38 protein-coding genes, 2 tRNA genes and 1 other annotated feature (1 of these 41 only partly in view) are annotated in these 42,725 nt (G+C 39.5%); of the genes, 4 read left to right on the forward strand and 36 right to left on the reverse strand.

Annotated elements, in window-relative coordinates:
• The 17 genes from MW695_RS19620 to ilvD all read right to left on the reverse strand — a co-directional run.
• On the reverse strand, positions 1 to 519 hold the 5' portion of the coding sequence (locus MW695_RS19620; protein WP_247107191.1) for a uroporphyrinogen-III synthase. 273 nt of this gene lie to the left of the window's left edge; 519 of the gene's 792 nt are visible here — the first part of the coding sequence; it begins with the start codon at positions 517 to 519; its stop codon lies beyond the left edge, outside the window.
• Positions 516 to 1,448: a hydroxymethylbilane synthase gene (gene hemC / locus MW695_RS19625; RefSeq protein WP_247107192.1), complete on the reverse strand. Its 933-nt coding sequence runs from the start codon at positions 1,446 to 1,448 to the stop codon at positions 516 to 518. Before hemC ends, MW695_RS19620 begins: the two co-directional genes overlap by 4 nt.
• A 22-nt stretch (positions 1,449 to 1,470) precedes the next feature.
• Positions 1,471 to 2,286 carry a cytochrome C assembly family protein gene (locus MW695_RS19630; protein WP_247107193.1) on the reverse strand — a complete coding sequence of 272 codons (816 nt, stop codon included), beginning with the start codon at positions 2,284 to 2,286 and terminating at the stop codon, positions 1,471 to 1,473.
• A 17-nt stretch (positions 2,287 to 2,303) separates the two neighbouring features.
• Positions 2,304 to 3,680 (reverse strand): glutamyl-tRNA reductase, encoded by a 1,377-nt coding sequence (hemA, locus tag MW695_RS19635; protein ID WP_247107194.1) that lies wholly within the window; start codon positions 3,678 to 3,680, stop codon positions 2,304 to 2,306.
• 342 nt (positions 3,681 to 4,022) lie between these two features.
• Positions 4,023 to 4,610: a ribosome biogenesis GTP-binding protein YihA/YsxC gene (gene yihA, locus MW695_RS19640; RefSeq protein WP_247107195.1), complete on the reverse strand. Its 588-nt coding sequence runs from the start codon at positions 4,608 to 4,610 to the stop codon at positions 4,023 to 4,025.
• Positions 4,591 to 6,927: an endopeptidase La gene (gene lon / locus MW695_RS19645; protein WP_247107196.1), complete on the reverse strand. Its 2,337-nt coding sequence runs from the start codon at positions 6,925 to 6,927 to the stop codon at positions 4,591 to 4,593. The genes yihA and lon overlap by 20 nt, the downstream gene beginning before the upstream one ends.
• A 119-nt stretch (positions 6,928 to 7,046) precedes the next feature.
• A complete protein-coding gene (gene lonB, locus MW695_RS19650; RefSeq protein ID WP_247107197.1) occupies positions 7,047 to 8,711 on the reverse strand; it encodes an ATP-dependent protease LonB in 1,665 nt (554 codons plus the stop codon).
• A gap of 191 nt (positions 8,712 to 8,902) precedes the next feature.
• A complete protein-coding gene (gene clpX / locus MW695_RS19655) occupies positions 8,903 to 10,177 on the reverse strand; it encodes an ATP-dependent protease ATP-binding subunit ClpX (protein ID WP_247107198.1) in 1,275 nt (424 codons plus the stop codon).
• Between the two features lie 452 nt (positions 10,178 to 10,629).
• Positions 10,630 to 11,916 (reverse strand): trigger factor, encoded by a 1,287-nt coding sequence (gene tig / locus MW695_RS19660; protein WP_247107199.1) that lies wholly within the window; start codon positions 11,914 to 11,916, stop codon positions 10,630 to 10,632.
• A 260-nt stretch (positions 11,917 to 12,176) separates the two neighbouring features.
• On the reverse strand, positions 12,177 to 13,184 hold the full coding sequence (locus MW695_RS19665) for a tetratricopeptide repeat protein (RefSeq protein ID WP_247107200.1): 1,008 nt from the start codon (positions 13,182 to 13,184) through the stop codon (positions 12,177 to 12,179).
• A gap of 222 nt (positions 13,185 to 13,406) precedes the next feature.
• Positions 13,407 to 13,982, reverse strand: coding sequence for a 3-isopropylmalate dehydratase small subunit (gene leuD, locus MW695_RS19670; protein ID WP_247107201.1), 576 nt, complete (start codon positions 13,980 to 13,982; stop codon positions 13,407 to 13,409).
• Positions 13,983 to 13,994: 12 nt separating this feature from the next.
• Positions 13,995 to 15,413, reverse strand: coding sequence for a 3-isopropylmalate dehydratase large subunit (leuC, locus tag MW695_RS19675; protein ID WP_247107227.1), 1,419 nt, complete (start codon positions 15,411 to 15,413; stop codon positions 13,995 to 13,997).
• Between the two features lie 83 nt (positions 15,414 to 15,496).
• A complete protein-coding gene (gene leuB, locus MW695_RS19680) occupies positions 15,497 to 16,582 on the reverse strand; it encodes a 3-isopropylmalate dehydrogenase (protein WP_247107202.1) in 1,086 nt (361 codons plus the stop codon).
• A gap of 202 nt (positions 16,583 to 16,784) precedes the next feature.
• Positions 16,785 to 17,786, reverse strand: coding sequence for a ketol-acid reductoisomerase (gene ilvC / locus MW695_RS19685; protein WP_247107203.1), 1,002 nt, complete (start codon positions 17,784 to 17,786; stop codon positions 16,785 to 16,787).
• Positions 17,787 to 17,845: 59 nt separating this feature from the next.
• On the reverse strand, positions 17,846 to 18,367 hold the full coding sequence (ilvN, locus tag MW695_RS19690) for an acetolactate synthase small subunit (protein WP_247107204.1): 522 nt from the start codon (positions 18,365 to 18,367) through the stop codon (positions 17,846 to 17,848).
• Positions 18,352 to 20,046 carry an acetolactate synthase large subunit gene (gene ilvB, locus MW695_RS19695; RefSeq protein WP_247107228.1) on the reverse strand — a complete coding sequence of 565 codons (1,695 nt, stop codon included), beginning with the start codon at positions 20,044 to 20,046 and terminating at the stop codon, positions 18,352 to 18,354. Before ilvB ends, ilvN begins: the two co-directional genes overlap by 16 nt.
• A 182-nt stretch (positions 20,047 to 20,228) precedes the next feature.
• Positions 20,229 to 20,479 (reverse strand) — a binding site (T-box leader).
• 3 nt (positions 20,480 to 20,482) lie between these two features.
• The gene (gene ilvD / locus MW695_RS19700; protein ID WP_247107205.1) at positions 20,483 to 22,150 is read right to left on the reverse strand and encodes a dihydroxy-acid dehydratase; all 1,668 of its coding nucleotides are present in this window, start codon (positions 22,148 to 22,150) and stop codon (positions 20,483 to 20,485) included.
• Between the two features lie 329 nt (positions 22,151 to 22,479).
• Here ilvD and MW695_RS19705 point away from each other — a divergent pair, with 329 nt between their 5' ends.
• Positions 22,480 to 22,857 carry a hypothetical protein gene (locus MW695_RS19705; protein WP_247107206.1) on the forward strand — a complete coding sequence of 126 codons (378 nt, stop codon included), beginning with the start codon at positions 22,480 to 22,482 and terminating at the stop codon, positions 22,855 to 22,857.
• Positions 22,858 to 22,930: 73 nt separating this feature from the next.
• On the opposite strand, the gene MW695_RS19710 is transcribed toward MW695_RS19705, so the two are convergent.
• Genes MW695_RS19710 through MW695_RS19720 form a run of 3 tightly spaced genes read right to left on the reverse strand, consistent with a single transcriptional unit; the run spans position 22,931 to position 26,835 of the window.
• Complete coding sequence (locus MW695_RS19710) at positions 22,931 to 24,163, reverse strand: Ger(x)C family spore germination protein (protein ID WP_247107207.1); 1,233 nt, start codon at positions 24,161 to 24,163, stop codon at positions 22,931 to 22,933.
• A complete protein-coding gene (locus MW695_RS19715) occupies positions 24,138 to 25,241 on the reverse strand; it encodes a GerAB/ArcD/ProY family transporter (RefSeq protein ID WP_247107208.1) in 1,104 nt (367 codons plus the stop codon). Before MW695_RS19715 ends, MW695_RS19710 begins: the two co-directional genes overlap by 26 nt.
• Positions 25,228 to 26,835 carry a spore germination protein gene (locus MW695_RS19720; RefSeq protein ID WP_247107209.1) on the reverse strand — a complete coding sequence of 536 codons (1,608 nt, stop codon included), beginning with the start codon at positions 26,833 to 26,835 and terminating at the stop codon, positions 25,228 to 25,230. Before MW695_RS19720 ends, MW695_RS19715 begins: the two co-directional genes overlap by 14 nt.
• Positions 26,836 to 27,286: 451 nt before the next feature.
• Between MW695_RS19720 and MW695_RS19725 the strand changes: the two genes are divergently transcribed.
• On the forward strand, positions 27,287 to 27,487 hold the full coding sequence (locus tag MW695_RS19725) for a helix-turn-helix domain-containing protein (protein ID WP_247107210.1): 201 nt from the start codon (positions 27,287 to 27,289) through the stop codon (positions 27,485 to 27,487).
• A 173-nt stretch (positions 27,488 to 27,660) separates the two neighbouring features.
• Here MW695_RS19725 and MW695_RS19730 read toward each other — a convergent pair.
• The 12 genes from MW695_RS19730 to MW695_RS19785 form a co-directional block, all read right to left on the reverse strand.
• Positions 27,661 to 27,737 (reverse strand) — tRNA-Arg (locus MW695_RS19730).
• Positions 27,738 to 27,741: 4 nt separating this feature from the next.
• Positions 27,742 to 27,812, reverse strand: a tRNA-Gly gene (locus MW695_RS19735).
• A gap of 320 nt (positions 27,813 to 28,132) precedes the next feature.
• On the reverse strand, positions 28,133 to 28,642 hold the full coding sequence (locus MW695_RS19740) for a metallophosphoesterase family protein (protein ID WP_247107211.1): 510 nt from the start codon (positions 28,640 to 28,642) through the stop codon (positions 28,133 to 28,135).
• An 8-nt stretch (positions 28,643 to 28,650) separates the two neighbouring features.
• Positions 28,651 to 29,253, reverse strand: coding sequence for an XTP/dITP diphosphatase (locus tag MW695_RS19745; RefSeq protein WP_247107212.1), 603 nt, complete (start codon positions 29,251 to 29,253; stop codon positions 28,651 to 28,653).
• Between the two features lie 12 nt (positions 29,254 to 29,265).
• Positions 29,266 to 30,003, reverse strand: coding sequence for a ribonuclease PH (gene rph / locus MW695_RS19750; RefSeq protein ID WP_247107213.1), 738 nt, complete (start codon positions 30,001 to 30,003; stop codon positions 29,266 to 29,268).
• Positions 30,004 to 30,147: 144 nt separating this feature from the next.
• Positions 30,148 to 31,227: a GerMN domain-containing protein gene (locus tag MW695_RS19755; protein ID WP_247107214.1), complete on the reverse strand. Its 1,080-nt coding sequence runs from the start codon at positions 31,225 to 31,227 to the stop codon at positions 30,148 to 30,150.
• Positions 31,228 to 31,363: 136 nt separating this feature from the next.
• Entirely contained in the window at positions 31,364 to 31,930 is a 567-nt protein-coding gene (locus MW695_RS19760; RefSeq protein ID WP_247107215.1) for a PadR family transcriptional regulator, read from the reverse strand.
• A 63-nt stretch (positions 31,931 to 31,993) separates the two neighbouring features.
• Complete coding sequence (locus tag MW695_RS19765; RefSeq protein WP_247107216.1) at positions 31,994 to 32,527, reverse strand: hypothetical protein; 534 nt, start codon at positions 32,525 to 32,527, stop codon at positions 31,994 to 31,996.
• A gap of 249 nt (positions 32,528 to 32,776) precedes the next feature.
• A complete protein-coding gene (racE, locus tag MW695_RS19770; protein ID WP_247107217.1) occupies positions 32,777 to 33,580 on the reverse strand; it encodes a glutamate racemase in 804 nt (267 codons plus the stop codon).
• Between the two features lie 22 nt (positions 33,581 to 33,602).
• On the reverse strand, positions 33,603 to 34,073 hold the full coding sequence (locus MW695_RS19775; RefSeq protein WP_247107218.1) for a MarR family winged helix-turn-helix transcriptional regulator: 471 nt from the start codon (positions 34,071 to 34,073) through the stop codon (positions 33,603 to 33,605).
• A gap of 275 nt (positions 34,074 to 34,348) precedes the next feature.
• Positions 34,349 to 36,073 (reverse strand): phosphoenolpyruvate--protein phosphotransferase, encoded by a 1,725-nt coding sequence (ptsP, locus tag MW695_RS19780; protein ID WP_247107219.1) that lies wholly within the window; start codon positions 36,071 to 36,073, stop codon positions 34,349 to 34,351.
• Positions 36,074 to 36,076: 3 nt separating this feature from the next.
• Positions 36,077 to 36,340: a phosphocarrier protein HPr gene (locus tag MW695_RS19785; RefSeq protein ID WP_035342585.1), complete on the reverse strand. Its 264-nt coding sequence runs from the start codon at positions 36,338 to 36,340 to the stop codon at positions 36,077 to 36,079.
• A 470-nt stretch (positions 36,341 to 36,810) separates the two neighbouring features.
• On the opposite strand from MW695_RS19785, the gene MW695_RS19790 reads away from it, so the two are divergent.
• On the forward strand, positions 36,811 to 37,035 hold the full coding sequence (locus MW695_RS19790) for a helix-turn-helix domain-containing protein (RefSeq protein ID WP_035342583.1): 225 nt from the start codon (positions 36,811 to 36,813) through the stop codon (positions 37,033 to 37,035).
• A gap of 144 nt (positions 37,036 to 37,179) precedes the next feature.
• Here the strand turns inward: MW695_RS19790 and sdhB are convergent, their stop codons facing one another.
• The 4 genes from sdhB to MW695_RS19810 form a co-directional block, all read right to left on the reverse strand.
• Positions 37,180 to 37,929: a succinate dehydrogenase iron-sulfur subunit gene (sdhB, locus tag MW695_RS19795; protein WP_035342581.1), complete on the reverse strand. Its 750-nt coding sequence runs from the start codon at positions 37,927 to 37,929 to the stop codon at positions 37,180 to 37,182.
• Positions 37,926 to 39,695: a succinate dehydrogenase flavoprotein subunit gene (gene sdhA / locus MW695_RS19800; RefSeq protein WP_247107220.1), complete on the reverse strand. Its 1,770-nt coding sequence runs from the start codon at positions 39,693 to 39,695 to the stop codon at positions 37,926 to 37,928. The genes sdhB and sdhA overlap by 4 nt, the downstream gene beginning before the upstream one ends.
• A 21-nt stretch (positions 39,696 to 39,716) precedes the next feature.
• Positions 39,717 to 40,346, reverse strand: coding sequence for a succinate dehydrogenase cytochrome b558 subunit (locus MW695_RS19805; protein WP_247107221.1), 630 nt, complete (start codon positions 40,344 to 40,346; stop codon positions 39,717 to 39,719).
• Between the two features lie 292 nt (positions 40,347 to 40,638).
• Positions 40,639 to 41,988 (reverse strand): TrkH family potassium uptake protein, encoded by a 1,350-nt coding sequence (locus MW695_RS19810; RefSeq protein WP_247107222.1) that lies wholly within the window; start codon positions 41,986 to 41,988, stop codon positions 40,639 to 40,641.
• 120 nt (positions 41,989 to 42,108) lie between these two features.
• Here MW695_RS19810 and MW695_RS19815 point away from each other — a divergent pair, with 120 nt between their 5' ends.
• Complete coding sequence (locus MW695_RS19815; RefSeq protein ID WP_247107223.1) at positions 42,109 to 42,489, forward strand: YslB family protein; 381 nt, start codon at positions 42,109 to 42,111, stop codon at positions 42,487 to 42,489.
• Positions 42,490 to 42,725: the final 236 nt, after the last annotated feature.

Here is a 42,725-nt window from a genome sequence, read left to right on the forward strand (position 1 = left end):
TTCTCCATTAACAGGGCAATACGTCTCATAGACGATAATTTCCTTAGCGTCCACTCCTAAATCAGCTAATCCTTCTAGTAATGTCGCACGCCCTAATTGGCCGCGAGTAACGAGCACTTTGTCATTCGGCTTTAATTCATCTTTCAATACTTGTAGCAAGCTTTCTGCGATGAACTCACTAGGAAGTAAGTCTGCCTTTAATCCATATGACTGTAAAGCATCTTCTGTCTTTTCACCTACAACAGCAATGTTAAAATGCTCACGCTGTTCTCTAATTTGTTCCTCATAAGCGTGTATTGTATAGTGAACACCATTTGCACTCGTGAAAATGAGCCAATTCACTTCATTAAGCTGTTTGATCGCTTTACTTAATTCATCTTGATTTGTAGCTCGAAATGCGATGAGTGGTAATTCGATCGAAATACCACCCTCATTTTCAATTCGGTCGACCAAGCTTTGAGACTGTCCCTCTGCACGTGTCACTAAAATTCGCTGACCACTTAAAGGCCGTTTAGTCATTCTTGCTCAAGCTCTTTCTTTACTTGATCTAAAATATCCTTAGCTCCTTGATCTAACAGCTTTTCCGAAGCCGTCATACCAACTGCAACTGGATCAGAGCCAGAAACCGTTTCCTTTAAAAGAATACGACCATCAGGTGAGCCTACTAAGGCAGTCAAGGTGACATCATTATTGCTCACCGTTGCATAGCCTGCAATCGGAACTTGACAACCACCTTCCATTCGATGAAGAAATGTTCGTTCAGCTGTCACAGCCTTTGCTGTCTCATCATCCTGAATGCGTTGGAGCAAATCAATCAGCTCTTGGTCATCAGAACGACATTCTAAACCTAGCGCCCCTTGTCCTACAGCAGGTACACAAACAGATGGCTCCAAAAATTCCGTCACTAAGCTCTCTGGAAAATCGAGTCTTTTTATGCCAGCAGCTGCTAGTACAATTGCATCAAAACTCTCTTCACGGAGCTTACGCAAACGCGTTTCGACGTTACCGCGAATCCATTTTACTCTTAAGTCCGGCCGTTCTGCTAATATTTGCGCTGAACGTCGCAAGCTACTCGTACCGACAATGGCTCCAGCACATAAATCAGCCAGCTTAATGTGGTTATTCGAAATGAATGCATCACGAGGATCCTCACGTTCCGTAATGGATGCTAACGTAAAAGAGTCCTGCAATACAGATGGGACATCCTTCATACTATGAACCGCTAAATCAATTTCCCCATCAATGAGTGCTTGTTCAATTTCCTTGACAAATAACCCTTTGCCACCGACCTTTGAAAGAGTGACGTCAAGAATTCGATCTCCTTTTGTCACAATTTTCTTTACTTCAAAATCAAAAGGAACATTTAATGCCTTCAAACGTTCGATCACCCAGTTCGTTTGGGTTAACGCTAAATTACTTTTTCGTGAACCAATGACGATTTTCCTCATGCTCAACCTCCAATTACCAAGATTAATACCAAATATGAAAATTTGAGTATTGACCTGATAAGAAATAATTAATTAACAATATAAGAAAGCTAGCAATCGCAAGCAATGCCATATTATAGCCTCTTATCAATCTGACCACTCGTAAATATAAATAAACCCCATATATGAACAATACAAACAAGGAGCTAATCACCTTTGCATCAAGTAATGGGATTTGACCTAATTGACTATATCCCCAAACAAAGCCAAGAATTAGACCAATTAAGAGAAGCGGCCAAGCCCCTAATATCGAAAAGAATGAAATCGAATCTAGCTTTGACAAGGCTCCAAATCTGCCTAATTGCTTACCCCATTTTTTCTTTTTAAGCATATGATGCTGGATTACATACAGCAATTGGCAAGCAAATGCCACTGTAAAACCTGCATATGACAACATTATAATTGAAATATGTATAATAAGTAATTCTGAAGCTAGCAGCTCCGATAATGCTGGTGGAACATCCTGATCCGGTGTGAATAAGCTAAAGGTCATCATGCTAAATCCAATCACATTTGTAAAAAAAACGAGAAAATCGACTCGGAAATACCAATTAATGACTAATGACAACGTGACGATCAACCAAGCATAAAAAAATAACCCTTCAAATGGCGTTAGTAGCGGCACTCGACCTAACTCAAATAGCCTTACGATAAAAAAGGTTGTTTGGAGAACCCAAACAATAGAAAGCAACCAGAAGGCCATCCGATTGACCTTCCGGTTGTTCTGTAAAAAATCAATAAAATAACCAAACACACTGAAGCTATATAAAACAATCGTAATAGGATAAATCCAGTTCATATATCAGTCCTTCTTTCTTAAGAACGGACAACCGCTTTATGCTTCGTTGCTGCTACATGCTCCTTCTTAGTTGCTTCCCATTGCTTTTCTACTTTCAGAATACGCTCTTCCTCCTCTTGTGACGCTAATTCATCTTCAAGAGCAAAGATCGTCGTAAATAATTCTAATGCTTGATCTGCATCCTCTTCTCCAGCCAACTCCTTCACTCTCGTAATCGGATCACGAAGTAGTTGATTGACAATGCTTTTTGTATGCTTACGCAATACTTTCTTCTCTCGATCTGATAGATGAGGCAGCTTACGTTCTATGCTTTCCATCGTTTCAGCTTGTACGTTCAAAGCCTTTGTGCGCAAAGCCGTAATAATAGGTACGACTCCTAGCGTCGTTAACCATTGACTAAAATCCGCTAACTCGAGTTCGATCATCAATTCGATCTTTTCAGCTTCACGTTTTCGTTCCGATAAGTTCGCTTCAACAATATGCTGTAAATCATCAATATCATATAAATACACATCGTCAATTTCAGCTATACGCGGGTCTAAATCTCTAGGAACGGCGATATCGACCATAAATAATGGTCGGCCTTTACGTTGCTTTAACGTTTGGCTAACCATCTCTTTCGTCACAACAAAGTCGCGCGAACCTGTTGAGCTAATAAATACATCCGCCTCAATTAAAGATTGCTCTAATTGTGAGAACGACTTCGCTGCTCCTCGGAACTGTTCAGCGAGCACTTGAGCCTTTTCAAGCGTACGATTAATGACTGTAATCGCTTGAGCCCCGTTATCGTGCAAATGCTTTGCCGTTAATTCACTCATCTTTCCAGCACCAAGCAAAGAAACTTGCTTCCCTTGAAATTGTCCAAAGATCTTCTTCGCAAGTTCAACCGCGGCATAGCTAACCGAAACGGCATGCTCGCTAATTTCTGTCTCTGTATGAGCTCGTTTTCCAAGAGTAATGGCCTGCTTAAACACTTGGTTAAAAATCGTTCCAGTTGCTGCTTCTGATTGAGCTAATAGAAAACTCGATTTCACCTGGCCTAATATTTGTGTTTCGCCAAGAATCATCGAGTCCAACCCGCAAGCTACACGAAACAAATGTTCAACGGCATGTTCATTTTCACGAATATCTAAATAAGGAGTGAAGTCTTCCTTCGGTAATTGAAACCAATCCGCTAAAAATGTCTTTGTATAATGACGACCTGTATGTAGCTGGTCTGCCACAACGTATACTTCTGTACGGTTACAAGTCGAAACAATTGTGCATTCTAAAATACTTTTCATTTGTCTTAGCTGTAATAACGCCGTAGGAAGCTCAGATTGTTGAAAAGCGAATTTCTCTCTCATTTCAACTGGTGCCGTTTTATAGTTAAATCCAACAACAATAATATGCATCCTGACGTTCACCCCCTTCATTCATGTCCATACAATATCTCTTATATGCTTATTTCTATATTCGCTCGCAAATTGCTCTCTTCTTCTCTCTATATCACTCATATATTATAACATGTCTATGTCTAAGCTCAAAAAAATTTTGTGAACAGTTCATGAATCTATTCTTTTATAATAATCATTACAATTTAATAATTCAACCATATTGCTTATATTTTTAGTTTGGTCTAATTATTGGAAAATATTACGTTATCTTTTTAAATACCTAACATAAATTGACCTCACCGCTTTTAGCAGCAGCTCATGATAAAAAAGAACCTACGATCATGTCGTAAGTCCTTGACGTCATTTTGAACAATAATATAATATCGTTTTCCACACTTGCTCTTTCCCATATGCCGTTTCAGAAGAAAACAACAGTAACGGATCAGCGTCTTCTTTTTCCAAATCCTTTTCAATGATTTTGAGATGCTTTTGCCATTTCCCTTTTGGAATCTTATCACATTTTGTCGCAATAACGATAACGGGAATGTCAAAATGCTTTAACCAATTGTACATCATTTTGTCATCTGTAGACGGAGGGTGACGGACATCGATAATTTGGACAACTGCCTTGAGTAGTTCCCTACTTTCAATATACGTCTCAATCATTCTCCCCCATGCTTCTCGCTCAGTCTTCGGAGCCTTCGCATATCCGTAACCAGGTACATCAACAAAGTAAAGTTGTTCATTAATTTCATAAAAATTCAATGTTTGTGTTTTACCAGGCCGCTGTGATGTTCGCGCTAACGCTTTACGATTAATCATCTTATTAATAAATGAAGATTTCCCAACATTTGAACGACCTGATAGAGCAATTTCTGGCAATCTCGTCGTCGGGTATTGCTCTGGCTTCACTGCTACATGAGCTAAATCAGCTTTCGTTACTTTCATCTTTTTCTCCTAACGCATGCTCTAACACTTCGTCTAAGTGGGAAACAGGGATATATGTTAAATCTTCTCGAACACTTTTTGGTACATCCTCTAGATCCTTTTCATTATCTTTTGGAATAATGATCGTCCGTAACCCAGCACGATGAGCACTCATTGACTTTTCTTTTAAACCACCAATCGGAAGCACACGACCACGCAATGTCATTTCCCCAGTCATTCCTACTTCCTTTTTCACTTTACGTCCTGTTAATGCTGAAATAAGAGCTGTTGCCATTGTAATGCCAGCAGACGGACCATCTTTTGGTGTCGCACCTTCAGGAACATGAATATGAATATCATTCCGTTCATGAAAACTTGGATCAATTTCCAATTCATTTGAGCGTGAACGAATATAACTAAAGGCCGCTTCAGCAGATTCCTTCATCACATCTCCTAATTGTCCTGTTAACGATAGCTTTCCTTTTCCTGGTGCAACAGACACTTCGATTGAAAGGGTATCTCCCCCAGCTGATGTGTAAGCTAATCCAGTCACAGCCCCGACTTGATCCTCAACCTCCGCCATACCGTAGCGAAATCTCGGCTTCCCTAAATAAGCTTCAATTGTATTTTCAGTTAAAATAACTCGCTTCTTTTCCTTTGAAACGATTTTCTTTGCAGCTTTTCTACATAATGTAGCTAATTGTCTCTCTAGGCTACGAACGCCAGCTTCACGTGTATAATAACGCACGACCTTCTTAATCGCTTCTTCCTTCATTTGAAGCATTCCTTTTGTTAACCCATGATCCTTCATTTGTCTAGGAAGCAAGTAGTTCTTGGCTATTTGAATCTTTTCAACTTCTGTATAACCAGCAATTGAAATAATCTCCATTCGATCTAACAACGGACCAGGAATCGTCGAAATATTATTAGCTGTCGTAACAAACATGACTTTAGACAAGTCATACGGTTCTTCCACATAATGATCACTAAATGTATTATTCTGTTCCGGATCAAGTACCTCTAGCAAAGCAGCAGAAGGATCACCACGGAAATCATTAGCCATCTTATCAATCTCATCTAATAAAAAGACTGGGTTAATCGACTGAGCTTTCTTCATCCCTTGAATAATCCGACCTGGCATTGCACCGACATATGTTCGACGATGACCACGAATTTCCGCTTCATCACGAACACCACCAAGTGAAATACGCACGAACTTTCGATCAAGTGAACGAGCAATCGAACGCGCTAACGATGTTTTACCGACACCAGGTGGCCCCGCTAAACAAAGAATCGGTCCTTTGAGCTCTCGTGTTAGTTGCTGGACTGCTAAATATTCAAGCACCCGTTCCTTCACTTTCTCAAGACCATGGTGATCTTCGTTTAAGATTTCTTCAGCACGAATGACATCGAGCTGATCCTCGGTTTCATACGACCAAGGTAATTGGATGAGCCAGTCGAGATACGTTCGAAGTACAGAGCTTTCAGCAGAATTAGCTGGCATTTTTTCAAAACGATCTAATTCCTTTAAAGCCTTCTCTTTCACATTGTCAGGCATGTCGCCTTCGCTAATTTTATCACGAATTGTTGCGACCTCACCTGATCGTCCTTCCTTATCACCAAGCTCCTTTTGTATCGCCTTTAATTGTTCACGCAAATAATATTCTTTTTGCGTCTTTTCCATTGATTTCTTTACGCGCTGTCCGATTTTCTTTTCGAGTCCGAGCACTTCTTGTTCATTATTTAAAATTTCTATGAGCTTAACAAGACGTTGCTTTACGTTTGTTAACTCTAACATAGTCTGTTTCTGCATAAGCTTCAAAGGGAGATTCGCAGCGATGACATCAGCAAAGCGCCCAGGTTCTTGAATATCCTTTACAATCGTCACCGTTTCATTAGACACCTTTTTAGAAACTTTCGTGTATTGCTCAAACATCGTTAATATGTTTCTCATTAATGCTTGAGCCTCAGTTGTCGCATATGGCTCCTCATCTTCTAGTACAACGGCTTCAACATGTAAAAATTCACTCTTATCAATATACTTTTTAATACGTGCTCGCTTCAGTCCTTCTACGTGAACACGCACTGTTCCATTCGGTAATTTTAGTAGGCTTTTCACTTGTGCGATCGTTCCTACATGATAAATTTCGTCTTCTTTTGGATCATCAATGGAGATTTCCTTTTGTGTTGATAACAAAATCTCTCTATCTTCTTCCATAACCTGCTCTATCGCTTGAACTGATTTACGTCTTCCAACATCTAAATGTAACACCATAGCAGGAAAAACGAGTAAACCACGTAACGGTAGCAGCGGAATTCGTCGGATCGAATCGACCATCCGCAAACACCTCCATCCTATTCCGATAACTAATCCTAGAATATAATTCAGCTTTCAAAAAAGCATGATCATATACTCTTGTATAATTCTATCGTACCTTAGCACGTTTTGTCTAACGTTTACACTGGAGCAATAGTCGGGTTTAACCCGATACTCGCTGGGCGAACCGCTGCTTCCTCTATATCTAGAGCTAGTTCCAACACTTCATCTAAGTGTTCAACAGCGATAACCTCAATTTCTGTTATTTTCTTTATAAGTGCTTGTTCGTTTTCTTTCGGTATAATGACTTTCGTTGCTCCTGCTAATTTGGCAGCTTCAACCTTGGCTACAACGCCTCCAATTGGTTTGACTTTACCATGAATCCCCAGCTCTCCTGTCATTGCTACTGTATTCTTCACTTTATCTCCTTGGATCGCCGAATAAATTCCTGTTGCAATGGCAATACCCGCAGATGGCCCATCAACAGGTCCACCACCTGGAAAGTTCACATGAATATCGTAATCATATGTAGGAATTCCCATACGGCGAAGCACAGTTACAACATTCTCCACAGACCCTTTCGCCATACTTTTCCTTCTAATTGAACGCATTTGATTACCTGTACTTTCTTCCTCGGCAATTCCTGTTATATTAACCGAGCCTTTGCCGATATTTTCAATTACATTTACTTCAATTTCTAATAAAGCACCTAAATTAGGTCCATAAACAGCAAGACCATTGACGAGTCCTATCGTTGCATTCGCATGAATTTTTCGTTCTGGACGAGGTGTAAGCTGGCTCGCATGTAAAACCCATTCAACGTCTGATAATTGAATCTCCTTACGTCCATCTGAAGTTGCCACCCCTGCTGCGATTTGAACAATGTTAACAGCTTCACGCCCATTTGTTGCATATTTTGATATACGTTCAATTGCTCCATCTTCAACTTGAGCATTTATTTTATCCGCAGCTTTTTGTGCAATTGCTACAATTTCCTGTGGGTGTAAAGCTCTGAAATACACTTCTAAACAACGGGAACGAATCGCGGGTGGTAATTCACTAGGTGTCCTTGTTGTAGCTCCAATTAGTCGAAAATCAGCAGGTAATCCTTTTTGAAAGATTTCATGGATATGACGAGGAATCTGTTGGTTTTCAGGATTATAATAAGCACTTTCTAGAAATACTTTACGGTCTTCGAGGACTTTTAACAATTTATTCAATTGAATGGAATGTAGTTCCCCAATTTCATCAATAAATAGCACGCCACCATGAGCCTTTGTTACTGCACCATGCTTCGGCTGAGGAATGCCGGCTTGACCCATCGCACCTGCACCTTGGTAAATCGGATCATGAACGGAACCTATCAAAGGATCAGCAATCCCTCGCTCATCGAAACGTGCTGTCGTACCATCTAACTCAACGAAAACAGCATCTCTAGCAAAAGGAGAGTCGGCATGCTTTTTAGCCTCCTCTAATACGAGACGAGCAGCCGCTGTTTTCCCAACTCCAGGTGGACCATAAATAATGACATGCTGAGGATTTGGGCCACATAAAGCTGCACGTAATGAACGTATCCCTTCCTCCTGTCCAATAATATCATGAAAAGAAGAAGGACGAACCTTTTCGGCTAGTGGCTCACTTAAAGAGACCGAGCGCATCTTTCGTAATTGTTCCATCTCTTTTTTTGACTCCCTATCAACCGAAACCTTTTGATTGCGTTGGCTTTTTAATAAATTCCAAAAGTAAACCCCAATGACAACACCAAAAAACAACTGAATAAGCAAAGCTATACCTGTCCAATTCATAAAATAACCTCCCAGAAGTTTCATTGTTCCATTAGTATGACCGGGAAAAACATCCCTAAACAAAGAAACTTCTGTAAGAAAACGCTAAGAATTGATTTTCTTTCATGATTAGCGTAATAAGATAAGCTAGTCTGGAACCTACTTAAAAAAGCGCTTCGGATTAAGTCCGAAGCGCTTAACATGCTATTCTTTTATGCACTTTCCTTTGGTTCTGTCTTCGATAACGTCATTTCAGTACCATCCTCAGTTAAGAGAGTTGGGGCTTTGTGCTCTGTAATACATTTATCATGAATGACACATTTAACAATGTCATCTCGCGATGGTAGATCAAACATAACATCAAGCATAAGTGTTTCAATAATGGAACGTAATCCACGTGCACCCGTTTTTCGTTCAATCGCTTCATTCGCAATTTCACGTAGAGCTTGTTCAGTAAATTCTAATTCAACATCATCCAATTCAAGTAACTTCTTATACTGCTTCACGAGCGCATTTTTCGGTTTTGTCAAAATTTCAACTAGAGTATCGACATCAAGTGGCTCTAAGCTTGAAATAACTGGAAGGCGGCCGATAAATTCTGGTATAAGACCGAAGCGTAATAAGTCCTCTGGCAACACTTTTGCTAAATACTCTCCTGGCTTTAAGTCTTCTTGCCTCACTTCTGAACCAAAGCCAATGACTTTCTTGCCGAGTCTTCGCTTAATAATCGTTTCAATGCCATCAAAGGCTCCACCACAAACAAACAGGACATTCGTCGTGTCTATTTGAATAAATTCTTGATGAGGATGCTTACGTCCTCCTTGCGGTGGTACACTAGCTGTTGTCCCTTCAAGAATTTTCAGTAAGGCTTGTTGAACCCCTTCACCTGAAACATCACGTGTAATTGAAGGATTTTCTGACTTTCGTGCTACTTTATCGATTTCATCAATATAAATAATTCCCTTTTCCGCTTTTTCAACATCATAATCTGCTGCTTGTATAAGCTTCAAAAGAATATTCTCAACATCTTCCCCTACGTAACCCGCTTCCGTTAAAGAAGTCGCATCTGCGATCGCAAATGGAACATTTAGAATACGCGCCAGCGTTTGTGCAAGTAACGTTTTCCCACTACCTGTTGGTCCAATCATACAAATATTACTCTTAGCTAGCTCAACCTCATCTGCTCGACTTAACGAATTAATTCTTTTGTAGTGGTTATAGACAGCAACAGATAGTGACTTTTTGGCACGATCCTGACCAATGACATAATCATCTAAAATTTGGCGAATTTCACTCGGCTTTGGAACCTCTTGAAATTCAACTTCTTCTTCTGTACCTAATTCCTCTTCTACAATCTCCGTACATAATTCAATACATTCATCACATATATAAACACCAGGACCAGCAACAAGCTTACGGACTTGGTCTTGAGTTTTCCCACAGAAAGAGCATTTTAACTGCCCCTTTTCCTCGTTAAATTTAAACATGCAATCACCCCTCAAAAAATATTGTACCATCCTCACGCATAAAATGCTTTTATGAAGACTTATATATACAAATGGACATATAGCTCATATATTTGTAAGCTTCAGTTAAGTTTGATGTCAATAACCGTTTATTTCCTATATGCCTCCTTACCGTTATTTCATTACTCTTTAACATAAGCATCGTTCATTTGGAACAGCTTATGCTAAAACAAATATTATGTATGGATTGATTATACATTCAATATTCACATCAAAAAACCCTTTTTCTTGGATGAAATTATCAGCTAATTTCTATGCTTTTTTCATCTATGTCCGTTTGTTCTAATTAGCTTTCACCATTATGACAAAGCTCATACATCATTCAATGTTTGAAGCAAGGCAGTATTGAAAAACAAGGCACGAAGAATCGCGCCTTGTGTATGAACTTTATTCACTTTAAGCTCATTATATTCTTACTTTTTGTTTTCCACTAAGAATTCTACAGCTTTTTGTACCTTCAAGTCAGCTTTCAAACTATCTACTCCACCTTGTGCAGCAAGAAGACCTTTAATCTCATCAGCAGAACGTTTATACATTTCCGCCATTTTCTCGATTTCCTTATCCACATCTTCATCAGATGCTTCTAAGCTCTCTGCTTCGCTAATCGCTTCTAGCGTCAGGTTCATACGCACACGCTTTCCGGCATCCTCTTGGAATTGCTGACGCATAGCAGCTTCATCTTGACCAGAGAATTGGAAGTACATCTCTAGGTTCATGCCTTGTGCTTGAAGACGTTGCTCAAATTCTTGAAGCATACGATCAACCTCAGAGTTAACCATAGCCTCTGGGACATCAATCGTTGCATTTTCACTCGCTTGTTGTACAAGTGCATCACGAACTTGGTGATCAGCTTGGTGCTCTTTATCCTTTTGTAGCTTTTCTTTTAAAGAAGCCTTTAATTCATCAAGTGTTTCCACTTCTTCATTCGCATCTTTTGCAAACTCATCATCTAATTCTGGTAACTGCTTACGCTTAATATCATGAACCTTCACTTTGAACGTAGCTGGCTTTCCTGCAAGATTTTCAGCATGGTACTCTTCAGGGAATGTTACTTCAACATCCTTCTCATCACCAGCTTTTAAGCCAATCATTTGCTCCTCAAAACCTGGAATAAACTGACCAGAACCAATTTCAAGTGAATAGTTATCTGCTTGTCCACCTTCAAATGGCTCTCCATCAACAAAGCCTTCAAAATCAAAGACAACTGTATCACCTTCTGCAATTTCGCCATCTTCTAGTACAACTAGCTCTGCTTGACGCTCTTGAAGTGTTGTTAATTCAGCTTCAACATCCTCATCTGTTACGTTCGTGTCAGGTTCTTCAACTTCTAAGCCTTTATAGTCACCAAGTTCAACCTCAGGCTTCACGGTCACTTTCGCTGTGAAAGTTAAGTTGCTTCCCTTTTCCATCGTTTCAATATCAATTTCTGGACGATCGACTGGCTCAATTCCTGCTTCTTCTACAGCTTGAGCATACTCTCCTGGTAGAAGGATATCTAGAGCATCTTGATATAGTGACTCTACACCAAATTGCTTTTCAAATAATGAACGAGGTACTTTTCCTTTACGGAATCCTGGTACATTAACCTTCTTAACAACTTTCTTAAAAGCTTGATCTAGTGCATCATTCACTTTTTCAGCTTCTACTTCAACTGTTAATACTCCTTCGTTTCCCTCTTGCTTTTCCCATTTTACAGTCATATTCTATTCCCTCCAACTTAATTACATCTGCTACATTTCCGAACCATTCATTCGTTCTATAGTCTTTGACAACCACTCTAGTATACCATAACGTTTGCTCAATTCAAATATTACTATTTTTCCAACAAATATCTCTATTAGTATAAGAAATCAGTAATGGCATAGTATGATACTCATTCTTGTAAAGGAACTCACTGATAGCAGATTCCCTTTAAAATGCCCAAACCCCAAATCAGTTCGTGAAGAAGGAACATCTATTATTAAACCTGGTAGACAGAAGCTTCCATTTCCATGACCTCTTCCATCTTTTCGAGCAATCGTTCTTGGTCGATACCTTCCATTTGCATGACCTCTAGACATTCTAAGCCTATTCGTTCTGCAGCGCAAGCATAAAATACACATCCCCAAAATAAATCCGCTTTTGGTTCTGGATAGTGAGGATAAATCGCTAGCATATAAGTAACACAGAGTTGCCTCGCTATCTCTAATAAAATCGGGTCTTCACTTTCAACTAACTGTTCTAACTTCTTTACCACATCTCTTTGAAACGCTTCTAATCCATCCTGGTCAATTTCACTTGGGTTCACTTCGAGCGTTTGTGTTCCCTTTTTATATGTAATCTTAGTATGTAAACCCTTATCTCTTAACGATTGTAAAGCTAACGAGACAAGAACTGGATCATTGTTTTCTTTCCCTATGTATTCAATAAGCAATGAAATAGCATCTGGTGCATCCGATTCTCGTAGCATCCAAATCGCTGAAGCTTGAAGTTCAACCGACTCTGCAAAAAGCATAGGCTGAACCTTTTCTGAAATAGAATCCTCTTCCTTAGCAGATGGTGCCCATTCTCGGTCTTCAATCATTTGTCTGCTAAAATGAAGTAATTGATAAAATGACTCCGCATACTGAGAAGGCAACTTCTCCTCAGTTAATACCGCTTCTAATAGCTGTACGACTTCATTATAGTCACCTAGTTGAACGAGTAAAGAGATATGAACTTGTAAGACTTCATAATAATCACTCTCACCTGCGTGTAATAATTGTTTAGAATGAATAAGTGCTTCCTGAAGCCTACCTAATTCAATTAAGCTGAGCATTTTACCGAAAACGACTTGTTGATTTTCGCTCTCATATGATTCCGCATCGACAAAATATTGAAGCGCTTTTTGTCCGTCTTTATCTTTCAATGCATCCATCCCTTTTTCAATTAACCGCTTAACTAAGCCAGGATACAATATAACATTGGCCTTTCTTTCTCGCTTATCCACTTTGGAACCGCTCCACTCTAGCTCATGATTTTTTATTAGTGTATCAGCTACTACTGCAAATCACAATGACTACTTATGTATTCATCTTCTTCCCCAAATACCGATTATTCAAACCCAATCCTATGCTATGATTAGAGTAACCGAACAATTAGCGAAATATGATAATAGAAAGAAAACCACTGAAAAGGGAAACCCTCCCAAATTCAGTGGCTTAAGTGTATGCTACTTAGCCTGCTCAAATGCTGTAATCTTTTCTTCATATTTTAATGTTAATCCAATCTCATCCCAGCCGTTTAAAAGCATTTCTTTCCAATAAGGGTCAATTTCAAATGACGCTTTCACGTTTTCACCACTAATTGTCTGTTCTCTTAAGTCAACTGTTAATTTAAACCGGCTTGATCCTTTTCCTAATAACTTATAGACAATTTCCTCGTCTAATCGAATAGGCAGCATCCCATTTTTCACACAGTTATTATAAAAAATATCAGCAAAACTAGGAGCAATAATAACCTTAAAGCCATAGTCAGCTAACGCCCAAGGTGCGTGCTCACGAGATGAACCACAGCCGAAATTGTGTGCGGCCACTAAAATACTCGCGTCTTCGGTATGGGATTGATTTAATTCAAACGTAGGGTCAGGTGAACCATCGTCCAAAAAGCGCCAATCATAAAATAAAAATTGGCCAAACCCTGTTCGTTCTACACGTTTCAAAAATTGTTTCGGAATAATTTGATCCGTGTCGACATTGACACGATCCATCGTTGCGACAAATCCTTCATGCTTAATGATTGGTTCCATCACTATCCCCTCCTATCGTGAAACCTTCTCAGATTTCCACTTGCGAATATCAACAAAGTGTCCAGCAATCGCCGCCGCTGCTGCCATTTCAGGACTAACTAAATGAGTACGAGCCCCTCTGCCTTGACGACCTTCAAAATTTCGGTTAGACGTGGACGCACAACGCTCTCCTTCAGGAACAACGTCCGGATTCATACTTAAGCACATGCTACAGCCAGAATGTCGCCATTCAAAGCCTGCTTCAATAAATATTTGATCCAAGCCTTCCTCTTCCGCACGCTTTTTCACTTTTTGTGAACCAGGTACAACAAGAGCACGAACGTGGTCAGCTACTTGATGACCTTTCACGATTTCAGCTGCAGCACGAATATCGCTCAATCGCGAGTTCGTACATGAGCCAATGAAAACATGCTCAATGTTTATATCTGCTACACTCGTTCCTGACTTAAGATCCATATATTCAAGCGCCTGCTCAATCGCACGGCGTTCAGAATCACTTTTCGCATCCTCTGGAAAAGGAACCGTTTGACTAATTCCTACACCTTGGGAAGGATTTGTTCCCCATGTCACCATCGGTTCAATTTCTGAGGCATCAATCGTCACGACACGATCATAGCTCGCTCCCTCATCCGAGGCAAGCTCTTTCCACTCTGCAACAAGCGCATCATACTCTTCACCTTTTGGCACGTATTGGCGTCCTTCTAAGTAATCAAATGTCACTTGATCTGGACTAATTAACCCTGCTTTTGCACCAGCTTCAATCGACATATTACAGATCGTCATCCGTTCTTCCATCGTTAAGCCACGAATCGCTTCACCTGTAAATTCTGCGACTGATCCATTGCCGACATCAACACCAAACTTTGAAATAATAGCTAGAATAATATCCTTCGCTGAAAGGTCTGAATCTAGCTTGCCAGTAACGCGAATTTCAAGTGTTTTAGGTTTCGATTGCCATATCGTTTGTGTTGCTAGAACATGCTCTACTTCACTCGTTCCAATCCCAAATGCTAATGCTCCAAAGGCACCATGTGTAGATGTATGACTATCACCACATACAATCGTTTTACCAGGCTGCGTCAACCCTAGCTCGGGTCCAATAACGTGAACAATCCCATTCTCAGGATGCTCTAAGTCAGCAAGCTCAATATTAAACTCTTCGCAATTCTTCTTCAAAGTATCCATTTGTGTACGTGCAATTTGGTCATTAATATCATAACGATTAACAGTTGGCACATTATGATCCATCGTCGCAAATGTGCGATCAGGCCTGCGAACGGTGCGATCGGCTAAACGTAGACCTTCAAATGCTTGTGGGGATGTGACTTCATGTACCATATGCAAATCAATATAGAGTAAGCTTGGCTTCCCCTCTTCTGCTAGTACTTCATGCTTCTCCCAAATCTTTTCTATAATTGTCTTCGCCATTATCGATTCCCCCTATCTCTTCATTTTTTTCCTTTTACAAAACCCGCTATGAAGGTTTAGATCATAACGGGCAGCCTACTCATACATTACTGAATCTTTGTACGTAATGCATCAATGACTTTTTCAGTCATTTCAGTTGTCGAGAGAGCAGATTCTCGTTCATTTGTTAGATCAGCTGTACGGTAACCATCATTGAGTACTTGATTAATCGCACTTTGTAGTGCATTCGCTTCATTATGCATACTAAAAGAATAAGCTAACATGAGCGCAATCGATGACAAAGTTGCCAAAGGATTCGCACTATTTTGACCAGCAATGTCTGGAGCTGAACCGTGAATCGGTTCAAATAATCCCGGTCCATCAGCACTTAAACTAGATGAAGGTAGCATGCCTAGCGAGCCTGTAATCATTGAAGCTTCATCGCTGAGTATATCGCCAAACATATTCTCCGTGACCATCACATCGAATTGACGAGGATTACGCACTAGTTGCATAGCTGCGTTATCAACTAGCATATGCGCATAATCAACATCTCGATAATCCTTTGCAACTTCATCAACAACTTCACGCCAAAGTCGACTTGATTCTAATACATTCGCCTTATCAACTGAAGTTAGTTGCTTGCGACGCTCCCTTGCTAGCTCAAAACCTTTTCTAACGATACGTTCAATCTCAGAGCGAGAATATTGAAGAGTATCGATCGCCACTGTATCACCATCGATTTCACGACGTTCACGTGGTTCACCAAAGTAAAGCCCACCTGTTAGCTCCCTGACGATCATAACATCAACACCTTGAATAATGTCATCCTTCAAAGGTGATGACTCTGCTAGAGCATCAAAAATCGTAACTGGACGAAGGTTGGCAAATAACTGAAGTTCCTTTCTTAAACCTAAAAGGCCTTTTTCTGGACGTTGGTCACCTGGAAGCTGATCCCATTTCGGACCGCCAACCGCTCCTAACAACACAGCATCACTTTGCCGACAAGTCGTCAATGTTTCTTCTGGTAAAGGTGTTCCAAACTTATCGATGGAGGACCCACCAATTTCTCCATATGCATATTCAAATTGATGGTCATACAGCTTCTCAATTTCCTTTAAAACTTGAACGGCAGCTTCACAAACTTCTGGTCCAATACCATCACCAGGTAGAATCGCAATACGCTTTTCCATTCTTTCTTCATCCCCTAGACATTATTTACACACACTTATTTAGAGTACCTGACCCTGTTGCTGCTTCTTAAATAACCTCGATTCGTACGAATTAACGCTTTATCGGTTAGAAGAGACACCAACAAGCTCAGGTATCATTTGTTCATTTTAGGAGAGGAGGCCGGAATTCCAGCCCCCAATCTGTATCCAATTCATCCTACAATTAGATGTTGGACTTCGCTTTAACAAATGGCATCATTTCGCGTAGCTCACGACCAACTACTTCAAGTGGATGCTTGCTCTCAGCACGAGTAATTGCTGTAAATTCTGGACGATTCGCTTGGTTTTCTAGAATCCAACCTTTTGCAAATTTACCTGTTTGAATATCTTTAAGTACTTTACGCATTGCATCTTTTGTATCGTCTGTAATGATTTGAGGACCCGCTACGTAGTCACCCCATTGTGCTGTATCAGAAATCGAATAGCGCATTGTTTCTAATCCACCTTCATACATAAGGTCAACAATAAGCTTTAATTCATGCAGGCATTCAAAGTATGCAACTTCTGGCTGGTAACCTGCTTCTACAAGTGTTTCAAACCCAGCTTTCACCAATGCAGAAGCTCCTCCACAAAGGACAGCTTGCTCACCGAATAAGTCTGTTTCTGTTTCTTCTTGGAACGTTGTTTCAAGTACACCTGCACGTGCAGAACCAATTTGCTTTGCATAAGCTAAAGCGATCTCTTTTGCTTGACCTGATGCATCTTGGAATACAGCGATTAATCCTGGAACACCGCCACCTTCTTGGAACACACGACGAACTAGGTGCCCTGGACCTTTAGGTGCTGCAAGGAATACATCTACATTTTCAGGTGGTACGATTTGATTGAAATGAATGTTAAATCCATGAGCGAATGCTAATACTTTCCCGTCATTTAGCTCTGGCTCAATTTCATTTTTATAAACTGTCGGTTGAAGCTCATCCGGAAGTAGAACCATGATGACATCCGCTTTTGCAGCAGCCTCACGAACAGAGTATACGTCAAAACCATCATTCACTGCTTTATCCCAAGATTTACCTGGACGTAGGCCAATGATAACATCTTGGCCACTTTCACGCATATTTAGTGAGTGGGCATGCCCTTGTGAACCATATCCAATAACCGCTACTTTCTTTTCCTTCAATACTGCCTCATTTACATCTGAATTGTAATATACTTTTGCCATATTTACTCTCTCCTCTTTCATCAATGTTTTTTATATGAATTTTCAAAATTCAACAATAGTTAGTTAATCAGCGTTAATCGATGTGGATCAATAGATGGTTTCTTCGTGCTACGATTAAATGCTGTTATTCCTGTTCTCGCTAGTTCTTTAATGCCGTAAGGGCGAATTAAATCAATAAATGCTTCGATCTTTTGATGATCACCCGTTATTTGAACCGTTAAGCTCTCTCTTCCTACATCAATTGTAGAAGCACGGAACGTATTGACTAGAGCGACCACTTCCCCTCTTTGTTGAGGGGAAACGAGAATTTTAATTAAAGCAAGCTCACGAGCAACAATCGATTCATCGGTAATATCCTTTACCTTCAAAACATCGATTTGTTTATTTAATTGCTTAATCACTTGCTCCACATTTTGCATGCTATCAACAGCAACAACAAATGTCATTCGTGACACAGCAGGGTTTTCCGTCATACCGACCGTAATGCTTTCAATATTATAATGACGTCTTGCAAATAAACCTGTAATCCGATTTAACACACCTGACGTGTTATTAACTGTTGCCGTTATGATTCGTTGCATGGTTTAACCCCCTCCATTTGATGCTGTCCTTTGCCAGGAGAAATCATTGGATATACATTCTCTTCTTTGGCAACACGAATATCCATTAAGACTGGACCTGGATGTGCCATCATTTCTTCCAATGCATTCTTCAAATCAGATAAGTGATCAACTCTCACTCCCTTAATGTCATAAGCTTCAGCTAACTTTGTAAAGTTGGGCTGAATTGGGAACAAAGAGTTTGAATAGCGTTCACCGTGGAACAGCTGCTGCCATTGACGAACCATCCCTAGTGATGCATTGTTTACAATCACAATTTTCACCGGCAAATTTAATTCTTGCAAGATTGATAATTCTTGTGCAGTCATTTGGAAACCAGCATCACCGAGAACAGCGACAACAGGAGACTTCGGTTCAGCAAATTGTGCACCAATTGCTGCCGGAAAGCCAAAGCCCATTGTTCCAAGACCACCTGATGTGACCCAACGGTTAGGCTTATTAAAGCGATAGAACTGAGCTGACCACATTTGATGTTGACCTACATCCGTCGTAACAATGGCATCACCATTTGTCACTTCATGAATCATTTCAATTAAGTTCTGTGGCTTAATCGTTTCGCCATCCTCCTCATACCATAGAGGAAATTCATTCTTCATTTCCGTTAGCTTAGTAACCCAAGCCGTTGTATCACCTTGTTGACTCTCTTCTTCATTTAACATTTCAAGAGCCTGCTTCGCACAGCCAACAACTGGAATTTCCGTTGGGATATTCTTGCCGATCTCAGCCGGATCAATATCGATATGAGCAACCTTAGCATTTGGTGCAAAGAATTCTAAATTTCCTGTTAAGCGATCATCAAAGCGCGCACCGATATTAATAAGCAAATCCGATTCGTGAATGGCCATATTAGCTGTATACGTTCCGTGCATTCCTGCCATTCCAAAAAACAATTCATCGTCTCCAGGAAAACCACCTAAACCAAGCAACGTGTTGACAACAGGGATTCGCTGTTCCTTCGCAAATGCGTATAGCTCTTCAGCTGCATGAGCGTGGAGGATACCCGCACCAGCTAAAATAACTGGCTTTTTCGCTTCTTTTAATGAATCAATAACCTTTTTAATTTGCAGGCGATTCGGTACAATCGTCGGCTGATACCCTGGTAAATTCACTTCTTTTTCATAATCAAACACTCCCGTTGTAAGCGACACGTCCTTTGGCAAATCAATAAGTACTGGACCCGGACGTCCCGTTGTAGCAATATGGAACGCTTCCTTGATCATTCGCGGTAATTCCTCAACATTACGCACTTGAAAGTTATGCTTTGTAATCGGCATCGTAATACCAATCATATCTGCTTCTTGGAAAGCATCCGTTCCAATCACTGTTGATGCAACTTGCCCTGTAATGACAACAAGTGGTAATGAATCCATCATCGCATCGGCAATTCCTGTTACAACATTCGTTGCTCCTGGGCCAGAGGTTACGACACAAACACCTGGCTTCCCAGATACTCTTGCGTATCCTTCAGCTGCATGGATCGCACCTTGCTCATGTCTTGCAAGCACATGATGGATACCGGTCTTATAAATCTCATCGTACGTTGGAAGAATAGCACCACCGGGATATCCGAAAATGACATCAACGCCTTCCCTTCTTAGCGCCTCAATGACCATCCCTGACCCTGATAGTTCACGTTTCATCTCTTCCTCTGATTGATGGGTCTGTTCGTTTTGCTTATTAGCCTTCGATTTTGTATTCATCACTCATGCCTCCCTATTTGTATGATGTCATTCCCAATAGAACTCACTTTTCGTATATTAAACTTTTGATTATACGAAAAAAACCTTCTCACCCCATATAAAGCCACTTACTACCTGTAGCTAAAAGGGGCGAAAAGATTTTCTTTCCACGGTACCACCCTTATTCATCAAACAGTCCGTTTGATCTTATGGATAAGCTTATAACTTATCACGTTTTGATAACGAGTGCTGTGTTACACCCGATTAACCCTACTAAATGTTTCAGGCTAATACTCTGAGGTGAGTTTCATTAGCAACGACAACACCGCTTCTCAGCATTTACGGTTCTCTGTAGGAGTCTGTTACTAACTACTTTCCTCTTCTACGCTTTCAATCATTATATTTTCATTACTCCGCCCGTATTCGCAGATGTCACGAGCTTCGAATATCTTGCTAAATAACCTTTTTTCACTTTTGGTTCTGGTTCAACCCAATCTGTCTTGCGTTTTGCAAGCTCTTCATCAGAAATGAGTAGTTCCAATGTACGGTTAGGTAAGTCTATCTTTATTTTATCACCATTCTCGACGAATGCAATAGGCCCGCCTTCTGCTGCTTCAGGTGAAATGTGTCCGATTGAAATCCCTCTAGAAGCTCCGGAGAAACGACCATCTGTTATAAGAGCAACCTCTTTACCAAGACCTCGTCCAACAATTGATGACGTTGGGGCTAACATTTCTGGCATTCCAGGTCCACCTTTAGGTCCTTCATAACGAATGACGACAACATGACCAGCCTTTACCGTCCCAGCATCAATTTCCTTCTGTGCTTCTTCTTGTGATTCAAAGACAATCGCTTCACCTTCAAATACGCTAATCGAAGGATCAACGGCTCCAACTTTAATTACAGCGCCATCAGGTGCTAAGTTACCATAAAGGATTGATAAGCCACCTACTGGACTATACGGGTTATCTTTCCGACGAATCACTTCATCGTTTGTTATCTCAGCATGCTTATGTGTATCATATAAGCTCTTTCCAGTTATCGTAATCCGATCTGGGTTAATCGCTCCTTCAATAGAACAGAGCTCCTTAATAATTGCACTGACGCCACCTGCCTGATGGACATCATCCATCGAATAATCAGAAGCCGGGCTAATCTTACATAAATAAGGTACTCGCTCAGCTACTTCATTAATACGATTTAAGTCATATTCAATTTCTGCTTCATTAGCAATGGCTAACGTGTGCAACACCGTATTCGTTGATCCACCCATTGCCATATCTAGCGCAAATGCATCGTCAATAGTATCTTTTGTTACGATATCGCGTGGACGGATATCTTTTTCAATTAGTGTCATTAAATGCTTAGCTGCGTCTTTGATAAGTTGGTGTCGACCTTCAGACGTAGCAACCATCGTCCCGTTTCCAGGTAACGCTAGTCCAAGCATTTCCATTAGAGAATTCATTGAATTCGCTGTGAACATCCCCGAACATGATCCACAGGTTGGACAGGCAGACTGCTCAATTTCAAGTAACTCTTCTCTTGTCATTTTCCCAGATGAAAAGGCACCGACGCCTTCAAACACTGAAGCTAGAGATAAGCTTTGTCCATCCTTTGTACGACCAGCCTCCATCGGTCCACCTGACACAAACACAGATGGGACATTCGTGCGAACAGATGCCATCAGCATCCCAGGTGTAATTTTATCACAGTTTGGGATAAAAAACACGCCATCAAACCAGTGTGCATTAATAACAGTTTCTGCTGCATCACAAATGATTTCACGACTTGGAAGTGAATAACGCATACCAATATGCCCCATTGCAATTCCATCATCTACACCTATTGTATTAAACTCAAATGGAATACCACCCGCTTCACGAATAGCTTCCTTAGCTACTTCAGCAAACTTATTTAAATGCATATGACCAGGAATGATATCTATATATGAATTACAGACACCAATAAATGGTTTATCCATCTCATGTTCTTGTACTCCTGCTGCACGTAGTAAACTACGGTGTGGGGCACGGTCGATCCCCTTTTTTATCATATCACTTCTCATTTTTTACTCGCTCCCTATTCGTTTGCTTCTTTCTATTTCTCTAACTATTGTAAGCATCCGAAACACTTAAAAGAGGATGTAGAAATTTATCTCTAATAGTTGTTGTTTGAGGTTTATCATACGCTCATTCATGGTTATGGTCAACCACTTTTTCAAAAATAATTTGACTATTTTGATTAATCTTCACTATTGAAAACGCTTACCATACTATCAACTCGTCATTCAAGTTATCTAACTTCCACAAATTCCTATTTGAAGCATATGGTTTTCATTTCTAGGACATGATAATAAATGGGTGATGAAGCATGTTAAAATTCATAAGAAAATATATGAGAAAACAGAAATCTTTTCCATTCCTTAAAATAAACAGATCTCCACAACCTTCATTTGTGATTGTCGAAGAGCTTGAACATACGTGTCAAACAGAAGCCGAAAGAGCGCTATACCAAAAACTACGAATAATGATGTATTACCCTACTCCTCATTACCGTATTAATCGGTTTGTTGTCAATATCGCTCTTATTCCATATCGCATTGCACTTATCGAACAAAAAAAAGGGCTTAATGAGAAAAAGATCATCAAATCTTTCAATCGAAAAGGATGGTCGGTCATTTTCTACCAACCTCATCAAATCTTACAAGAAGAACATAAATATGTGAATCGCATCGTTGCACTAACAGAGGAGCAAACACCACGAAGCTTGTAACTTAGACTTCTCCTATCACGTAAAAGCTACATGGATCTCTTTATATTGAAGATACATGTAGCTTTATTACGATCTAAATAGCTCGTTTTCCTGCCCTCTCGATCCGAGTCGACAACGACACATCAATATCCATCTCCGAAAACATCTGTTGCCAATTTTCTTTCGTTTTAATACAATTATCCCAGTATTTCGAATGATGACCTCTGACAACTTCACCGACACCTATAATGTCTGATCCATCTTCCTGTAATTTTTCTAGCAATTTGGTCATCACCAATTTTCCTTCTTTTGAAAACTCTTCTTCGAGCTTGCGTATATCGCTAGCATTCATCTGCCGATCCGTATCTGTTTTCTCTTCAAGTACTCCAAAAATATTTACGTCTAATTGTGCTTTTAATTTTCCACCAGAATTTACAACTGTTATATTAGATTTTCTTTTTTCGACTCGAACGATTCCCGTTTCATTATATTGTTCTGGTAATGGGATCGCAAAACTATACCCTGAGGGATTCTCTCCTCTCATCGCCATGAAAATACCAATTTCAATTGGTAGCGTTCTACCGACCATTCTATCGCCTTTAAAATATGCAACACCTTCAAGTAAAATGTTCTCACCTTCGACAACTTTAATATATGGTAAGAAACCCTCTCTCCCTTTTCTTGAGCTCGCAATCCAAAAATGCCCAATATATTGCTTCGGAAGCTTTCCTAATCGAACAGCATTATCCAATGTTTGTGATAGAAATAATGATGGGATCTGAGATACTGGAGGTGCCGCCTTCAGCGTTGCTCCTGCATCCTCTCCATTCACTAGTAGCCAAGCTGTTCTTCTCACCTCATGATTGCGATGAAGATAGTCATTAATTTCCCCTAACCCTTTTCGTGCGATTTCTTCTGACATGATGACTAATTGCAAATGACCTAAATACAGTTTCTGTGATAACTTTTGCTGCAAATTATGCATCGCATCAGCTATTGTCTTACCTAGTACCTCTACGACCCAAACCGTATCCTCCGAATTCAGTTGACCATTAGCAATAGGACCTAATGGAATTCCACCAGGTAGCGCAATTTGCGTCGTCACTCGTATCATATCCTTATCTGATGGAAACTCCTCCAAATGTGTCGCTTTGGGGTTTAATAAGCCTTCAAACTCTTCTTTTTCTAAATCTTCAACCAAATCAATCGCAATCCCTAATATATTTGCTCGATCTTCTATTTCAAAACGATCCCAACAGCCTGATAATAACAATAATAAGCACATTAAAATCAAAATCACTTTAAGAGCTTTCATTAATAGGATCACTTCCCTTCACCTTTCGAATGAATAGAAGAAACAAAGGATAACCAATAATTAAAAACAAACCAATACTTGAAACAACCTTAATAACCTCATACATTTCATAGACATCTTTTGGCAGTAAGGAAATGGCTAATATAATCCCAAAAAGGAGTGCTGCGACGATTCGTTGTCTAAAGCCAAGAAAAAGCTCTGTAGAAGCGCGTACCGAAAAATAAAATGTTGAATATAAAGTTGTAAAAACAGCAAACATCCATGCGACGAGTAACAAAGCATCTAATCGTTGAAAAACTTCTGCTGGGATTCGAACAAGCCTTCCTAATACTAGAATCGGCCACATCAAATTCTCCAATTCTGTACTACCAAACACAGCTAATGTGAAGAACATCGCCAATGTATAAAGAATGGTTACAATGATCCAACCAACAAAACTGGCCAATACCGCCTTATTCGGTTGCCTCATGAACGGAATAACCATTGAGATCACAAAGAAATTTAGCAATACCTTCGTGACTACGAATCCTCCTGTCATAAACCCATCCCATGTCGTTTCATTCCCCAGAAGCGGTTGGATGTATATCCAATCAATCTCTGTTGTTGCTACAAGCAAAATAAAGATAATCGGTGCAACTGTAAAAGCAATATAAAATAAATGAATATAAGCAAATACATTCACTGAATGCAAGCTAGCTAGCATACAGATGAAAGCAATCATCATCATCGGAACATAGATCGGTGTTTTAGCAAGTAATGATCCAATGATCACCTCACCAAACTGACGTAATTCCAATCCAGTTATAATAATAAAAAACAAAATTATTATTATAACGAAGAAAGCACCTAGCTTTTCACCAAGAATTTCTCTACTATAGCCTACAAAGGTTTTGTTATCGTAAACTTCCCCTAAATAAGCAATCGACATAATTCCAATGAGAGCGATCATAGAGCCAAATACTGTTGCTGAAATCGAAGCTGTTTCAGCTTTAAGTGCTACAAAACGAGGGAAAGCTAACATTCCCACTCCGATATTCGTACTAACTAAAATAACAATTAACTGTAAAACCGTTAGTTCACGATTTTCCATTACGATCATCCTCCTTCGGTAACAGAGGTTCTTTTGGTTTTCGTTTCACCTTAGGATCAACCCTTATTGTGTTATAAGAATGTAATTCTTCTGGCCTTTTACTTAGCCATCTTAATGGAAAGCGAATGAAGGAGTCACGTAAGCTCTGCCAATCGACAGGAGAAAAAGGACTTAAGTAAGGAACTCCGAATGAACGTAAACTAAGCATATGATTGAAAATTAGCAGCAGGGCAACCACTAATCCAAATAAACCAAACATTCCTGAAAGAAATAAAATAGGAAACCTAAGCATCCGAAAAGCAATCGCGACATTATAGGCTGGCGTAGCAAAGGAACCAATTGTGGATAATGCAATGATTACGACCGTTACAGGTGAAACAAAGCCTGCTTCAACAGCTGCTTGTCCGATAACGAGCACACCGACAATCGATATGGCTCCCCCAACTTGTTGAGGCATTCTTACTGTCGCTTCACGAAGGATTTCCATCGCTACTTCCATTATTAATACTTCAACTACGACAGGGAAAGGAACGCCACCCCTACCACTCGTTACAGCGACTGCAAATTCAGCGGGAATTAATTCTGGATGAAAGGATAAAACAGCAACATATAACGAAGGGAACAAAAGGGAAGATCCTAAAGCTAGCAAGCGAATCATTCTCACAAGGCTCGACATCAACGCACGTTCATTATAATCTTCCGATGTTTGAAAGAATTGATTGAACGTAGCTGGACATATAAGCGTAAGAGGAGTCCCTTCAATCATGATGACGACTCGACCTTCCACTAAATTCCCGACAGCTTTGTCAGGCCGTTCGGTGTATTGAATTTGAGGGAAAGGGGATCTTGGATTATCTTCAATCAATTGCTCAATATAGCCAGTATCCAATACCCGATCAATATGAATATGTTGAAGTCGTTTCTCAACTTCCTCCACTAACTTCTCGTTAGCAATGTGATCAATATAACAAAGAACAACAGTTGATTTAGTCACCTCGCCAATTTCTAGAGGCTTCACTCGAAATTCTTCAATTGGAAGACGATTCCTCAACAAAGAAATATTTGTTTGTAGGTGTTCGATGAAGCCATCCCTCGGACCGCGAATGACCTGTTCACCTTGAGGTTGTTCAATCCCCCTTTTATCAACTTCCTTCGTCTCAAATAAGATCGCTTCGCTAAGTCCATCAACAATTACCGCGCACTTCCCTCTTAATACACCGTGTAATATGTCGTCAATATGAGTAACGATTTGTCCTTCTGTATGATAGATCACTTCTTCAAATAAAAATCTCTTTAATTCCTTATCTTTCAATTCAACATCCATTGATTGTGAACGAATATAAATCATTGGCTTTAAAATAGTTTCATTAATGCTATCCTTATTAACTAAGCTTCCAAAATAAAGAACAACGACCTTCCGATTACCTACTATCCTAATCTCACGCTCGTTATAATCATGATCGTCCCCTATCACAGACTGAATGTCTTTGATGTTTTTCGATAAGGTAGGGTGGACGGGTCTTTTAGGTTTATCTCCTTTGCCATTAATTGATGAATAGTTGACGGTTTTCCACTGCCTCTTTCTTCTAAACATATTTAAAAACCCCTCATAACATAATCAATCATTTTTAATCTATATAAAGAATCCAGTCGTATTTTGCTATAGTTTAGTTAAATTATGCGTGTTCTAAAAAATCTTTCAATATCGAACCATTATTTTAAAATAATTACATAAAAAGGATATAATCAATAACGTTTTTATTGTATCAAGCAACACTAATAAATCACGCATCTTTAGCTGCAAAAATAAAAGAGGGTGTCTCAAAAGATCAGAAATTGATCTTTGAGACACCCTTCCATAAATTGTAGAGTTAGATAGGGACAAAAATACACTTAATAGAATAATGAACATAAATAGATATTCTGAAAATAAAATGCTCTTAATTTATATAAAATTTTGCCGATATAGTAAGTAACACATCCTTTCAAGGAAAAATTTTCTGCGAAGATAACATAATAAATTTAAAGGAAAAGAAGGTCTTAACATGAAAGAAAAAATAAGGAAGTTAATGGATTCTGATATTAAATCCTACATTATAAGTAAAGAGACCGGTATTCAGCAAAGTACCATTTCTAGGTTAAGAAAAGGGAACATTAAAATTGGAAGGCTTACATTAGATACGGCATTAAAACTAGTTGAATTTTATGATCAACACAAAGATAAAGTAAAGCCCCCACAAGCGTGAGGGCTATTTTGTTTCTCACAGACCTTTTGAATGTTTTTCGGAAACATGTTGGCCATCTTGAGTCAGCATCCAATCCATTCAAACCTCAAAAAACAAAAAACACCGCTAAACGCATATATATCAACGTTTTAACAGTGTTCCTAAAAAGTCTATTCTGACTTATTTTAAGTTAATGGCGTCCCAGGAGAGATTCGAACTCCCGACCGACGGCTTAGAAGGCCGTTGCTCTATCCTGCTGAGCTACTGGGACAAAAAGCGGGTGATGGGAATCGAACCCACGACATCAGCTTGGAAGGCTGAGGTTTTACCACTAAACTACACCCGCACATTCATTTTTAGTTTTTCGATGTTTTTTCATGTCTCTTCCTTTGCTCGTAACGCTACGAAGGTAGCTGTGTCGAGACAACTCGTCGCTTTGCCAATGATGAATTGCTCGCGGCTGAGGTTTTACCACTAAACTACATCCGCATATCACTTCATTTTTTCAGCGACATCTATAAATATACAGACAGATCGCTAAAAAGTCAACCATATTTGTATGATTTTTCGTGTTTATTATGATAGAGAAGCTATATAGAGAAGACCTTCTCTTATAGCTCTCTCCACTCTTATTTATTTAAAGTTGATCTGTACTTTTCTGTGGCCTCATTTATAAACAGCTGTTAACTCTTCTACGACCTCACCATTATCCTGATGATGGAAGGTGACTTTGCTTTCATCATTAGCAGATTCGAAAATCGCATATGTTCTCGTTCGTCTCCCAAGCGGTAGCTTAATACTACCTGGGTTAATATAAATGACCCCATTTTGTTCAAACGACGTAGCGATATGAGTGTGACCAAAACAGGCTACATTGGCCCCTACCTCTTCTGCACGATAAGAAAGAGGGTCGGTGGTCATTTTAACATTGTACAAATGACCGTGTGTCACATAAAAGAAGATACCCTCCACCTCTTCTTGTATGTCATCTGGAAAGTCTGCTCCAAAGTCACAGTTTCCTTTCACCACTTTAGCTCCTGCAAGTGCAGGGTGCTCTAACTCTAGCTCTGAGTCACCACAATGGAAAATGATATCAACCTCTGTGCGATGTCGATCAAGAATCTCTTTGACTTCATTTGTCCATCCGTGGCTATCACTTAAAATCAATGCTTTCATCTTTACACCTACTCTTTATTCCATTCATTTTCATGAGCAAATAATTGAGCGATAGCTTTTGCTCGATGACTTCGTTCGTTCTTTTCTTGTGGTGTCAACTCGGCCATTGTCCGTTGTAAATTAGGCACATAAAAAATAGGGTCATATCCAAACCCATTCGTTCCCGACTTTTCCCGTGCAATATAGCCTTCACAAGCTCCTTCATATACTAATGTCTGCTCATTAGGTCTCGCCACGGCTATCGAGCAAAAGAAGCGAGCAGCACGATCTTCGCTTGGAACATCCTTTAATTCCTGAAGAACCTTTCTCATGTTCGCCTCATCATCTTTTTCCTCTCCTGCATAACGAGCAGAATAAATTCCGGGACGGCCGTCGAGAGCATCAATGATGAGCCCAGAATCATCAGCAATCACCATTCTACCTAATTCCTTGCTTAACGTTTCAGCTTTAATTGTAGCATTTTCCGCAAATGTTTGACCATCCTCCTTAATATCTGTCATTTTCGGAAAGTCCTTTAATGAGCGCACAATCCATTTATCTACTGAAAAAAGCTGTTTAAACTCATATACTTTTCCCTCATTTAATGTCGCAATGATCACTTCTTGTTTCATCTAGAATCTCCTTTATTTAAAACGTTCTGCTATCGTCCCTAATGCTTCCTCTTGAAGTAGCACTAATTCAGTGATTCCATCTTCTGAAAGCTCAAGCATTTTATGTAATTGATCCTTTGAATACGTTGCTTCTTCACCCGTTCCTTGCAATTCAACAAATTCATTAGAGCCGGTCATAACAACGTTCATATCGACTTTTGCCGTTGAGTCCTCCTTATAATTCAGGTCGAGGATTTCCCCATGCTTTTCATCAATCCCAACTGATATCGCAGCTAAAAAATCAGTAATCGGCCATTCCTTTATTTTTTTTACTGTAAATGCCTTTTCCATTGCCAGTGACAGTGCAACGAATGCGCCTGTAATCGATGCCGTTCTCGTTCCACCATCAGCTTGTATAACATCACAATCAATCCAAACCGTTCGTTCCCCTAATTTGCTTAAGTCGATAACGGATCGTAACGCCCTTCCAATTAACCGTTGAATTTCCATCGTTCTTCCAGATACCTTACCCTTTGAAGATTCACGAATCGTTCGCTGTTCTGTTGCTCTCGGTAGCATGGAATATTCAGCTGTCACCCAGCCCTTCCCTTGTCCACGTAAAAAGGGTGGAACACGGTCTTCAATGCTTGCTGAACAAATAACCTTCGTATCGCCCATTGAAATTAATACCGATCCCTCTGGATGCTTGATGTAATTTGTCTCAATGACAACCTTTCTCAGCTCATTTATTTGTCTACCATCATTTCTCACAGCCGAACCTCCTATAAATTCAAACTCTCACCTAGTATGACATAATGGCAAAGAGGTGATTCAATCGAATCACCTTCACTGTATCCATTATTTCCTTTTTTTATTATAAAGCAGTTTTCATACCTCGTCCAATATCTCAACTAATTAATAAGCCCCAATATTATATTCCTCAGGTCTTACAACCTCTTCAATCCATTGACCGGATTCATTTAGAACCTCAGCATCTCCCTCTACCTCAATTGCGACTTTCTCAATACCTTCTTGCTCTGTTAACGTAAGAGCAAGCATATCGAGAACCGTAGCTGATATAGCCGTTGATTGTAGCTGACTTAAGATTCCTTCATTAAAATTTAATGTGACCACACCGTTTTGATATTGAGGTTCCTCTATTAGTTTAACACCTTGACGAAAATCAGTAAGTAAAGATGTTTCAATGGAAGGGCCTTTTATCAATTGTGAAACAGCTGCTTCAATTGAGTCCTCCTCCACATTCACCCTTCTTGTCACTGGTACATAATAGGTGTTGTCCCCATTTTGAGCGAGGAAGTAAAGGGTTACCCCTTTACTATTCACCATGTCTGCTAGACCACCTGACTCCATATTAATTCCATTATCCCGACTAACGCCATCACCAATCGGTGTACTGCTGACAGGCATTGTCTCTTGTAAGTAGCCATTCACCTTAATTTGCACTTTATCGACATTATCAAATTCTGTTAACGTCCACGTAATAGCTTGAAGTATTTGCTGCTCCATATCAGGATTATACTCTTTAAATTCATTTGAGAAGTCAGCAACGGCTACTCCTTCTGTTAAATGTACATCAACCTCTGTTCCCGCTGGAATGACCGCACTAAAGCCATTTGGCAACATTTCAGTGATGGGACCACCATCAACTAAATATTCCAACGACTGCCTTAAGACACTTTCTGTCTTCGGTAAATCCATCGTTTGAGGTACAACCATCCCATTTGTGTCAATTAAATAGAGCTTTCGCTGAACTTGTTCAGTCGCTTCGTTTTCATTTGCGTTCTCATCTCCTGATTCTTCATCTCCTTCTCCCATATCAGGATCCAATTCTTCTTTTCCCTCCTGATCAAGGTCACTATATTCAGTCGGTGGTGTATCCATTTCATCGACAACATCGTCTGCTCCAAATGAGCACGCCGTCATTATTAATATAAGTAAGATGCTACATATCCCTAAAAAGAATCCTTTTCGCATTGTTTTCCCTCCTAAGATAGTTTGTACTACATGTATACGAGCTAGTTCGTACTTTAGACCAAATTTATAAGAAAAATCTTATAACCGTCGTATGCGTCGATACATGTGACAAGAAGGGAGCATATATGACTCTATTTCACTTTTTATCTATAGGGATATCCTTATTCACAAAATTTTTTAAGCCTTTAATCGTCGAACGTATCCAGTTCAGTTCTGCTTGGTACGTGGATATTCCATTCTTTAATATGGACTCCCACAAAAATTTTTCTTTTGCCGTCCTACTCCAATTAGGCATTTTTTGTTGCTCATCACTATCATATAAAGCCAATCTCTCTTCAAGCTTTTCACCATACTGATTGAGCTGTTTAATAATTTCTTCCGTCGGTAACCGATCCGCCCATGAAAGCTGCACTAAGAGTTTATGTCTAATCGGAGGAATTTCACTCGGCTCCATAATCCAGTTATAAAGTGCCTCTTTCCCCCTTTCAGTTGCATGAAAGACCTTTTTATTAGGAAGGTCTTTCTGATAAATAAACTCTTCCATAATCCATTCGTCTTTTTTCATTTCATCAAGCGTTCGATAAATTTGACTATGCGTTGCACTCCAATAAAAATTCACACTTGTCTCAAACATTTTTTTCAAATCATAACCTGTCATAGGCTTCATATCAATAAAACCTAGCATCGCGAACTTTAAAGACATCCGTTCATCTCATCCTTCCTTTTTCGCCACGTCTTGAAGACGATCATTACTCACGAATCAATACTAGTACGTAATCAATTTCTTAGCAATGAGCTTCTTCAAGCCTTCCTGCTCCTCCATACAGTGTTTTTTCCATGGAGAAAGACCACCTGACAATGTGGAAAATAATTTCTCGAATTTACTATAAAACTGCACACCGATCGTTAATCGAATTTTCGTTTTATTCGAAGCTACTTTATCAAAATCAAAGAAGCAATGCGTATTGCTTTTACTATCAATCTCCTTCCAAGGTAGTTTAATTTTAATATGAGATGGTGTTGAATGGTAACGAATTCTCTCATTGTGAATAATTTCTGAGACAACATATTCATGAACTGCGGTTTGGTTACTCACCGATTCCAAACAATCCAAAATCGAACCTACCTCTAACCGATTTCCTTCCCTTAATGTAAGGTATTCATGATCCTTTGAAATCTCCCGATAATACGTTGATAAATGATTACTAATGAAAAATTCAAATACTTGATCAATGTTAACAGGAACACAAATAGCATGCTGGATAAACACCGTATTTTCTAAATCAGGTAATACTCTCACGATTGATCGTCTCCTTTTTATAATCTATTTATGGACTATTCATCAAGTGAATTATATCAACTATTTTAAAATCCCACAATAAAATCTTCTAAAAAACACGACGATAACAGTTGTTAACATTCTTCTTCCAGGTCACCATGTAACGTACAAAAACGACATTACTCGCGAATCTATTTACACTCTCCTTGATGAAAAAAAGCCACTGCATGAAGGATAAAATGATCCTTCTACAGCGGCTTTTTTTACATATTATTTTGAGCCAAGAGTAATCGACTCCACACGTTCTATACTCACCTCTAACCATTGATCTGCTAATACTTTAAAACGTTCAGCATTCCCTGTAGTAAAAAAATGATGGACAGGAAGGCGTTCAGACGTATAGAGCAAATTTTTATGATAAAGTAAACTACTAACCTCCCGCGCTGTTTCATCCCCAGATGAAATAATGTGCACACGTTCACCAATTGATTGACTAATCACTTCCCGTAATAAAGGATAATGAGTACACCCTAAAATTAACGTATCAAAGTCGCGGCCTTTTAATTCTCGTAATGTCTCATCTACCGTTCGTTGTGCTTCTTCGCCAGAAAATACCCCTCTTTCCACTAAAGGGACAAACCTCGGACATGCTAGGCTATCGATCGTAATCGTACTTTTAATGGAATGGAGCGCCATTTCATAAGCCCTACTCTTTATCGTGCCTTCTGTACCCAAAACAGCTACGTGATCATTTTTCGTTACCTTTAACGCACTAATCGCTCCAGGATGAACAACACCAATTACTGGAATCGACAGCTTTTGCTTCACTTCTTCTAGTACAACGGCAGCTGCTGTATTACAAGCAATAACAAGCATTTTCATTTTTTCAGCTTCAAGCCGGTTGATCATCTCCCATGTGAATGCTCGAACTTCATCTGTCGTTCGCGGTCCGTACGGACACCTCGCTGAATCACCTATGTAGACAATCTCTTCCTTTGGCAATTGTCGCATGAGTTCTTTCGCAACAGTTAAGCCACCTAATCCAGAATCTATAACTCCAATCGGTCTTTCCAACGATCTTCCCTCAATTTCTATATTATCGTGATTCTTTCATTTTTTCGTGTAGGACATCTAAGCTTTTCTCTAAGAAATCGACTTCATCTTGTGTAAATTGAGACAGTACAGCCTCTAAATAATCTTGCCTTTTTTTGATTACTTCCTTAATAATAACGCGACCTCGTTCTAAAAGGTGTATTCGAACAACTCGCCGATCCTGTGTGTCTTTTACTCGTTCAACAAGTTGGTTTTTTTCCATTCGGTCAATCAAATCAGTTGTCGTACTACAAGCTAAATAGATTTTTTGCGATAACTCACCTATCGTCATATCGCCATATTCATTTAACCATTGCAGTGCGATGAATTGCGGTGGGGTAATAGGAAATTGCGTTAAGATTTCGCGACCTTTTTGTTTAACAATTTCAGAAACTCTACGTAATGAGCGTTCAATGTCCTCAATTTGATGATCGTCCACCTTACGCACCTCCTTAATAAATGACGAAGCCTCCATTAGACATGGATAACAAAGGATTACATACTTTTTACAGCCTACCTTTCATTTTCGCCTTTTTTCATCTTATTTTCAATAGATTTTTCAACTATAGTTTGAATCATTTTTGAACATATTGAAACATTAGATGAATATGAGACTAGGACTATCTTCTCCCCACGAATTCTATTCTATTAAAGCTCTTTAATTCTACACTAAGAATTTTATACATTCTTATCTTTTTTCTAAAGAAAGGGACAAAAGCTTTTCACTTTTGTCCCTTTCTTAATAACTTGTTATTTAGCAGTTTCTAATAATTCATTTACCTTTTGTTCAACCTCATCTGCTGTATCTAAATAGAGCATATCATTAGCAAATGATTGCAAGTCTGCTTTTGACAACGTTCGGAGTTGACTTCTTGCTGGTAAAATAGACGTTGCGCTCATACTAAATTCATCTAGCCCTAAGCCTAATAATAATGGAATCGCCACTTCATCACCAGCCATTTCGCCACACATTCCAGCCCATTTTCCATGTTTGTGAGCTGCGTCAATGACCATTTTTACTAAACGAAGAATAGCAGGGTGGTATGGTTGATACAAATAGGAAACACGTTCGTTCATGCGGTCAGCTGCCATCGTATATTGAATAAGATCATTCGTACCAATGCTAAAGAAGTCGACCTCTTTCGCAAATAGCTCAGCAGCGACAGCTGTTGACGGAATTTCCACCATCATACCCACTTCAATCTCTTCTGAAACTTGTATATTCTCAGCAATAAGCTTGTCTTTTTCTTCAGCGAGCATCGCTTTAGCTGCGCGTAATTCTTCAAGTGTAGCAATCATTGGGAACATAATCTTCAAATTCCCAAATACACTTGCCCGCAATAGGGCACGAAGCTGAGTACGGAATATGTCTTTTTCTTCCAAACAGAGTCGAATAGCACGGAAACCAAGGAAAGGGTTCATTTCCTTTGGCAAATCTAAATAAGAAAGCTCTTTGTCACCACCAATATCTAACGTTCGAATGACAACAGGCTTACCTTCCATCTTTTCAACCACTTCTTTATATGCTTCGAATTGTTCTTCTTCTGTTGGAAGCTCCGTTCGATCCATATACAAAAATTCCGTACGATATAGGCCAACACCTTCACCACCATTACGTAATACGCCTTCAACATCTTTAGGCGTTCCGATATTAGCAGCTAACTCGACATGCTGACCGTCCTTCGTTGTTGTTTTCTCATTTACTAATTTAGCCCATTGCTCTTTTTGTTTTAAGAAGTCTTCTCGCTTCTTTTCATATTGACGAAGTTCATCACCGGTTGGATTCACAATAATATGACCATCAAGCCCATCAACAATGACAACGTCCCCTTGTGTCGCTTGTTCCGTAATAGACTTCGCTCCTACAACTGCTGGAATCTCTAATGAACGCGACATAATGGCTGAATGAGATGTACGACCACCGATATTCGTCGCAAACCCTTTAACAAATTCAGGGTTAAGCTGCGCTGTGTCTGAAGGAGTTAAATCTTCTGCAATAATAATGGTTTCTTCAGCAATCGTTGCAAGTGATTGAACTTGAACGTTTAATAAAATTCCTAATACGCGCTTTGATACATCACGGATATCAGCAGCACGTTCTTTCATATATTCATTATCCATACCTTCAAACATTGTAACGAACATCGATGATACTTCATCCATCGCATATTCAGCATTTTGCTTGTCTGTCTGAATCTTCTCTTTCACCGCGTCAACAAGCTCTGGGTCACTCAATACAAGAATATGTGCAGCAAAGATCTCAGCTTTATCAGGACCAAGATCTCTCTCTGTCTTATCCTTTATAACCGTTAATTCAGCAATAGCTTGTTTCAACGCATCATCAAAACGTTGTAATTCCTCTTCTACGTTCTCAATTTGACGCAGCTCAACTGATAAATCTGGTTCTTGGTGTATAAATGCCTTAGCAATCGCAACACCCGAAGATGCTGCGATGCCAGTTAGTTTTGCATGCATTTGTTATTCTCCTAACCCTTCCTTGATCACTTCTTCAATCGCTTGTAGTGCTTCAGCTTCATCTGAACCTTCAGCTTTAATGGTTACCTCTGCTCCTTGACCAACTCCAAGAGACATTACACCCATAATGGATTTTAAATTTACAGATTTCCCTTTATATTCTAATGTAAGATCAGATGAGAATTGACCTGCCTTATTTACTAATTGTGTTGCTGGTCTTGCGTGAATTCCTGTTTCTGCTGTGATTTTAAAAGACTTTTCTGCCATCGTTAATCAACCTCTCTTTTTCATTTTTGTCATTTTCCTTAACAGTATGTGCAAATTGTTTAAAGTTCTCTCTCATTTCATGATGAAAGGCCCACTTTAGTTTTGATCCTAAAAAATAGGCACAAGTAAGAATATGATGCATAAAGAGGGATACACTTATCCCGTTATTTGCTCATACACTGTCTCTTACTCATGCCTGATCTCATCAGTAACACGTAAATAAAGTGTAACCATCTATGTAGGTATATAACCTTTTTGCACTACTATTAAAAGCGAATGTTAAAAGTAGTATAGCATAATAAAAAAATAAATTTCAACTGTTTCGCTTAAAATCAGTTGAAATTAGGCTACAAATACACATTTACGCACACGTCATATTTAATGATGACATATACTATCGAGACTAAAACCCTTCATACCGTGGGACTACACCCACATGCTCTCAGCCCGAGCAAGAAGGAGTGAACTCATTGAAAGGAGCAGAATTCGGACCTAAACCCTTGCTTACAAAAAGAGAACGCGAAGTATTCGAGCTGCTTGTCCAAGACAAGACAACAAGGGAAATCGCACAGCAACTCTTTATAAGTGAGAAAACAGTAAGAAACCACATATCAAATACAATGCAGAAGCTAGGAGTCAAGGGGCGCTCTCAAGCTGTTATTGAACTCATTCGACTAGGGGAACTTGAAATATAAGCACGATTCACCTTTCTCATTCTGTTTTAGTCTTAACAGATACTCTCTCTAATATGAGGGGTGTCTGTTTTTTCTTCATATCAAATCAAAAAAGGGTGTCCCAAAAGGCTATTTTATAGCCTATTGAGACGCCCTTATAGCAATTTATGCTCCAAAGAAATTCTTAAATGATTGGAGCGTCGTTGAACGGTTTAATGCAGCAATCGATGTTGTTAAAGGAATTCCTTTTGGGCATGATTGAACACAGTTTTGTGAGTTACCGCAGTTTGCTAGTCCACCGTCCCCCATAATTGTTTCTAGTCGTTCCTCTTTATTCATCTCACCTGTTGGATGAGCATTAAACAGTCGAACTTGGGATAGCGGAGCTGGTCCGATGAAATCAGACTTACTATTGACATTAGGACAAGCTTCTAAACAGACACCACATGTCATACATTTTGAAAGCTCATAAGCCCACTGGCGTTTAGACTCAGCCATACGTGGTCCTGGTCCAAGGTCATACGTACCGTCAATTGGAATCCATGCCTTTACTTTTTTCAAAGAATCAAACATTCTACTACGGTCGACCATTAAATCTCGAACAACCGGGAAAGTTTTCATTGGCTCTAAATGGATTGGCTGTGTTAATTGATCAACAAGCGCTGTACAGGATTGGCGCGGTTTTCCGTTAATAACCATTGAACATGCTCCACAAACTTCCTCTAAGCAGTTCATATCCCAAGTAATCGGTGTAGTCTGTTCACCCTTCGTATTAACAGGATTACGACGGAACTCCATAAGCGCCGAAATAACATTCATATTCGGACGATAAGGCACTTCAAATTCCTCTACATAAGGAGTGCTGTTTGGGTCATCTTGTCTCGTTACTTTAAAATGGATTGTTTTTTCACTCATGATTTAACAGCTCCTTGCTTCTTTTGAGAGTAGTCACGTTTACGTGGTTCGATTAATGATGTGTCCACTTCTTCATATGTGAATTCAGGATTTTTCGTCTTAGGATTAAATTTAGCCTTCGTCGTCTTTAAAAATTCTTCATCATTACGCTCTGGGAAGTCAGGCTTGTAATGAGCACCACGACTTTCATTACGATTATAAGCTCCTAATGTAATCACCCGTCCAAGATTAAGCATTCCTTGTAATTGACGAGTAAAGGATGCACCTTGGTTACTCCATTTCGCTGTATCATTAATATTTATATTCTGATATCGCTCTAATAACTCTTGAATTTTCTCATCGGTTTGTAGCAGTTTATCGTTGTAACGAACAACTGTTACATTATCTGTCATCCATTCACCTAATTCTTTATGAAGCATGTAGGCATTTTCTGTTCCATCCATACTCATAATGTCATCGAAGGTTTGTTGCTCTTTCTTCACCTCATCTTCAAATAGCGATGATGGCATAGAATCTGCGGATTTTTCTAAGCCGTTCATATATTCAACAGCTTTCGGTCCAGCAACCATTCCTCCGTAAATAGCAGACAATAACGAATTCGCCCCTAATCGGTTAGCACCATGTTGAGAGTAATCACACTCACCAGCAGCAAATAGTCCAGGAATATTTGTCATTTGATCATAGTCAATCCACATGCCGCCCATAGAATAGTGAACAGCAGGGAAAATTTTCATCGGCACTTTACGTGGGTCATCACCCATGAATTTTTCATAGATTTCAATAATTCCACCCAATTTAATATCTAACTCTTTCGGATCTTTATGAGAAAGGTCTAGATATACCATGTTCTCACCATTAATACCTAACTTCTGATTGACACAAACATCGAAAATTTCACGAGTTGCAATATCACGTGGCACGAGGTTTCCATAAGCAGGGTACTTCTCTTCTAAGAAATACCATGGCTTACCATCCTTATACGTCCAAACTCGTCCACCTTCACCACGAGCAGACTCACTCATTAGTCGAAGTTTATCATCACCAGGGATCGCCGTTGGGTGAATTTGAATAAATTCTCCATTCGCGTAATAAACCCCTTGCTCATATAGCTTAGCAGCAGCATAACCCGTGTTAATAACCGAATTCGTTGATTTACCGAAAATAATTCCCGGTCCACCTGTTGCCATAATGACCGCATCTGCTACAAAACTACGAATTTCAGAAGTTCGCAAGTCTTGTGCCGTAACCCCACGGCAAACTTGGTCATCATCAATTACCGCCGAAAGAAACTCCCAACCTTCATACTTCGTTACAAGTCCACTTACTTCAAATCTTCGTACCTGCTCATCCAAAGCATATAATAGCTGTTGACCTGTTGTTGCACCTGCAAATGCCGTACGATGGTGCTGCGTCCCACCAAAACGTCTAAAATCTAATAGCCCTTCTGGTGTACGATTAAACATAACACCCATTCGATCCATTAGATGAATAATTCCTGGTGCTGCTTCTGTCATCGCTTTAACAGGAGGCTGGTTCGCTAAGAAGTCCCCTCCATAAACTGTATCATCAAAATGTTCATATGGTGAATCCCCTTCACCTTTTGTATTAACGGCTCCATTAATTCCACCCTGTGCACAGACCGAGTGTGAACGTTTTACGGGTACGAGCGAAAAAAGATCAACTGGCACTCCCTTTTCTGCCGCTTTGATTGTGGCCATTAAACCTGCTAGTCCACCACCAACAACGATGATTCTCCCTTGACTCATGATTGACCCACTCCTTATCTCTTAAATGTTTGCTAAATCTGGATTAACGAACGCAAGAATTGCGCGAATACCAACAAATGTTAATGCGAAGAAAATCCCCATCGTTACATAAGTGGCAATTTTCTGTGAACGTGGAGTAACTGTGATCCCCCATGATACAGCAAAAGACCAAAGTCCGTTTGCAAAATGGAAGGTCGCAGCAAGTACCCCCACTATATAAAACGCAATCATAAACGGATTGCTAAAAATGTTTGCCATCATATCAAAATTAACTTCTGCTCCAAGTGCTGCTTGAATTCTTGTTTCCCAAACATGCCATGTAATCCAAATAAGTAAAAACACACCAGACCATCGTTGAATTCGGAACATCCAATTTCGGAAAAAGCCATAATGTGAGGTGTTATTCTTCGCTTGAAATGCAATATAAACACCGTAAATAGCATGATAAAGTAATGGTACGAAAATAACAAAGATTTCAAGAAAATAGCGAAAAGGCAAATTCTCCATAAAATGTGCGGCTTGGTTAAACGCACTAGCACCTCGAGTTGCAAAATGATTAACAACAAAGTGCTGAATTAAAAAGATACCGATCGGAATAACTCCAAGCAACGAATGAAGCTTACGATTAAAATACTCTCGATTACCTGACATACTTGATCCCCCCAAAGATTCCTATCCATGTCGTATTATGTTTTGTTTTCTCTGATTTACTCTCCTATAAATCATACATATTATGAATCTAATCCGAGAAAACTGACAGGTTAATTGTACTCTTATCCCCGTCATTGGTCAAGAAAACGGATACAACTTTTCGACAATTTCAGTTCGTGCGAATAGCGACATTCGTAAACGATAAAAACAAAGAAAGGTCACCGAAAAAGTTTGGTTTTTAACTTTTTCGGTGACCTTATTCATTAGCGATGAGTTTAAGACGGATTCTTTCTTATCCAATGATAATTCTTTCAGTAGGGTATTTATAATAGCTCTTTTGTTCTTTTCTTCGAATAGAGAATAGAAAGGCAATTAAACCTACACGACCAATAAACATGAGCACCATTAGCACTCCTTGGCTTGCAAAGGATAAATCTGCTGTAATCCCCATAGATAAGCCACACGTTCCAAACGCAGATGCCGTCTCAAATATAATTGCCATTAAAGACAATTTCTCTGTCCCTTCAAACGCGACGATTAACGTGACTGCAGCAAACAGCATCACAAGAAACACAGATAGCACGATAAAAGCCTTTTGTTTGTCCTCAGGGTGAATTTGTCGTCCAAATACTTTCACATCGCCTTTCCCTTGCGCAAAGCTTCGGATCGTCAAAAACATAACCGCAATTGTTGTGGTCCGAATTCCTCCACCTACACTAGAGGGACTAGCTCCAATAATCATTAAAAATGAAATAAATAGAAGAGTCGCCATATGCAATTCAGACACGTCCATTGTTGCTAAACCACCACTCCGTGCTGTAGCTGAATTAAATACCGCATTAAATAGCTGTTCATGCCATTGGAGTCCGACATAGTAATGACCACTTTCTAATGCCCAAATCCCTATTACACCAATTACAAAAACAGCAAAATAAGTGGCCGTCGTTATTTTAGTAAATAAACTAAATTTAAAATTAGGGTTTTTATTTGATAAGTATTCACGTAATTCCATTAAGACTGGAAAGCCAATTGCACCAGCAAATATGAGCAGTATGACAACTAGCTGTACGTAATAATCATTAGCGAATGGGATTAGTGATTGACCTGTAACGTCAAAACCAGCATTCGTAAATGCACTTAAACTGGCGAACGCACCTTGATAATAAGCTTCAGCTGTCGTATCGAAATACCGCAGAAAATAAGTCCCAAGTATGAGCGCTCCGACTAATTCAATGAGTAAAGCAACGACTAAAATCCCTCGCATTAAGCTAACCAATCCAGAGAAGCGATTTTGATTTTGATCAACCATGATCAGCATTCGTTGGGAGAAGTTAATCTTTCGTCCGAAAAGCATCCAAACAAAGGTCCCCATGGTCATAATTCCAATTCCACCAAGTTGAATGGCTAATGCGAGAAAAATAATACCAACATAATTAAACGTTTCAGATACATTAATAACCGTTAACCCAGTTACACTAACAGCACTGACAGAAGTGAACAAAGCCTCTGAATACGAAAGCTCTACTCCAGGTAAATGGGAAATAGGCAAATACAATAAAATACTAAATAAAATCATTGCAGCCACATAGGATATAAGAATGACACGAAACGGTGACAAGAATTGATTTAAACCTGACTTCATAGTTTTTCCCTCCGTCAATATACGCGAATAAGTATACCACTTTAGAAAAAAGCGTGCTAGAAATGCTAGAGAAAAATTTCATTACAACATATAATAAAAAAGGAGAGAGGTGCTTATTAGATGAATAATATAAATGAATTCGGATACAGTTTGATTCGCAACGACGTGCTAAAGGATGTGTTAGGAAGGGAACACGATCACATTTTATATTGGGTCGGCAAATCATTAGCACGAAAGTATCCGTTATCGAGCTTAGAAGAACTTCCTGAATTCTTTTTGAAAGCTAATTGGGGAAACCTCACATTAGAAAAAGAAAAAAGAAATCATTACATATACCTTTTATCTGGAGAATGGATGGGCAAAGAAGATCAACGTTGCTATCAGCTTGAATCAGGTTTTTTAGCGCAGCAATTCGAGTCATGGAAAAACCGTGGGATTGGTGTCACTTCAAATGTGCACCGGTCAACAGTAACGTTCGATGTGCAAATTGACCGACTATAAGAATGAATACTAGTTAGATAAGAAAGGAAATATCTCTTTCTACTAGTACCACATGGGAAACGTAATCATCAAAAAAGAACAACTAAGAAGCTCTTAAGCTTCTTAGTTGCAGACCGTAGACAAAACGGCTTTGAGATATGACTCTCAAAGCCGTTTTTGTATTTTTCGTATGGTTTTCCGGCGATGGCACTGTCGGTTTGGTGTTCCTCCAGTGCCATGTCGCCAGTTTTTTCAGG

Origin of the sequence: Halalkalibacter sp. APA_J-10(15) (assembly GCF_023017105.1) — a bacterium.
Lineage (GTDB): Bacteria > Bacillota > Bacilli > Bacillales > Bacillaceae_D > Halalkalibacter.

Bases quoted from the DNA above. Each gene is read 5' to 3' on its own strand.
- hemC (WP_247107192.1), bottom strand. From the start codon at position 1,448: ATGAGGAAAATCGTCATTGGTTCACGAAAAAGTAATTTAGCGTTAACC.
- MW695_RS19630 (WP_247107193.1), bottom strand. From the start codon at position 2,286: ATGAACTGGATTTATCCTATTACGATTGTTTTATATAGCTTCAGTGTG.
- hemA (WP_247107194.1), bottom strand. From the start codon at position 3,680: ATGCATATTATTGTTGTTGGATTTAACTATAAAACGGCACCAGTTGAA.
- yihA (WP_247107195.1), bottom strand. From the start codon at position 4,610: ATGAAAGTAACGAAAGCTGATTTAGCTCATGTAGCAGTGAAGCCAGAG.
- lon (WP_247107196.1), bottom strand. From the start codon at position 6,927: ATGGTCGATTCGATCCGACGAATTCCGCTGCTACCGTTACGTGGTTTA.
- lonB (WP_247107197.1), bottom strand. From the start codon at position 8,711: ATGAATTGGACAGGTATAGCTTTGCTTATTCAGTTGTTTTTTGGTGTT.
- clpX (WP_247107198.1), bottom strand. From the start codon at position 10,177: ATGTTTAAATTTAACGAGGAAAAGGGGCAGTTAAAATGCTCTTTCTGT.
- tig (WP_247107199.1), bottom strand. From the start codon at position 11,916: ATGACTGTAAAATGGGAAAAGCAAGAGGGAAACGAAGGAGTATTAACA.
- leuD (WP_247107201.1), bottom strand. From the start codon at position 13,982: ATGGAACCAATCATTAAGCATGAAGGATTTGTCGCAACGATGGATCGT.
- leuB (WP_247107202.1), bottom strand. From the start codon at position 16,582: ATGGAAAAGCGTATTGCGATTCTACCTGGTGATGGTATTGGACCAGAA.
- ilvC (WP_247107203.1), bottom strand. From the start codon at position 17,786: ATGGCAAAAGTATATTACAATTCAGATGTAAATGAGGCAGTATTGAAG.
- ilvN (WP_247107204.1), bottom strand. From the start codon at position 18,367: ATGCAACGAATCATAACGGCAACAGTTAATAACACGTCAGGTGTGTTA.
- ilvB (WP_247107228.1), bottom strand. From the start codon at position 20,046: ATGAAACGTGAACTATCAGGGTCAGGGATGGTCATTGAGGCGCTAAGA.
- ilvD (WP_247107205.1), bottom strand. From the start codon at position 22,150: ATGAGAAGTGATATGATAAAAAAGGGGATCGACCGTGCCCCACACCGT.
- MW695_RS19705 (WP_247107206.1), top strand. From the start codon at position 22,480: ATGAGAAAACAGAAATCTTTTCCATTCCTTAAAATAAACAGATCTCCA.
- MW695_RS19715 (WP_247107208.1), bottom strand. From the start codon at position 25,241: ATGGAAAATCGTGAACTAACGGTTTTACAGTTAATTGTTATTTTAGTT.
- MW695_RS19720 (WP_247107209.1), bottom strand. From the start codon at position 26,835: ATGTTTAGAAGAAAGAGGCAGTGGAAAACCGTCAACTATTCATCAATT.
- MW695_RS19725 (WP_247107210.1), top strand. From the start codon at position 27,287: ATGAAAGAAAAAATAAGGAAGTTAATGGATTCTGATATTAAATCCTAC.
- MW695_RS19740 (WP_247107211.1), bottom strand. From the start codon at position 28,642: ATGAAAGCATTGATTTTAAGTGATAGCCACGGATGGACAAATGAAGTC.
- MW695_RS19745 (WP_247107212.1), bottom strand. From the start codon at position 29,253: ATGAAACAAGAAGTGATCATTGCGACATTAAATGAGGGAAAAGTATAT.
- MW695_RS19755 (WP_247107214.1), bottom strand. From the start codon at position 31,227: ATGCGAAAAGGATTCTTTTTAGGGATATGTAGCATCTTACTTATATTA.
- MW695_RS19760 (WP_247107215.1), bottom strand. From the start codon at position 31,930: ATGTCTTTAAAGTTCGCGATGCTAGGTTTTATTGATATGAAGCCTATG.
- MW695_RS19775 (WP_247107218.1), bottom strand. From the start codon at position 34,073: ATGGAGGCTTCGTCATTTATTAAGGAGGTGCGTAAGGTGGACGATCAT.
- ptsP (WP_247107219.1), bottom strand. From the start codon at position 36,073: ATGCATGCAAAACTAACTGGCATCGCAGCATCTTCGGGTGTTGCGATT.
- MW695_RS19785 (WP_035342585.1), bottom strand. From the start codon at position 36,340: ATGGCAGAAAAGTCTTTTAAAATCACAGCAGAAACAGGAATTCACGCA.
- sdhB (WP_035342581.1), bottom strand. From the start codon at position 37,929: ATGAGTGAAAAAACAATCCATTTTAAAGTAACGAGACAAGATGACCCA.
- sdhA (WP_247107220.1), bottom strand. From the start codon at position 39,695: ATGAGTCAAGGGAGAATCATCGTTGTTGGTGGTGGACTAGCAGGTTTA.
- MW695_RS19805 (WP_247107221.1), bottom strand. From the start codon at position 40,346: ATGTCAGGTAATCGAGAGTATTTTAATCGTAAGCTTCATTCGTTGCTT.
- MW695_RS19810 (WP_247107222.1), bottom strand. From the start codon at position 41,988: ATGAAGTCAGGTTTAAATCAATTCTTGTCACCGTTTCGTGTCATTCTT.
- MW695_RS19815 (WP_247107223.1), top strand. From the start codon at position 42,109: ATGAATAATATAAATGAATTCGGATACAGTTTGATTCGCAACGACGTG.